Below are 57,671 nucleotides of genomic sequence, written 5' to 3' on the forward strand. Positions count from 1 at the left end.
TCACGAAGCGCGCCGAGTCGACGGCGGCCCGCGCGCAGTCCACCGAGGTGCCTAACGAGCAGTAGCCATGATTGTCCGGCGGCGACAGCTGCACGATGGCCACGTCGAGCGGCACGATGCCGTTGGTGAAGAGCGACGGGATATCGCTGAGGAAGACGGGGACGAAGTCGGCGCGCCCGTCGGCCACCGGTTCGCGGAGCGCGGGGCCGCAGAAGAGGGCCACCGACCGAATGCGCTCGGCGATCCCCGGCTTGGTCCAGGGGGCGTCGCCCTCGGTGTGCATGTGATAGAGGCGCACCTCCTCGAGATCGGCGCGCTGGGCGAGCGCGGCGAGCAGCGGGGTGGGGGTGGCGGCTGCGCCGTGGCAGAAGACGCGCATGCCGCTGGTGATGAGCGAAACGGCATCGGCCGCGGACACGCCGCGGGACTTCCAATCGACAGGAGGCATATGGATTGTCAGCAGGTGGCCGTAATGTAACATCCGAACGTTGCATTCCCGATCGGAGGGCGCATGGCGTCGAGTGCTTGGGGGCCGCTGGTGATCGCCACCGTCGTTGGGCTGGTGGTGGGAGGGATGATCGCCTGGTTGGCGGCGCGCGCGCGCGCGGTGGGCGAGCTGACCCGCCTCGCCGCGACGCTGGAGGCCGAGCGTGCGCGCCATGCAGCGGCGCTCGCCACAGAGCAGCGGCACGCGCAGGAGCGTGAGGCACTCGTGCGCCAGTCGGAGCTGCAACTCAAGGAGGCCTTCCGCGCGCTGTCGGCGGATGCGTTGCGCGAAAATGCGGAGTCTTTCCTGCAGGTCGCGCGCGGGACGCTCGACGAGGTGCGCACCGCCTCGTCGCTCGATCTCGAGGGGCGGCAGCGGGCCATCGGCGACATGCTCTCGCCGCTCCGCGAGGCGCTCGATCGTGTGGACGGCAACCTGCGACAGGTGGAGGTGGCGCGCGCCGGGGCGTACGAATCGCTGCTGACGCAGGTGGCCTCGCTGGCCGACGTGCATCGCGAGTTGAGCGGGCGGACGCGTACGCTCGTCGACGCCCTTAAGTCGCCGGTGGTCCGCGGGCGCTGGGGCGAGGTGCAACTGCGACGGGTGTGCGAGATGGCGCAGATGGTGGAGCACGTCGACTTCGTGGAGCAGGAGAGTGTGGGCGGGCCGGCGGGAGTGCTGCGCCCCGACGTGCAGGTGCGGCTGCCGGGCGCCAAGATCGTGATCGTCGATGCCAAGGCGCCGCTGCAGGCGTACCTGGACGCGCTCGAGGCGCCGGACGACGCGGCGCGCGAGGCACTCCTGCGGCAGCATGCCCGTCAGGTGCGCGACCACATCACGCGCCTCTCGGCCAAGGGGTACTGGGAGCAGTTTCCGCAGGCGCCCGAGTTCGTGGTGATGTTCCTGCCGGGCGAGACCTTCTTCAGCACGGCGCTGCAGTACGATCCCACACTCATCGAGTATGGCGTCGAGCGCCGCGTGATCCCGGCGAGTCCCACCACCCTCATCGCGCTGCTGCGCGCCGTGAGCTACGGCTGGCAGCAGGAGCAGGTCTCGCGGGGGGCGGAGACGGTGCGCGCGCTGGGGCGGGAGCTGTACGACCGGCTACGCAGCTTCTCCACGCATCTCGACGAGATGCGCCGTGGGCTGGAGAAGGCGGTGGATGCCTACAACCGGAGTGTCGGCTCGCTCGAGCAGAGCGTGCTGCCACAGGCGCGGCGCTTTCGCGAACTCGGTGTGGCGTCGGCGGTCGACCTTCCGACGCTCGAGGGGATCGATCGCGCCCTCGCGTCCCGCGCGACGGGGACGCGGGCCGGGAGCGGGATGGTGCGCGGGACCACGTGCCGGACATCGCGCGGGACCACGCGACGGTCGGGGAGCCGCGCGATGCGGCGGGCGACACGCCGGCGGCTCATCGCGAGCCCCCGGTATTCCCGTCGCCGCCCGGCGCCTAACGCACGCCGGCGCGTGGCGCCCGGCGGTGCCTAACGCCGAGTGGTGGCTGCGTCCTGCGTGGCGGCCGGGGGCGAGACCGCGGTCCCGGACCGCGAGAGGAGCGTGATTTCAGGGTACCGCGCCGTCAGCGCTGCCCGGTCGATCCCCGTGCCGCCGCGCAGCGCCGCGTCGAAATAGGGGACGATGACCGCGTTCATGAGGGCGTGCATGCGCGCCGGTGCGATCCCGCCGAGCATCCCGGTACGGGCGGCGAGCTTCGGGGCGATCCAGCTGAAGTCGGTGTAGTCCATGTGCTCGCTCCCCGTCACCGTCATGAGCGACACCGGGGCGGTGGCACGCTCATAGAAGAGGCGGTGCACGTTCGTGTTCTTCTGGCTCGAGGCGATGAAGAAGGGGCGGGGGAGAGGCTCACGCGCGGCGACTCCGTAGTGCAGGCCGTCGAGGTTCATCCCGGCCGCGCAGCGCGCGTCGATCGTGCAGAAGGCGGCCGCCGTCGCGCCGCCGAACGACATGCCGAGGAGCCCGACCTTGTCGGTGGCCAGGCGTCCCGCGAAGAGGGTATCGCCCCCCATGTGCGGGGCGCTCATCGCGGTGATCTGGTCGAGCACGAAGCGCGTGTCGTCGGTCCAGCGCACGATGGAGGTGTCGAGCGGGGCCGAGTTGGCGTACATCGTCCGCAGGGGACCGAGCATCGCCGAGGTGTCGGTCGCCTGTTGCAGCTGCGTGATCGCGGCCAGCGCCTGCGTGAGGGACGCTGAGTCGGCCGGATTGAACGGCGGGTTGGCGAGGGCGACCTTGCCGTCGGGCATGAGGATCGCCCCTGCCTCGTACGGATGGTCGATGCTGGCGACCACGAAGCCGTGCGACGCGAGTTCCTCCATCTGCACGGTGTTCTGCGACTCGGTCCCGACCCCGTAGCCGTGCGAGAAGAGGATCAGCGGGAAGCGTTGCGGCTGGCTGGGGAGCCAGGCGCGCCGGTACGAGTGCGTCGAGATGTTGGTGAGGTGGGAGAGGGCGAACGACGGGAGCTTAAGCCCGGTCGCGATCCCCTTGGCGACGTCGGACTCGATGTAGTCGTCGCTGGCGCCGGCGACCGAGTCGGCGGGGAACCAAACGCGTACGATGAGCTGGCGCTTGCCGCCTGGCGACGGGGCCAGCATCTCGAATCGCGAGCTGTCGGTCAGCACGATCCAGCGGGTCCCGACCTTGTGGGGGCCGGTCGGTTCGGGGAGCGAGAAGAGCGGGACGAACCAGGCGACGGCCGCGGAGGCTGCGGTGACCGCGAGGATGACGAGTGCCCCGAGCCAGCGGATCACCGGGCGGTCCTTCGCCGCCCCTTCGCCGTCACGCACCTCGAAGATGGCGGCGAGGGAAATGAGCCCGGCGAGCGCGTAGGCGGCGAACAGCTGCCAGCGTCCGTGGTCGATGAAGACGTGGACGAGCGCCAGGGTGACGGGGAGCGCGGGGCGGTATCGAAGGAAGGCGGGGCGCCGCGACGGAGCGACGAACAAGGCCGCGCCCGACACGACGAGCGAGGCGAGGAAGACGATCTCGAGAAAGCGCACGAGGGGCGAGGGGGCGTCGGGGACATCGCGCCGGCGACCAGGAAGGCGCGCCGAGCTGTGCCAAGGTGTCGTGCGCCAACGCCTGCTGGCAAGCGTGCGTTCTCCGGGACGAGTGGTGGGGGCCCCGCTTGCCCCCCGTTCCCCCTCGACGTCTCCCGCGCCGCGGGGCACTTTGGGGGCTGCTGCCCGGACCCTGTGCCTTCCTCGCCGCCGCTCCCGGCGGCGAGGAGCCGCGCCTAACGACGGAGATTCGATCGATGCTCTCGCGCCGCACCTTCCTCACCACTTCGTCGCTGGCGCTGGCCGGCACCGCGTGCGCGGCGGGCGGGCGTGACGCCGCCGCCGCCCAGGAAGACGACCATGCGGCGGGAGCGGGAGGCGATGCCGCGCTCCCGCCGGCGATCGCCGCCCTCACCTCGATGAAGGGGGAGGCCAAGCCGATCAGCGTGGAGGAGCGCCGCGCCCGGCTCGAAAAGGCGCGCCGCCTCATGACGGAGCAGAAGATCGACGCTCTCATGCTGACCGGCGGGACGTCGATGGTCTACTTCACCGGGATGAACTGGGGGAACAGCGAGCGCCTGACGGCGGTGATCATCCCCGTGAAGGGGACGCCGTTCGTGGTGACGCCCAAGTTCGAGGAGGAGCGCACGATCGAGCAGGTCAAGCTCGGCCCGTTAGGCAGCGGGACCAACGTCATGACCTGGGAAGAAGACGAGTCGCCGTCCGTGCTGGTGGCCGACGGGTTGCGCAGCCGCGGCATCGCCGCCGGGGCGCTGGGGGTCGAGGAGACGGTGAAGTTCGTCTTCAGCGACAACGTGGCGCAGGCCGCGCCGCAGCTGCGTGTGACGAGCGGGACGCCGATCTCGGCGGGCTGCCGCATGATCAAGGACGCGCACGAGCTCGACCTCATGAAGCTGGCGTCGCGCGTGACGCTCAAGGCGTACGAGGCGGCGTGGAAGTCGCTCAAGGAAGGGATGACGCAGGGCGACTTTGCCCGTCTCGTCTCGCAGGCGCACGAGAAGCTCGGCTTCTCCGGCGGCGCTGGCGTGCAGGTAGGCGAGTTCTCGGCGCTCCCGCACGGGTCCATCACGCCGCAGGTGGTGAAGGAGGGCTCGATCCTCCTCATCGACGGCGGCTGCAAGGTCGAGGGGTATTCGTCGGACATCTCGCGCACCTTTGTGCTGGGGAAGCCGACCGACAAGATGAAGAAGGTCTTCGAGATCGAGCACGCGGCGCAGACCGCGGCGCTCAAGGCGGCACGTCCCGGCGTCCCGTGCGGCGACATCGACGCGGCGGCGCGCAAGGTGATCGAGGACGGCGGCTATGGCCCGGGCTACAAGTACTTCACGCATCGCGTGGGGCACGGCCTGGGAATGGACGGGCACGAGTGGCCGTATCTCGTGAAGGGGAACACGCTCCCGCTCGCGCCGGGGATGACGTTTAGCGACGAGCCCGGGATCTACATCCCCGGCGAGTTCGGCGTGCGGCTCGAGGATGACTGGGTCGTGACCGAGACGGGGGGCGAGATGTTCACGCCGCAATCGCCGTCGCTCGAGGATCCGTTCGGGGGAGCGGCGAGCTGAGGATGAGGACGAAACGAAACGCGACCACGGGGAACGAAATGATGACAGACCGGTCGACCGGAACGGCGAACGTGTTGTTGGGGGGGGCCCCCCGCGTCTCCGACACGCGACGCCGCATCGCCACCACCACGCCGCGCCACCTCGCGGCGGCGGTCCTCACGCTCGCCGCGTTAGGCTGCGCCTCGGCGCAGACCCCGGCGCCGGCCACGGCAGATGACCTCGTGGCCAGGGCGCGCGGCATCCACGAGCGCGTCATCACCCTCGACACGCACGTCGACATCAACCCGGGCAACTTCCGGGTAGGGCAGCCGAACTACAAGGATCGCCTCAACACGCAGGTGAACGTCGCCAAGATGGAAGAGGGCGGGCTCGACGCCGCCTTCCTCATCGTCTATGTGGGACAAAATCCGTCGTTCACCTCGGAGGCGTACGCCCGCGCCTACAACCAGGCGATCGAGAAATTCGACGCCATCCACCGACTCGTCGACTCCATCGCGCCCGATCGCGTGGCGCTCGCCCGCACCGCCGACGACGTGCGGCGCATCTCGGCGCAGGGGAAGAAGGCGATCCTCATCGGGGTCGAGAACGGCTACCCCATCGGTGATGACATCACCCGCGTGAAGACGTTCTACGACCGGGGGGCGCGCTACCTGTCGATGGCGCACAACGGGCACTCGCAGCTCTCCGACTCCAACACGGGTGAGCGCGACGGCAAGTGGCAGTGGAACGGGGTCTCGCCGCTGGGCGAGCAGGTGATCGGCGAGCTGAACCGGTGGGGGATCATGGTCGACATCTCGCACCCGTCCAAGCAGTCGATGATGCGCACGTTGCAGCTGAGCAAGGCGCCGATCATCGCGTCGCACTCGGGCGTGCGGGCCATCTGCAACCACAGCCGCAACCTCGACGACGAGCAGCTCAAGGCGCTGGCGAAGAACGGCGGCGTCGCCCAGTTGGTGGCCTTCGACGCCTACGTGAAGGAGCGTGCCCCCGACTCCCCGGCGCGCACCCAGGCGATCGCGGCGCTGCGCGCCGAATTCGGCCTAACGGGGGGCGGCCTTGGCGCCGGCGCGATCCAGCAGCTGCCGGCCGACAAACGCAGCGATTTCCAGCGCCGACTGGCGGAGCTCAACCGGCAGTTCCCCCCGCCCCCGCGGGCCACCGTCGCCGACTTCGTGAACCACATCGACTACGCGGTGAAGCTCATCGGCATCGACCACGTCGGCATCAGCTCGGACTTTGACGGCGGCGGCGGCGTGGAGGGATGGAGCGACGCCACCGAGACCTTCAACGTCACGCTCGAACTCGTGCGGCGCGGTTACACCGAGGCGCAGATCGGGAAGCTCTGGAGCGGCAACCTGCTGCGCGTCCTGACCGACGTGCAGCGTGTTGCCCGGGAACTGCAGCAGACGAGTGCCGTCGGGGCGACGCGTTAGGCGGCGAAGTGGTGGCATGAGCCGTTGTGGCAGGCGGGCTGGGCGGACAGGATCTCCATAGCCTCAACGAACGAACCCCCGCGTCGTCACGACGCGGGGGTTTTCATTGGGAGACTCCAACCGGAAAAAGCCTGCAGAGGCTGGCGGCCGTCCTGGCTCGCCTGTCGCGCCAGGCGCGGTCGTCAGGGGAGCGGAGCGTCGTGCGGGGCCGCGGGGCGCGGCCGGGTCCCCGTGGCGGGATCGTCGTCGTGCAGCATGCGGAGCGCCGGTGTCTCCAGGTCGTCGAACTGCCCGCGCCGAGCGGCCCACGAGAAGGCCAGCACCGCCGCGAGGACGATGACGAGGGCGAGGGGGAGGACGAGATACAGGATGCTCACGCGGTCACGGTGCGGGGGGATGTGGGGCGGTTGGACGCCGTGCGCTCGAACGTGTGGCCGTACCACGATCCCAGGACGACGGTCAGGGAGCTGAGCGGCATCATGACCGCGGCAATCACCGGATTGATCAGGCCAACGATCGCCAGCGACGCCCCCACGACGTTGTACAGCAGCGAGAAGGTAATGTTGCGCCGGATGACACGCATCGTATTGCCGGCGCCCTGCATCAACTCGACCAGCGGGGCGAGCCCCGGCTTGGTGAGGAAGATGTCGGCGGTCGCCAGCGATGCCTCGGCCCCGCCGTGCACGCCGATCCCGACGGTGGCGGCCGCGATGGCCGCGGCATCGTTCACCCCGTCGCCCACCATCACCACGCGATGGTCGACCTTGAGCGACTCGACCACGCGCAGCTTCTCCTCCGGCGTCGCTTCGCCCTGGCACTCGTCAGGCGCGAGGCCGAGCGATCGGCCCACGGCGCGCACCACCGGTGTCGCGTCGCCCGAGAGGATGCGCACCGACCACCCCGCTTGGCGCAGCGCAGAGATACTCGCCTTGGCGTCGGGGCGGACGGGGTCGCCGAGGTAGGCGTGCGCGACCACCGCGCCATCGACGGCTATCCAGACGGGAGTGAGCGAGTCGTCGACGGTCGACCGGCCGGACGGCATCGGCGTGGCGTGTCGTGAGACGAAGGCGGGCGACCCGACGAAGACGTCGTGCCCGCTCACGCGCCCCGTGATGCCCCCCCCGGTCACGTGCGACGACGACTCCACGAGCGGAACCTCGGCCAGGTCGGAGAAGGCGCGGCGAAAGCCATCGGCGAGCGGATGTGTCGACTCCTGCTCGAGGGCGAGGACGAGCGGCTTGACCCACTCGGGCCCTTCCCAGTGCACGAGCGAGACGCGCGCCTCGGTGATCGTCCCGGTCTTGTCGAGCAGGATGATCCCTGGGCGGGAGAGCGCCTCGATTGCGTCGCCCCCCTTGATGAAGAGTCCGCGGCGCGCGGCGCGTCCCGTGGCGACCGTGACGGCCAGCGGCGTGGCCATCGCCAGCGCGCAGGGACAGGTCACGACGAGGAGGGCGATGGCGTTGTCGAGCGCGGCCGACGGATCGGTCGGGGCGCCGACGGCCCACGTCACGACGGCGAGGACGAGGACGATCGCGACAAACCAACCCGCCATGCGGTTGGCGAGCACGACGACCGGCGCGCGGCGCCGTGTGCTCTCCTCGACCTGGCGCAGCAGCTTGGCCACCCGGCTCTCCTCGCCTGCGCGCTCGATGCGCACGCGCAACGGTCCGGCGACGTTGAGCGTCCCGGCGTAGACCGTGCTCCCGGCCTCCACCGAGACCGGGCGCGACTCGCCGGTGAGGAGCGACAGGTTCACCGACGAGCGTCCCTCGGCGACGGTGCCGTCAGCCGCAATGGTGTCGCCGGCGCGCACGTCGAGCAGCATCCCGGGGAGGAGGGCGGCGGCGGGGAGTTCGCGCACCGCGCCGCCCTCGTCGACCACGCGAGCGCCTTGCGGGGTGAGGGAGTACAGCAACTCCGACGCATCGGTCGCGGCGCGCTGGCCGCGCTGCTGCAGGTACCGCCCGACGAGGAGGAGGAAGATGAGGACGGTGACGCCGTCGAAGTAGACGGGCCCCGTGTCGGTGACGGTGTTGATCGTCCCGCGAATCACGCCGGCGCCCAACGCGATGGCGATGGGCAGGTCCAGGTGCAACGCGCGCGTGCGCAGCGCGGCCCACGCCCCGGCAAAGAAGACGCGTCCGGGGAAGAGCACCGCCGGAATCGTCAACCCCAGCGAGATGTAGCGGAAGAAGCGCTCGTACTGCGACTCGATCCCGTTGGCCAGCCACCCCGAGTACATCGCCAGCGCGGCCAGCATCACGTTGATGGCGATGGCTCCGGCGACGCCGATGCGCATGATGGCCGAGCGGTCTTCCTTGCGCCGCACCTCGTCGCGTCGCACCCCGAGGTAGGGATGCGGCGCGTAGCCCAGCGACTCCAGCGAACGGGCGACCTGCGACAGGCGCACCGCGGCGGCGTCCCATTCGATCGCTGCCAGCGAGCGCCCGACGTTCAACTCGGCGCGCACCACGCCCGGCAGGAGCAACGGGACGCGTTCCACGAGCCAGACGCACGACGCGCAGTGCACTCCCTCGAGGAAGAGCTCGACGCGCGACAGCCCGTCCGGCGTCGTCGTGACATACAACGACTGGAACGCCTCGTGGTCGAACTCCTCGTACGTGCGCCCCGTTGCGCGCACCGGCGACGTGCGGCGCTCGGCGAAACCGTAGTACTGGTCGAGCCCGTGCTCGCTCAGGATCGAGAAGGCGGTACGGCACCCCGCACAGCAGAATTGCGCCGTCGCCCCATCCTCGAGGAAGCCGTCGGGGACGGGGAGGCCACAGTGCGTGCACGCGGTCTCGCGACGCGCCTCGCTGCGGCCGAGCGCGAAGCCGGCGGCGTTCGCGCCCGGGGTCGTGCTCGAGTTGCTGCTAGTGGCCATGCGCTGCGGACGGGGAGCCGCTGGTCACGTGCAGCTGGCGGGCGCGCGCCGACAGCGCCTCGGGATCGAGGCGCATGCGTCCGGTGATCGACAGCACCCCCATCACGACGACTGCGGCCGCGGTGACCATCGGGAGCCGGCTGCGGAAGGCGCCCGTGAGGCGCTGCGCGCCGTAACCCACGCTCAACATCATGGGGAGCGTCCCCACCCAGAAGATCGCCATCGTCCCGAGGGCGGTGTCGATGCGACCCGTCCCCGCGGCCGTGAAGACGAAGGCGTAGAGCCAGCCGCAGGGAAGGAGCGTGGTGAGCAGTCCCGTGGCCGCGGCGCGCACCTCGGGCCGCTGGCCGCGCACGCGCGCGAGCAGCCCGCCTAACGGGTTGCGTCCGACCGGGAGCCCCTCGAGTCGCGGAAGGCGGATCCCCCGCGACGCGAGGATCGTCGACAGCCCCCAACCGATCATCAGCGTCCCCGAGACCACGGCGGCGCCGCGCGACAGCCCGACCAACCCGCCGACCCGGTCGAGCCCTTGCCCGAGGACACCGGCCAGCAGCCCGAGCACCAGGTACGAGACGAGGCGCCCGACGTTGTACGCGACGTGCGATCCCGTCCCGCCCGCGCGCCCGTCGGCCCCCGTTGCATAGAAGCAGACGAAACCACCGCACATCCCCGCGCAGTGCATGCTCCCGAGCAGGGAGGCGGTGAGGACGCCGAGGGCGAGCACCGCAGACATCGGACTACTTCGCGGACGGGGGGGCCGCGTCGACTCGCGACCGGACGGCAAACCGATCGGTCCCGCGCGTGACCAGGAAGCGCAATTCCCACTCGCCTGGGCGCACGGCATCGAGCGACGTGCGATAGCGCCCGTCGCCTGCATCGGCGAGCGTGGCGGTGAGTTGGCGCGACGCGCGGGCGTTGTGCATCGCCAGCACCTGCACCGAGGCACCGCTGATCGTCGTGCCTGACGAGTCGGTGACGACGGCTTCCAGCGTCCCCACGCGCCCGGGTTCACCAAGCGCCAGCGCCGGGGTCACGTGCCACCCCAGTCGCGCGCTCTCGGCACGCAGCGCCATCTCGTCGTCGAAGTGCACGGCCTTCTGGTAGTAGTCGGGCTCCACGGCGAATGCCTCGTCGTGGCTCGCGACCAGCGCGACCCAGATGTTGCTCCCGGCAGAGAGAATCAGCACGAGCGCGATCCCGATCGGCCACTGCAGTCCGCGCTTCATCGCTTCTCCTTCGAGTCGAGGGAGGTGGAGTCCCCGTCCTTCCTGTCGTCCTTGTCGTCGTCCCTGGTGTCGGCGCTGCCTGACGAGTCGTGCGAGCCGCCGACCTTTTCACCCTCGCCACGCGGGCCGAGGAGTCGGTACTGGAATTCCCCCGTGTAGTCGGCGCCATCGGTGACCTTGATCGTCACCATCCGATCGCCCGTGGCGAAGACCGCACGCGGGAGGAGGACGAAGAGCGACAAGGTCTCGGTCTTCCCCTGCGCCACCGGGAACGGGTTGACCGGGATCACCACCTGGCCTTCCTCGGCGCCAACGATCGACAGCTGATACGAACGGTCGCTCTCGCTTCGGTTGGCGATGCGCAGGCGTACCTGGTTGGAGACGCGACCGTCGCTCTCCTCGGTGAACGGGACGCCGAGCGAGCGGAGCAGGGTGATGTCCGCCTTGGGCTTCGTGTCGATCTGGTAGACCAGCGTCCCCATCACGAGGGCGAGGGCCACCGGATAGATGATCGTGCGCGGACGCAGCAGGTGGCTCGTCCCGCCCGCGAGGATGTCGCGCGACGTGTAGCGAATGAGCCCCGTGGGCTTGCCGATCGACGTCATGATGGCGTCGCAGGCGTCGGAGCACTGCGTGCAGTGGATGCATTCCATCTGCAGCCCGTCGCGGATGTCGATCCCGGTGGGGCAGGTGACCACGCAGGCGCCGCAGTCGATGCAGTCGCCGAGATTGGCTGCGCGGTTCTTGGTCCCCTTCATGCGCGGTTCGCCGCGCCCATAGTCGTAGGCGACCACGAGCGACGACTTGTCGAGCAGGACCGACTGCCAGCGCCCGTACGGACAGGCGATGGTGCAGGTCTGCTCGCGGAAGTACGCGAAGTCGAGGAAGACGAGCACCGTCGTCACCGCCATGATGGCGAACGACGACGGGTGTTCGACGGGTGATCGGGTCACCCACACCTTGAGTTGATCCACGCCCACGAAGTAGGCGAGGAAGGTATGGGCGAGCACGAGGGCGATGACGAAGTAGACCGCGTACTTGAGGAGGCGGCGGGGGTTGAAGTGCGACCCGCTCCTGTCGATCGCCATCGAACCCGAGCGCCCGCCTTCGATCAGGCGCTCGAGCGGTCTGAAGACAAACTCCATCCACACGGTCTGCGGGCACCCCCAGCCGCACCACACCCGCCCGAACAGGGCGGTGAAGGTGAAGACCAGGAGCACGAGCGTGCCCAGCAGGAGCATGAACAACAGCGTGTCCGTCGCCAGGAACGTGTAGCCGAAAAAGGTGAATTCCCGGCGGACGGCGTTCAGCCAGATGCTCGGCTTGCCATTGATGTCGATGTGCGGAATGGCGAGGTACACCACCATCAGCACGTAGGCGACGATCCGGCGGCGCGACCACCAGGCGCCGTCGGAGGGTTTGGGACGGATCCAGCGACGCGATCCGTCCTCGTTCATCGTCGGGAGCACCCGACCTTGCGCTCGTGGGGCGATGGAGGAGCTCACTGCGATCCTGCTTCCTACTGGGCTTTAGGTGTGGCGGTGTCCGTGGCGGCGGAGTCTGCGGGCGCCGCCTGGACGGCCGGCGCCCCTTCGGGCGCCTTCGGGTTGGGCGGGTTGGTCCCCTTGAGCGAGGCGACGTACACGGTCACCGCGTTCACCTGGTCCGGCTTCAGGAGTTTGCCCCAGTTCGGCATCCCCTTGGCCAACACCCCTTCCACGATGGTCTTGTGGATCTCCGACAGCGTGCCGCCGTGGATCCAGGCGTCGTCGGTCAGGTTGGGGCCGATCATGCCGCCGCCGTCGGGGCGGTGGCACGACGCACAGTTGGTCGTGTAGACCGTCTTGCCCGTGGCAATCGTCGACGGGTCCGTCGCGAGCGCCGCCAGCTGCTGCGGCGTCGCGCCACCGTCGGGTTCCGGATGCGCCGCCTTCCACGCCGCCACGTCGGCCTCGTAGTTGGCGATGCGTCCCTTGCCGATCCCCACGCCGGGGACGTTGAAGTAGTACAGCACCGAGAACACGATCGTCGCGTAGAACAGGTATACCCACCAGCGCGGGAGCGGATTGTCGTACTCCTGGATCCCGTCGTAGTTGTGCTCGATCAGGTTCTTGTCGTTTTGTGGGGCGGCCATGGTCACTCTCCGCGCTTACGCGGCGTTTGGGGAGTCTCGTCGTCGAGCGGCATGCGGGCAGCCTTCTGGTAGGTCTCATTGAAGCGCGGCGAGAAGATCCGCCACAGCACGAGACCGAAGGCCACGAGGAAGAGGATGAGCGAGATCTGGGCGTAGCCGTCCAGGTTGGCCCCGCTCATCAATTCGGTGAGACTCATGGATGCCCTCCTGCGGGCGCGACCGCCGGTGCGGTTCCCGTGGCGGGGGCCGGAGCCGACGTCCGGTTGGCCGCCACTCCCGGCGCCGTCTGGATGTCACGCCCTAACCGCTGCATGTAGGCGATGAGCGCGGTGACTTCCTTCGTCTCGAAGCCGTTGCCACCACCGGTCACCGCGAGATCGGCCGCGATCGTCTTGGCCTGCGCGCGCGCCATGTCGGGCGCCGTGTTCACCGCGTCCCCGTACGGCACGCCCAGCATCGCCATCGCGTCGACGCGCTGCTGGATCCCGTCGAAGTCGAGGTCGTTGGTGATCATGTGGGTGTACGCCGGCATGATCGACTTGGCGTTCACTTCGCGCGGGTTCTGGAAGTGGCGTAGGTGCCAGAGGTTGCTCTTCATCCCGCCCTCCCGCGCCAGATCGGGCCCGATGCGGCGCGAGCCCCAGAGGAAGGGATGCTCGTACACCGACTCACCCGGCTTGGAGTACTCGCCGTAGCGCTCTGTCTCGAAGCGCAGCGGGCGAATCTGCTGCGAGTGACAGTTGAAGCACCCTTCGCGGATGTAGAGGTCGCGCCCCGCCAGTTCCAGCGGCGTGTACGGCTTGACGGACGCGATGGTCGGGACGTTCGACTTGATGAGGAACGTCGGGATGATCTCGAAGAGCGAGGCCACTGCCACCGCCACCGTGGTGAGCACGGTGAAGAGAATCGGGGCGCGCTCCCACGACCGGTGGAAGGTCAGGTTCATGAAGCGGCCGAACGCCGTGGCCGGCACGTCAACGCCGGGGCGTAACGGCTCCGGGACGTACTGCTTGGCCAGCGCCGGGGCCTGGACGACCGGAACGGTGTAGGCCGCCGGGCGCTTGCCCCACGTCTTCACGATGTTGTAGGCAAAGATGATCACGCCCACCAGGTACAACGTGCCGCCAACCACGCGCACCCAGTACATGGGGATCAGGCGGGCCACGGTCTCGACGAAATCGGGATACTGCAGGCGCCCCGTCTCGTCGAACGCGCGCCACATCAGTCCCTGCGTGACGCCGGCCGAGTAGATGGAGACGATGTACAGCACGATGCCGATCGTGGCGATCCAGAAGTGCGTGTTCATCAGCTTCTTGCTGTACAACTCCGTCTGGAAGAGCCGCGGCGCGAGCCAGTAGATCATGCCGAACGTGAAGAAGCCGTTCCAGGTGAGCGCCCCGGAGTGCACGTGGGCGATGGTCCAGTCGGTGTAGTGCGAGAGCGAGTTCACCGCCTTGATCGACAGCATCGGCCCTTCGAAGGTCGACATGCCGTAGCCGGTGAGGGCGATGACCATGAACTTGAGAATCGGGTCGTCGGCCACCTTGTGCCACCCGCCGCGCAGCGTCAGGAGGCCGTTGATCATGCCCCCCCAGCTCGGCGCCCACAGCATGACCGAGAAGATCATGCCTAACGTCGACGCCCACTCGGGGAGCGACGTGTAGTGCAGGTGGTGCGGCCCGGCCCAGATGTACATGAAGACCAGCGTCCAGAAGTGCAGGATCGACAGCTTGTAGCTGAAGACCGGCCCCTCCGCCGCCTTGGGCATGAAGTAGTACATCATCCCCAGGAACGGCGTCGTGAGGAAGAAGGCCACCGCGTTGTGGCCGTACCACCACTGCATGAAGGCGTCCTGCACCCCGGCGTAGATGCTGTAGCTCTTCAGAAACCCGGCCGGCACGGACAGGTTGTTGAAAATGTGCAGCACGGCCACCGTGATGATCGAGGCCAGATAGAACCAGAGCGCCACGTAGAGGTGGCGCTCACGGCGCTTGATCAGCGTCCCCACATAGTTGATCGCGAAGATGACCCACACCACCGCGATCATGAGGTCGATCGGCCACTCCAGCTCGGCGTACTCCTTGGCCTGCGTGAAGCCCAGCGGGAGGGTGAGGGCGGCGGCAACGATGATCAGCTGCCAACCCCAGAAATGCGCGTTGCTCAACGCGTCGGAAAACATGCGCGCCTTGGTCAGGCGCTGCGTCGAGTAATAGACCCCCGTGAAGATCGCATTGCCCGCGAAGGCGAAGATCACCGCGTTGGTGTGCAGCGGGCGCAGACGACCAAAGGTGAGAAACGGGGCGAGGTTCCACTCGGGGTACGCCATCTGGATGGCGATCAACACCCCAACCAGCATGCCGACGAATCCCCACAGGATCGTCACGAACAGGAACTTGCGTACGATGACGTCATCGTAGCTGAACGACTCGAGCCTTGCGGCGCCTGCCGCTCCGGCTGGGGCGCTCCGGGATTCGCTCATGCAAACCTCGACGAGGGCGATGGTACGGGGATTTGTATAACCAAATCCGCATATGGTAACGTTCTGCGGACTCGTTGATGTGCGCAGAATCTCGGCAGAGTCGGGTAGTCGTGTCGTCGGGGGGGGACCGTCGCAGGGTCAGGGATACCCTGACGATTCGCGCCCGTGACATAAATCCAGCATTTTGTGCACGCGTCGCGCGCATCCCACGCTGTGACTAGGACTTCGGGGTCCTAGCAGGTCCTTGGGACTCGCGGCCACCTCTCGGCTAATTCCAGTATCTCGTTGCCGCGCGTGAACATCACTTCGTCCGACAATGTCCCTACGCGCTCCCTCCCCGGATGGGAGGGAGCCAACGCCTTTGAACGGGGCACGCTGACGGCAGCGCGCGCCGCAGCACCACGCTCGTTAGGGTGTCACCGACACCGGGAGCAGGACAAATCGTGCATAACGCGACGCATCCAGGAACTGCCGCGCCGCCGCCTGCAACTGCGCGGCGCTCAACCCGCGGATGAGCTGCTCGTACGCCAGGAGTCCGCGCGGGTCCTCGCCGTTCTCCAACCGCGCCGACAGGTTCGACAGCCAGTAGGAGTTCTCCTGCCGGTTCACCTCCAGCGTGCGCAGTTGCTGCTCGCGAACCTTCTGCACGTCTCCCTCCGCAATCGCCCCCGCCTTCACCGAGTCGATCACCGCCACGATCGTGCGAAAGAGCGAGTCGGAGCGCGTGGGCGACGACCCAAACTGGATCGTGACGGAATACTCGGGGCGGGGGAGCTTTGACGCCTGCCCGCCCACACTCACCGAGTATGTCCCGCCAAGCGCCTCTCGCAGGTTCTCCAGCAGGCGCATCTCCAGGTACTCGCTCAGCGCGCGCAAGGCATAGCGCGCCTCGGGGGAGAAGGTCGTCTCGCCGTGGTACAGCACCAGCGTCGACGCCTTGGGCTCGACTCCCTTGCGAACGGTGCGCTCGACCACCCCGTCCGGGGGGCGGATCCCGACGTCGCGCCCCGCTTCGCGACGCCCCGTGGCCGGCAGCGTTGCCAGCCACTGCTCCACGAGGGGACGCATCCGATCGAGGGTGAAGCTGCCGACGAAGACGAAGGTGAAGTCGGAGGCATCGGCGAAGCGGTCGCGATAGATGTCGAACGCCTTGGCGAACGAGACACGATCGAAGAGCGCCTGGCTCACGGGCTGCGCGCGCGGGTGATGCTGCGCCAGGGTGAGCATGACCGTATCCGAGAAGACGGCGTCGGGTGAGTTGGCCCGATTGGCGAAGAAGGGCGCGACCTGCGCCTTGAAGGCGAGGAAGGCGCTGGAGTCGCGGCGCGGCGCGGTGAAGCGCAGGTGGGCAAGCTGGAAGATCGTCTCCAGGTCTTTTGTCGATCCACCGCCCGAGAGCCCTTCACTCATGCCATCGATGAAGACGTTCGCGCGTGCCTGCTTCCCCGTGAGCTTCTTCCCCAGGTCGATGGCCGAGACGTCGCCCAGTCCCCCGCGTTCGGCGATCGTCGTGGCCAGCATCGCCGACGGATAGTCGTCGTCGCTGACGAGACTCGAGCCGCCCGGACTATAGGCGCGCATCAGGACCTCGTCGGCCTTGAAGGTCGTGGGCTTGAGCACGACGCGCGCCCCGTTGGAGAGCGTCCAGATCGTGGCCCCGAGGTCGGTCACGGTGCTCTCCGCCACGATGCGCCCAGGGCGCGGGATGGTCCCGACGAGCGGGGCGTCCGAGACGGTCTCGGTGTACGCGCTGACGGTCGTCGCGTCGGCTTTGCGAAAGGCCGCGAGGATGGCGCCCTCGGTGGGAACGGTGGCGCTGTCCTTCGCGGGGGCGGCGACGGTCACGACACGATTGCGCTTGCCGATCCACGTGCGGGCGAGGGCGTTGACCTCGTCGAGCGTGACGGTGGGGAGGAGGCGCTGCACCTCGCGGTACTCCCACGCGATGCCCGGCGCCGGCGTTCCAGTGAGGAACTGCTCGACGTACTCCTCCACATAGTTGGCCGACTCGGACTTGTCGCGCTCGGCGTAGGCACTCTCGTAGGCGCGGAGGATCGCCGTGCGAGCGCGTTGCAGCTCGGAGGCGAGGAAGCCGTGCTGGTCGACGCGCCGCGCTTCGATGAGCACCGCTTCGAGCGCCGGGATGATCCCGCCGTCCTTGGCCGCGGCCGAGAGCTGGTAGACATCCGTCGAGCGCACGAAGCTCCCGTAGTCCGAGCCGGCAAACGAGAAGGGGGCGTCGGCGCGCCGAGAGATCTCGGTCAGGCGCTGGTTGAGCATGTCATTGTACAGCTGACCCACCAGGGCACGCCGATAGTCGGCGACGGTCCGTTGCCGCGCTGGCGGATGCTTGAACAGCACGGTGACACTGCTGAACTGCTGCTCGGGATCGGTGGCGATGCTCACCAGGGTGGAGTCGTTGTCGGGGACGCCGATCATCGCACGCGGGCGCGCGCGCGGGGGGCGCACCAAGGACGAGAAGCGCCGGCGCAGCAGCGATTCGAGGCGATTGGGGTCGACGTCACCCACCGCGACCACCGCCATGTTGTCCGGACGGTACCACTCGCGATAGAAGCGCTTGAGCGGCCCGGGGTTCGCGCCCTGAATGATCTCCGGCAGTCCGATCGGGAGTCGCTCGGCATAGCGGGAGCCGCGGAAGATCACCGGGAACTGCTTGTCGCGAATGCGCGTGTCGGCGCCGAGGCCGCCACGCCACTCCTCGAGCACGACGCCGCGCTCGTTGACGACGTCGGTGGAGTCGAAGAGGGCGCCGTGGGCCCAGTCCTCGAGGATGCCGAACGACTTCTCGAGCAGCCCCGGCTTGTCGGTGGGGACGGGAAGGATGTAGACGGTCTCGTCGAATCCGGTGTAGGCATTGAGGTCGGCGCCGAACTTGACGCCGATCGATTCGAGATACGAGACGATGTCGTTCTTCTTGAAGCGCCGCGTCCCGTTGAAGAGCATGTGCTCGGTGAAGTGCGCCAGCCCGCGTTGGTCGTCGTCCTCGAGCACCGAGCCGGCGTTGATGACGAGGCGCAGCTCGACCCGTTGCTCGGGCTTGGCGTTGCGTCGAATGAAGTACCGCAGCCCGTTCGGCAGCCGCCCCACGCGCACGGCGGGGTCGGTCGGGATGCGTTGGGCGTTCAGTGTGCCGGCGGTCGCGGGGCGCGTGCGCGTTGCGGCGGCTTCCTGCGCACCGAGCGGGGCCGCCAGGGACGCGGCGAGCGGGACGGCGGCGAGGAATCGGGCGAGGCGCGGGAACGATGCGGCGCGAACTCGAGGCTTCGATGACATGCTCACTCCACAGGGAAGGGCCGAGCGACGAGAGGCGACGTCTGCGTGTGGCGGCCGAAGACGGCACCGACCCGCCGGAACGACGCCGGTTCGTCTGCATTGCTCCCATAAACCTAGGGAGGGCGGGGCGCGCGGGCAGGGCGTGTGTGATGTGACGAACGGGGTGCGCGTGGGGGGGGGACGAGGGAGGGCGCGGCGTTCGGGGCGCGTCGTGGTGGTCCCAGCCCAACGTGCCGTCCGTCGGTCGCGCGCCCTGGCCGCGACGGCGTGCCGCCTTCGCACGCGTCCCCCACCGCTGGGCCCCCGTCATCGGCTGGGCGAGGCGTCGTGTTCGGCGGTCGCCCCGAGCGCGCGGACGGTGGGATGCAGCGCGCGGGCGATTGCAGCTGTCGACCCTGCGTTGGCGCATCCTAATCGGCGCGTCGCCTAAAGCTTTTGGTCGCCGGTCCGAAAATTATCTGTGGGACCCTTCGTGTTCTCCCTACCGGGTCCCGTCGACTCCCCTACGCCACGCGCCAATGGATGATCTGCTGCGCGATTTCCTCACCGAGAGCGCCGAGAACCTGCAGAAGCTCGATCAGGACCTGATCGAACTCGAGCAGCGCCCGCACGACCTCGCGTTGGTGCACAGCATCTTCCGCACGATCCACACGATCAAGGGGACGTGCGGCTTCATTGGACTGCCACGACTCGAGGTCCTCGCGCACGTCACCGAGAGCGTGCTCGGCGCGGTTCGGGAGGGGCGCCTGATGGTCGTGCCGTCGATGATCAGCGACATCCTGCAGTCGGTCGACACGATCAAGGCGATTCAGGGTGAGCTCGAACGCAGCGAGACCGAACCCGCCGGCGACGACACGGCGCTCCTCGGTTCGTTGCAGGCGTGGATGGACTGTGCCACGACGCCGGTCTCGAACCTGCCGATGGCGCCGACCCCGGACGCCGTTCGCGCGATCATGGCATCGAACACGCCGGGGGCGCCGGTCGCCTCGCCCCCCGCCACGGCCACGTCGCCGGCCGCGTTCACCCCCGATGACGACGAGGCCGAACTCGTCGGCGGTACGCGCGGTACGTTCGAGGACTTCGGAACCGGCGAGGTCCTGGCAATCCACGTGGACGCGACGAAGACCGTGCGTTCCACCGGCGGTGCGAGCGCTGTTCCCGGTACGTCGATCCCCGCCGCCGCGACGGTTGGCGCGCCGGACGTGACGCCCACCCCGCCCCCGGTGCAGGCGGCAACCGCCGGGTCGACCGCGGCCCCGCCGCCTAACGCCACGGAAGGTTCTCGCGCGGACGGCGCCTCGAGCGAGGCGCGCGGGTCGATCGCCGACAGCTCGCTGCGGGTCAACGTGACGCTGCTCGACAAGCTGATGAACCTCGTGGGCGAGCTGGTGCTCGCGCGCAACCAGCTCATCCAGCTCTCGGCGGCCGACGACGATTCCGTCTATGCCGCGCCGGTGCAGCACCTCAACCGCGTCACGACCGACCTGCAAGAGGCGGTGATGCGGACCCGCATGCAGGCGATCGGTGGGGCCTGGAGCAAGCTTCCGCGCCTCGTGCGCGACCTGGCCAAGGCCAGCGGCAAGCAGCTCGCCCTCGAGATGCACGGTGCCGAGACCGAACTCGATCGCCAGATCCTGCAGGCGATCCAGGATCCGCTCACCCACATGGTGCGCAACTCGGCCGACCATGGGGTCGAACTCCCCGACGTGCGCCGCAGCGCGGGCAAGCCGGAGCAGGGGACGATCCGCCTCAACGCGTACCATGAAGGGGGACACGTCATCCTCGAGATCGCCGACGACGGCGCCGGGATCAGCGTGGAGAAGGTGCGGCGCAAGGCGGTGGAGCGCGGGCTCGTCCCCGCCGATGTCGCCGCGACGCTGAGCGAGGCGCAGGTCTTCCGCTTCATCTTCGAGCCCGGCTTCTCGACCGCCGAGAAGATCACGAACGTGTCGGGGCGCGGCGTGGGCATGGACGTCGTGCGCAGCAACATCGAGAAGATCGGCGGCACGGTCGAACTGTCGTCGCGCGAAGGGCGCGGGACGACCGTGCGCGTGAAGATCCCGCTGACCTTGGCGATCATCTCCGCGCTCCTCGTCGGTTCCGCGTCCGAGGTCTTCGCGATCCCGCAGATCGGCGTGGTCGAGCTGGTGCGCGTCAACGACGAGGTGCGCCATCGCATCGAGGAGGTGCAGGGGGCGCGCTTCTTCCGCCTGCGCGACACGCTCCTCCCGCTCGTGTCGCTCGCCGAGCGCCTGGTCCTGTCGACCACGTTACTGCCTGACGAGTACAACATCATCGTCTGCCAGGTCGGGGAGCTGCGCGTCGGCTTGGTCGTCGACGAAGTCTTCGACACGCAGGAGATCGTGGTCAAGCCGGTCGGGCGACTCGTGAAGCACCTCCCGGTGTATGCGGGGTGCACGATCCTGGGCGATGGCCGGGTGATCATGATCCTCGACACCACCGGGATTGCCAACGAGGCGTTGGCGGTCACGCACGCGGAGCAGGCCGCCGGCGCGGCGACCGAGTTGGACGCCTCGGAGGACGGTGCAACGGAGAGCGTCCTGGTCTACGACGCGGGCAGTACGGCGTTGCAGGCGGTGCCGCTCTCCCTCGTCGCACGCCTGGAGGAGATCCCGGCCGACCAGATCGAGGAGGCCGACGGGCGGGCGCTGGTGCAGTATCGCGGGGCACTGCTGCCGCTGCTGCCGGCGAGCGCCGCGATGGACCTGCGCGCCCGCAACCCGCGTCCGGTGATCGTCTTCACCGACAACGGGCGGTCGATGGGTGTGGCCGTGGACGAGATTCGCGACATCGTGGATGCGCGCCTCACGCTCGACCAGGCGACGCATCGTCCCGGCGTCCTCGGCGTCTGCGTGATTGGCGGGCGGGCCACCGAGATCATCGACACCAACCACTTCCTGCGCCAGGCGTTCGGTGATTGGTTCGCGCCGGCGGCACAGCTGCAACGTGGCGACACGCACGTCCTGCTGGTGGACGACTCGCGCTTCTTCCTCAGCCTCATCGCCCCGGTGCTGCGAGGTGCCGGCTACAAGGTGAGCACCGCGTCCGACGGGCGGGATGCGCTCACGTACCTGGAGCGTGGCGACCGGTACGACATCATCATCAGTGACATCGACATGCCTGCCGTCGACGGCTTCGCCCTCGCGCGCGAGATTCGCGCGAATCCGGCCTGGAGCGACGTTCCGCTGCTCGCCCTCACGGGGCGCAGCACCCCCGCCGACCGTGAGCGCGCCCGCGCCTGCGGCTTCGACGAGTTCCTCGTGAAGTTCGACCGGGAGGCGGTGCTGTCGGCACTGCAGCGCCTCGCCGCCGCCGCGGGGGTCCCCGCATGAGCGCGGCCATCGGCGGAACGACGTCCGGGCACGGCTCGGTCGAGTACGTGACCTTTCGCCTGGCCGACCAGTGGTTAGGCATCCCGGTGCTGCTCGTGCAGGAGGTGCTGCTGGCCCAGCGCATTGCGCTGGTGCCGCGCACCCCCGCCGAAGTGGCCGGCTTCCTCAACTTGCGCGGCCAGATCGTCACGGCGGTCGAGCTGCGCACCCGTCTTGGCCTCCCCCGCGCGTGCTGCCGGGGAGGCGCCGATGAACGTCGTCGTGCGGCACGAGGGGGAGCTGTTCTCCCTGCTCGTGGACGAAGTCGGCGACGTGCTCTCCGTCGACGGTGCGGCCGTCGAACCGCCTCCTCCCACTCTCGATCCGACCTGGCGCCAGGCCTGCGCCGGCATCGTTCGCCGCGAGCGCGGCCTTCTCGTCGTCGTCCACGTCCACGCCTTGCTGCGACTCGACCTCGCGGCAGCCTAACGCCTCCTACAGGAACCCGATCATGCCGCGCGTCAAGTCCGCCCCGGCGTCCCCCAGCGTCAAGCTGCTCCGCGATTCCTTCGATGCGCTCAAGCCGCGCGCGGACCTGCTCGCCCGCACCTTCTACCGCATCCTCTTCGAGCGCCATCCGGATGTGAAGCCGCTGTTCGCGCACGTGAACATGACCGACCAGCGCAAGAAGCTGGTGCAGGCCATCGGCGTGGTGGTGGCCAACGCCGACAAGCCGGAGCGCCTGGAGGAGGTGGCGACGGCACTCGGCGCACGCCACGTGGCGTACGGCGCCAAGCCCGAACACTACGGGGCCGTCGGCGAGGCACTCATCGCGGCGCTCGCCACCGTGGCCGGTCCGCTCTGGAGCAAGTCGCTCGAGAAGGCGTGGACCGGTGCCTACAAGACCGTTGCCGCGTTTGCGATCGCCGGGGCAGAGGCCGCGAATGAGGACGCCGATACCGCCGAGGCGAGCGGGAAGGCGGGGCTCATGGGGAGCGCCTCGGCGCTCTTTGCCGCCCTCGACGGCGTGGGGACCAACATCTTCGTCGCCGACGCAGAGTTCAACCTGGTCTGGATGAACCGCAAGTCGCACGAGACGATGCAGGGGATGGAGGACGTGACGGTCGCGCTGTTCGGCGTGCGCGAACGCGAGATGGAGGGCGGGTCGATCGACCGCTTCCACGCCGGCGAGCTGCGTGGGCGCGTCCGCACGCTGTTGGCCAATCCGCACAACCTCCCCTACCGGCGCGTGATCCGCGTGGGCGAGCGCAAGCTCGACCTGTGCGTGAGCGCGATCGCCGAGGGGAACGAGGTGAAGGGCTTCGTCGTGAACTGGGAGGACGTCACGGACCGTGAGGCCGCGGTGCTGCAGGCCGCGCGCCTGCAGAACATGATGGACAACGTGAACATCAACGTGATGCTCACGGACCTCGACCTGAACCTGATCTACATGAACCCGGCGTCGATCAAGACGCTGAAGCCGCTGGAGCATCACCTCCCGATGCCGGTGGACCGCATCCTCGGGCAGAAGATCGACATCTTCCACAAGGATCCGTCGCACCAGCGCCGGATGCTGGCGTCGGACAAGAACCTCCCGCATCGCGCCAAGATCCGCCTCGGCCCCGAGACGCTCGACCTCAACCTGGTGGCCATTTACGACCACGACCGCAAGTACATCGGGGCGATGGTGACGTGGGCGGTCATTACGGATCGGGTGCGCATGGCCGACGACTTCGAGCGCGATGTGCAGGCCGTGGTCAACGTCGTGAGCTCCTCGTCGACGGAACTCGAGGCGAGCGCGCAGGGGATGGCCGCCTCGGCCGAGGAGACGACTCGTCAGGCGCAGGCCGTGGCAGCTGCCTCGGAAGAGGCGACGCGCAACGTGCAGACGGTGGCCGCGTCGGCCGAGGAGCTGACGTCGAGCATTCGCGAGATCGCCAGCCGCGTGCAGGAAGCGTCGCACATCACGCAGGTGGCGGTGCGGCAGGCGGCGTCGACCAGCGACACGATGTCCAAGCTCGGCCAGTCGAGCCAGGAGATCGGGCAGGTCGTGAAGGTGATCACGTCGATCGCGCAGCAGACCAACCTGCTTGCCCTCAACGCGACGATCGAAGCAGCGCGGGCCGGTGAGGCGGGGAAGGGGTTTGCCGTCGTCGCCAACGAGGTCAAGGAGCTGGCGCGCCAGACGGCCAGGGCCACCGAGGAGATCGGCAACAAGATCGCCGGCGTGCAGGCCGACACCGGGCTGGCCGTGACGGCGATTCGCGAAATCGCGTCCGTGATCGACAAGATCAACGAGATTTCGACGACGATTGCCGGCGCGGTGGAGGAGCAGAACGCCGCGACGAGCGAGATCTCGCGGAACGTCAGCGAGGCGGCACGTGGCACGGCCGACGTGAGCTACAACATCGCGAACGTGACGCAGGTCGCCCTGGAGGGGGGACGCACCGCCGAGAACATCCGGACCGCGTCCGGTCAGCTCTCCGCGGAGTCCGAGAAGCTCAACACCGCGGTTGCGGAGTTCCTGAGGAAGATGCGAGCTTTCTGATCTATGCGCTCTCGCGCGGCGATCGCTCTCGCAATGTTCTTCACGCTGGTCCCGGTGACGCTCCTGGTCCCCGGTCTCCACGAACTGGTCGTGACCGCCCATGGCGGCACGACCAGCGACGCGCATGCGTTCATGACGGTGAACATGATCGCCGGGATGCTCACCGTCCCGTTCGGGATGCGCCTGGCGCGGCGGCGGCAGGATATCGGGCGGTGGATCGCGCTCGCCCTCGCCGTCGATGCGCTGGCCTTCGTCGGCATGGGGATGGCACCGTCGCTCCCGGTGCTCTACGCGTTTCGGGTGCTCGACGGCGCGGTTCACCTGCCGGCGGTCACGCTGCTGATGTTGGCGAGCAACCGGACCTCCGGCGCCCAGCGGGGCGGATCGCTGGGCGCACTGGCGTCGGCCCTGATGATCGGGGTGGCGATCGGCTCGCCGCTCGGCGGGTGGCTGGTGGAGCGTCAGGCGACGATGGTCTACTGGAGTGGTGCTGCGCTCCTGCTGGTGGCCTCGGCGCTCGCGCTCGCGCTCCCCGACGTCCCCGTCCCGGCCGCCGCGGCGCGCACGCACCGGTATGCGTTCGATCGGGCGCGCGTGCAGGCGTGGATTCCGCTGGGCTACGCCTTCATGGATCGGTTCAGCATCGGCGTGTTTGTCTCCACCTTCACGCTCTTCCTGACGCAGGTGCACGGCTTGAGTGCGACGCAGCGCGGGGTGCTCATCGCGCTCTTCATGCTGCCGTTCGCGCTCCTGTGCTACCCGGCCGGCCGGCTGGCCGATCGCATCGGGTGGTTTGCCCCGATGATGGTGGGCAACGTGCTCTTCGGGGCGGTCTTTGCGTCGTACGGGCTGGTGCCTCGCGCGTTCCTCCCGCTGGCGATGCTTGCCTCCGGTGTGCTCTCGGCGCTGATGTTCACCCCGAATCTGCTGCTCATCTCCGACCTGGCGCGACGCGGGCACGGTGAAGGGCTCTTTGGCGCGTTCCAGGTGGCGGGGTCGCTCGGCTTCCTGGTGGGACCCATTGCCGGGGGACTCCTGCTCGCGCTGACCCGCGGCGACGACCCGGTGGCCGGGTATCGGACCATCTTCATGCTGGTGGGCGCGCTGGAGGGCGGACTTGCGCTGCTGGCGTGGGCCGCCCTGCGGGCGCTGGCGCGTGAGGTGCTCGCCGAGCGCGCGGCCGAGCCGGCGGCGATGCGAGGCGTGCGTCCCGCCTCGACCGTGCGCGCCAACACCTAACCCGGCGCAGCCACCGGCGCCCGATCGGGGCTCCGTGCGCCCGTCGCGGAAGGGGCGCCCGGATGGTGCCGCTCGGCGTCGCCCGGCATCCCGCGCGTGATCTCCGACAATAGTCCGCGCGAGAGCTGCCGATACTTGCCGATACGGGCCGCGTCGACTGCCGCGCCACCCGCGCTCCTCCTCCGACCTGTGAGCGACGCGGACATGAAAGAGATCCTCGTCATCGACGATTCCTCGGCCATTCGGAAGGCCATCCGTCGCATCCTCGAGCCGATGGGATACGCCGTTCGAGAGGCGGCCGACGGTGCCAAGGCGCTGGAGGCGTGCCACGGCGCGCGCCCGGATGCCATCCTGTGCGACATCGACATGCCCGTCATGGATGGGCTGACCTTCGTGCGCGTCATGCGCGCGGACCCTGCGTTGCGCGAACTGCCGGTCATCATGTGCACCACGCACAACACGTTCGCCAAGATCCAGGAAGCGATCGGGCTGGGAGCCAACGAGTACATCATGAAGCCCTTTGACGCCGAGATCATCGGCGGGAAGCTCGCGGCCTGCGGGCTCACCGGATGACGGCCCTCCCCCCGATCCGCGTCCTCCTCGTGGACGACAGTGCCGTGGTGCGCGGTGCCATCGGGAAGATCCTCGAGGCCGAACGCGACATCAAGGTCGTCACCACCGCGCCTAACGGGCAGATGGCGCTCGATGCCCTGCGACACACCGAGATCGACGTCGTGTTGCTCGACGTCGAGATGCCGGTGATGGACGGCATCACGGCGCTCCCACTGATTCTCTCGGCGCATCCGAAGACGCGCGTGATCATGACCAGCTCGCTCACGCAGCAGGGGGCGGCGATCACGATGCAGGCGCTGGCTCTCGGGGCGACCGACTACATCTCGAAGCCTTCGGCGCGGGCCGGTGGCACGGCGCTGGCGGCCGTGGCTGGCGAGATCGTCTCGAAGGTGCGTGCCATCGGGCGCGCCAAGAAGGTCAACATCGATCCCCCCGTGTTTCGCGGGTTGCACGCGGCCGCGCCGGCGCCGGCGTCGATCATCGTCGCTGCGACCGGGCACGGTGGGGACGTGGCGCCCAAGGCGCTGGCCATCGCCGCCAGCACGGGAGGGCCTAACGCGTTGGCCGACGTCCTCTCGCGCCTCCCGGCGGACTTCCCGCTGCCCGTCTTCATCACGCAGCACATGCCGCCGGTCTTCACCGCGCTGCTCGCGCAGCGCCTGCAGCGCGACTGCGGCCGCCCCTGCGTGGAAGCGACGCACGGGATGCCGGTGCGCCCTGGGTGTACGTACGTGGCCCCGGGCGACTGGCACCTCCTGGTGCACACCGTGGAAGGGCAACCGGTCATTCGGCTCGAGCAGTCGCCACCGGAGAATCACTGCCGCCCCGCGGCCGATCCGATGCTGCGTTCGATCGCGGCCGTGTACGGGGCGGCGACGCTCGCGGTCGTCTTGACCGGGATGGGCGAGGACGGGCGCCGTGGCTGCGCGACCGTGCGCGAGCGCGGCGGGCGCATTCTGGTGCAGGACGAAGCCTCATCGGTCGTCTGGGGAATGCCCGGGGCGGTGGCATCGGCAGGGCTCGCGAATTGGATCCTACCGCTCCCCGATATTGCGTCGAAGATCTCCTCGCTCTGCTTCGTGGGTGCCACATGATTGCGGTCGACGACTACAAGTTCCTGGCGGAGCTGCTCAAGCGCGGCTCGGGGCTCGCCCTCGGGGAAGGGAAGGAGTACCTCCTCGAGAGCCGGCTTCCGCCGGTGGCGTCACGGTTCAACTTCCCCGACCTGCCGGCGCTGTTCCAAGCGCTGCGCACGCGAGCGACCGCCGAGCTGACCAAGGCGGTCTGCGACGCGATGACGACCGGGGAGACGCTCTTCTTCCGAGACAACGCCCCGTTCCTGGCGCTCGAGAAGCAGCTCATTCCCGAACTGCTCCCGCGCGTGCGGGCGCAGGGGCGACCGATCCGCATCTGGTGTGCGGCCTGTTCCACGGGACAGGAGCCCTACTCCATCGCCATGATCGTCGACCAGATGCGCGCCTCGCTGGGCGGGACGAAGGTGGAGATCGTGGCGTCCGACTACGCGGCGCCGACGCTGGCGCGCGCAAAGGAGGGGATCTACAACCAGTTCGAGGTCCAGCGCGGCCTCCCCGTGCAGCAGCTGGTGAAGTACTTCGCGCAGGTGCCGAACGGCTTTCAGGTCGTGCCGGCGCTGCGCGATGCCATCGCCTTCCGCGAGCAGAACCTGCTGCAGTCGTTCACGGCGCTGGGGAACTTCGACGTGGTCTTCATCCGCAACGTGCTGATCTACTTCGATACCCCGACCAAGCGTGACGTGCTGGAGCGAATTGCCCGTCAGCTGCATCCCGGGGGGACGGTACTCCTGGGGGGGACGGAGAACACGCTGGGGATCACCGACAAGCTGGTGCGCCTGCCGGGGGCGACGACCTCGCTGTACCGGCGCGCCGGTGAGACCGGCGCGGTGCCCCAGACGACCGGCGGGAAGGCGGTCGCGTAGCGATCCGCGAGCGCCCGCGACCCACCGGGCGACGTCGCCCGATCGGGGAGATGCACGAAGCCCCCGGCGCCATCAGCGCCGGGGGCTTCGTCTTGTCCAGCAGGTGCAGCGCGCGGCTACTGGCGGCAGCTCGCCGACGTGCCGGCGTTCCCGACCGACCAGATCTCCACGCGGCGGTTCACGCCGTGGGCCTTCTTGGTCTTCATCGGCTTGGCATGATCGTCGTCGAGGACCAGACAGGCCTCGGCGAAGCCCTTCTGCGAGATACGCGAGCCGTCGATCCCGGCCTTCGTCAGGTAGCCGACGACGGTCGTGGCGCGCGAATCGGAGAGCTTCTGGTTGTACTCGTCGCTGCCGTACGGGTCGGTGTGACCCTCGACGGCGACCTTCCAGTCCGCCTTCTCCTTCAGCGTGCCGATCACACGGTCGAGCGTGTCGCGCCCGGCCTTGGTCAGCGTCGCCTTGTCGAAGTTGAAGTAGACCCAGTTGAGGCGAACGAGGAGCTCGTTGACCGTCAGCGTGATCTGCGAGGTCACCGTGTTGCCGTTCGAGTCGCTGCAGCTGGCGGTGATGGTGTGCGTCCCCGCCGACAGCGTCTTGGTGATGCTGGCGCCCGTGCCGAGATCCCCGTCACGGTTGCTGCGCCACGTCACCTTGTTCGAGATGGTGCCGTCTTCCTTGTCCGTGCAGGTCGCCGTGAGCGTCACCGGGCCCGTGAAGCTGGAGCCGTTGGCCGGCGCGGTGATCGTGATGACCGGCGGCTCATTGGCCGGCGGCGGCGGCGGCGGCGGCGGGGGCGGCGGCGGCGGCGGCGGGGGGCGGCGGCGGCGGAGCGGGCTTCTCGTAGCACTTCCCGTTCACGGAGTAGCCAAGCCCGACGCGCAGGCCGAAGTTGGTCGCCTTGCCGTCCAGCGTCCCGCTCGCGCTGTTCTGATTGGGCGACGGGTTGTAATCCCCGACGAGGTCACCGCGGAGGTTCCACTTCTCGTTCAGGCACTGCTTGAGCCCGAGCAGGCCGGTGAAGGCATCCTCGTACTCGTTGGGCGACTCGAACTGGCCGCTGACGTTGTTGGTGCGGCCGACGTAGACGTTGTTCTGGTAGCCGGCGCCGATGAGCAGGTTGGTCTTCTCGGCCAGCTTCGGGGCGTAGACCAGACGTGCCGCCCACGGACGCAGGGTGAGGGACTTGCTGCTCCCGCTGGCGAGCGCCCAATCGGACTTGCCGAACTGGATGTCGCCCTCAGCCCACAGGCGCTTGAAAAGGTGAACCCCGGCTCGTCCGCCGAGCGTGACGGTGTTGTCGATTTCCAGGTTCTTGTCGAACAGGTTGAACTGCCCGAAACCTCCCACCTCGACGGCGAGCGGTTTCTGGGCGTGGGCTGGCACGGCGGCCAAGGCCACCGCCAGCACCGCAACCCCTACGAGTCGTTTGCTCATGCAATCCTCTGGTGAATGGAGCGATACACTGCGTCGCACGACGGGGCGTCCCTTGCGGCAACATCCCGCCACGCCAGAAGTCCAGACAACATAGCGGAATCCGGCGCCTTACGACAACCTTTCTCGTCAGGCAATGCCTGTCAGTCCAGCATTACGGGGAAGCTTGTCAGGAAAGACCCCGCCAAAAGACGCCGAGTCAACAAATCGGCAACCGGCAGGAGGGGTGCCTGACGCGCCGAAGTCACCCAATCGTGACCTCGTCCGTCGGCTGCACGCTCACGTACCACGCAACACTCGCTCCACCGCCGCCACGTCGGCCTCGATCTCGATCGGCCGGTTGGCGCCGGGCCCCGGCGGGGACGCCTCCTGGTGGTACCACTGCAGGATCCCGGGATCCTTGAGGACGTGCCCCGTGAGGATCGCCACGACGCGCTCCTCCGGGCGAATCACCCCCTCGCGCACGAGCTGCCGCACTCCCGCGACGCTCGCCGCACTCGCCGGCTCGCAACCGGCCCCAGCCGCATCGATCGCCGCCTTGGCCTCGAGGATCTCGGCATCCGTGACCTGCGTCACAATCCCGTCGGCCTCCCGTACGGTCGTGACCGCTCGGTCGTACGACGCGGGATCGCCGATCTTGATCGCCGTCGCGACCGTGTCGGCCTTCATCCGGTGGCGAACCGCGAAGCCGTCACGAAAGCTGCGGTAGAAGGGCGACGCCCCCTCGGCCTGCACCGCCAGCAGGCGCGGGATGCGCGAGATCAACCCCCACGCCTTTGCCTCGCGCAGCGCCTTCCCGAACGCCGAGATGTTCCCCAGGTTGCCCGCCGGAAGCGCGATCCAGTCCGGCGACTCCCAACGCAGCTGCTGCAGCAGTTCGAGCACGATCGTCTTCTGCCCCTCGAGTCGCCACGGATTGATCGAGTTCAGCAGGTAGATCCCGAGTCTGGAACTCGAATCGCGCACGAGCGAGAGGCAGGCGTCGAAGTCGCCGCGCACGAGCAGTGTGCGCGCGCCGTAGGCGAGTGTCTGGGTGAGTTTGCCCAGTGCGATTTGGCCGGCGGGGACGAAGACGAGCGCTGGGATGCCCGCGAGCGCGGCGTAGGAGGCGAGCGAGGCCGAGGTGTTGCCGGTGGAGGCGCAGGCCACGGCGGTGGCCCCGAGGCGCTTGGCCTGCGTCACGCCGACCGTCATGCCGCGATCCTTGAACGAACCGGTTGGGTTCATCCCCTCATGTTTGAGCAGGAGCCCCTCGCAGCCCGCGAAGCGTCGTACCGCCTCACGCTCGAGCAGCGGCGTGTTCCCCTCGGGATAGCTGACGGGTGCATCGGCGGAGGGATGCACGATGTCGGCAAAGCGCCACACGCCGGAGCGCATGGCCCCGGGAGACGTCATGCAGCAGCGCGCGTCGAAGCGTGTGCGCAGCGACACTTCCGATTGATCGGGGGTCGGATGCTCGATGGCCAGGAGGCCCTGGCAGAGCGGACAGACCGGCGACGCATCGTCGTCGGGGAGTCGGTGGCCGCAGGCATCGCAGCGCTGCCAGACGCGAGGGGAGTCGGGCATCAACGGGGCTCGGAAGTGACGCGCTCGATGCGCGTGCCGGTGGTGTCGATGAGGGCCGTGCGGACCGTCGCGGTCACGCCAGCCCGGGCGTAGGCGGCAAGCATGGCGGCGGCGACGCGTTCGGCGACGAGATCGCCGTCGCAGAGTGCGAAGGCGGTGGGACCCGCCCCCGAGATGGACGCGCCGAGCGCCCCTGCTTCGAGGGCACTGTCCTTCGCCTCGCGAAAGCCGGGGAGCAGGGTGGCGCGCGCCGGCTCGGCGATGCGATCGTCGATGGCGCGGCCGAGCAGTGCGAGGTCGCCGGTGTACAGCGCCGCGACCATCGCCGCGACCTGGGCGATCTGGTGCACGGCGGTGGCGCGGGGAATCTCGCGCGGAAGGATGGCGCGCGCGTCGGCGGTGCGCAGTCGCTGGTTGGGGTGCGCGAGCACGACGCGCAGCGATGGTGGCACGGGGAGCGCGACGACATCGATGGGGTCGATCGAGCGGACGAGGACGATCCCGCCCAGCAGCGACGGCGCGATGTTGTCGAGGTGACGGCCGGCCACGGTTTCTTCGGCGGCGAGGCACGCCGAGAGGAGGGCCGGGATGCCGAGCGGAGAGCCCAGCAGGGCGTTGACGGCGGCCGCGCCGGCCACGGCGGAGGCGGCGCTTCCGCCCTGTCCAGCGGAGAGGGGGAGCCCCTTCGTCACCGTGAGGGCAATGCCGCCGGCCGGGGTGGTCGTGCCTAACGCCGTGGCGGCGCGAATGACCGCCATGGCGGCCAGCCCCGAGGCGTGGCGCGCGATCTCGAGCGGCAGTTCCGGGTCACCGGCGTCCCGGATGACGACGCCAGGGGCGTCGTTCCATTCGGCGGTCACCGAGTCGCCGGCACCGGTGACGGCGGCTCCCAGCACGTCGAGCCCGGGCCCCACGTTGCCGATGCTGCCGGGGGCGTAGGCGGTGGTCCGCGCGAGAAAGGTCATGTCGTCGCCAGCTTCAGAACGTCGTTGACCACGCCGGCGGCCGTGACTTGCGGACCGGCGCCAGGGCCGGTGATGACCAACGGGTTCTCGCGATAGCGCATCGTGGTGAAGACGACCTGGTTGTCCGTCCCCTTGAGCGCCGCGAACGGCGATGACAACGGGACGGCCTGCAGCGAGACGGTGACGCGCTGGCGCGAGATGCGCGCGACGTACCGCCACACCTGCCCCTTGTCGCGCGCCTGGCGGGCGCGCGTCTCCCACAGCGCGTCCATCTCGGGGATGCGGGCGACGAAGTCGTCCCTGCTGACGCTTCGCAGGGCGTCGGGTACCAACGACTCGACGGCAATGTCCTTCAACTCACCCTGGTAGCCGATGAGGCGCGCGAGGATCAGCGCCTTCCGGGCCACGTCCATGCCGGAGAGATCATCGCGGGCGTCGGGTTCGGTGAAGCCGAGTTGCATGGCGCGCTTGAGCGCCTCGGAGAACTTCTTCCCCTTCGACACTTCGTCGAGCAGGAAGCCGAGCGTTCCCGAGGTGCACCCTTCGATCTTGAGGACGCGGTCGCCGGACTCGACGAGCTTGTGGAAGGTGTCGATGATGGGGAGCCCAGCGCCGACCGTCGTCTCGTGCAGCATGCGCCGTCCCTGCGAGGCCGCGAGGTCGAGCAGCGACTTGGCGTCGGCCAGCGGCCCACCGAGCGGACGCTTGTTGGCCATCACCAGGTCCATGCCTGACGAGAGAGCGAGCTTGAGCGCGGGGAGCGTGTCGTCGGCCGTGACATCGACGAGGATCGGGTGCGAGAGGGCGTGGCGTGCGATCTCGCGTACCGCCTCGCTTGCCGACGAACTCCGGGCCCCGTCGGCGGTGGCCAGCCCCTGACCCGACGCCTTGTGGTTGACCAGCTGGGTGAGTCGGCGCGTGGAAAAGCCGGCGGCATCGAAGACGAACCCGCTGCGGTCGATCGCCCCAACGATGCGGAGCGTGACCCCGTCCTGCTTGGCGCGCGGCAGCATGCGGGCGAGCGCGCGCCCGATTTGCCCGAAGCCGAGCAGGACCACGTCGACCTGGTCGTGCCTGACGAGTCGCCCGCCGCCAATGCGGTTGAGCTGGAAGGCGCCGTGAATGCGCCGCACCGCGGCCGTGGTGTCGCGCGAGTCGACCACCACCGAGATGTTGAGCTCCGATGACCCCTGCGCGATGGCCACGACGTTGATGCCGCCCGTCGCGAGGGCGTCGAAGACGCGCGCGGCAATCCCCGGCGTCCCCGACATCCCCATCCCGACCACGGCGAGCGTCGACACCCCGGCATGCACCTCCACACCGTCGATGTCCCGATGGGCGATCTCCTCGGCGAAGGCGGCGAGCAGGGCGCGACGCGCCGCGTCGGCGCTCGACTCGGGGACCGAGAAGCAGATCGAGTGCTCCGACGACGCCTGCGAAATCAGGGAGACCGACACCCGCTCACGATGCAGCGCGGCGAAGGTGCGCGCCGCGATCCCCGGCACACCCAGCATCCCGTTCCCCGTCACCGTGAGCAAGGCCAGCCCCGACACGCTGGAGATGGCCTTGACCGGGTACTCCCGAAGCGTACGGCGCCGGGAGATTTCCGTCCCCGGGAAGTCGGGGTCGGCGAACGGGCGGATGCGAATGGGGATGTTGCGGTCGCCTAACGGGATGAGCGCGCGGGGGTGCAGCACCTTGGCGCCGTAGTACGCGAGCTCGGCCGCTTCCCGCGGGGTGAGTTGCGGGATGACCTGCGCGTCGGAGACGATGCGCGGATCGGCGGTCAGGAAGCCGGCCACATCCTTCCACAGGGTGATGCTGGTGGCCTTGAGGGCGCGCGCCAGCAGGGTGGCCGTGAGGTCCGAGCCGCCACGCCCGAGCGTGGCGACGTGACCGGAAGCCGAGCGCCCAATGAAGCCGGGGACGACGGGGACGATGCCGCGGTTGATGCGTGCGGCGAGTCGATCGCGCGCCGCCTGTTCGGTCCCGTCAAAGTCCGGGGCGGCGCCGCCATACGTGTCGTCGGTGCGCACGACCTCGGTCGCATCGACGTACTCGCTCTTGACGCCGAGCTCGGCGAGCGTCGAGGCGAGGAGTCGGGCGCTGAGCCGCTCGCCGCGCGCCACGATGTAGTCCGAGGTGCGTGGGGTGAGCTCGCGCAGCACGGCGAGGCCGCGGGCCAGGAGCTCCAGCTCGTCGGTGAGTTCGACGATGGCCGCCTCGAGCGCGCGGCGACGGACCTTGTCCTTGACCAGGACACGCGCCGCGTCGAGGTGCCGCGTGCGGAGCGCCGTGGCCGTGGCGCAGAGGGCATCGCCGTCGCCGAGCGCGGCGCGGGTGGCACCCTGCAGGAGCGCGTCCGTGACGCCGGCCATCGCGCTGGCGACGACGAGCCGCCCTCCCTTCTGGGCGGCGATCAGGGTCGCGGCATGGCGCACCGCGGCGGCGTCGAACAGCGACGCCCCGCCGAACTTGTGGATGCCGAGGACTGGGGTCTTTCGGGATGCGGGCACGTCGGGTTTGTCCGAATCGGGTCGAGAGGGCTGGCGTGCAATCTAGCGCGCGCCGTTCGATGATCACCGGCTGCAACCCGAAGGGTCGGCAGGGGAGGCCCGAGAAAGAGCGGGGGACCGCCGACGCGCGGGGCGGGGGAATCGCCGCGATGCAGCGGCGCGCCCGGGTGCCGCGTAAGGAGCGCAGCAGCCACTCGCCGGCAATGGACGCGTTCGGTGTCCGGCCGTAGAGTTCCGCGAGCCGGTCGTGATCCGGCCCCATTCCCCACCCGCACGAGACGTCCCCATGTTCGCGAAGGTCTCCCCCCGAGCGCTCCGCCTGCGCCGATCGGCCGCCGTCGTCGCGTTTGCCCTCAGCGCGGGCTCCGCGCTGGCGCTCCCCGCGCACGCCCAGGGGCGCGTCACGTCGCCGAAGGACTTCTTCGGCTTCAACATCGGCGACGACTACAAGCTCGCCACGTACACGCAGTTCATCGATTACTGGAAGAAGATCGACGGCGAGTCCGACCGGATGGTCGTGCAGGAGATCGGCAAGTCGGCCGAAGGGCGCCCGCAGCTCATGGCGATCATCACCTCGCCCGAGAACTTCAAGCTCCTCGACCGTTACAAGGAGATCTCGCGCAAGCTGGCGCAGGCCGAAGGGCTCACGGACGCCGAGGCGCGCGCCCTGGCCAAGGAAGGCAAGGCGGTCGTCTGGTTCGACGGCGGGTTGCACGCGACGGAAGTGCTCGGCGCGCACCAGCTCATCGAGACCACGTACCAGCTCGTCAGCCGCAATGACGAGGAGACGCAGCGCTTCCTCAAGGACCTGATCATCCTCGCCGTGCACGCCAACCCGGACGGGATGGAGCTCGTGTCGGGGTGGTACATGCAGGAGCCGGATGACAAGAAGAAGACCTTCGGGACGATCCCGCGGCTGTACCAGAAGTACGTCGGCCACGACAACAACCGCGACTTCTTCATCCTGAACCAGAACGAGTCGATCAACATCGCGCGGATCCAGTACCACGAGTGGTATCCGCAGATCGTCTACAACCACCACCAGACCGGGCCGGCGGGGACGATGATGTTCGCGCCGCCGTTCCGCGACCCGTTCAACTATGCGTTCGACCCGCTCATCCCGTTAGGCATCGACATGGTGGGTGCGTCGATGCACACGCGCTTCGCCGTCGAGGGGAAGCCCGGCGTCACGATGCGCACCGGGGCCAGCTACTCCACCTGGTGGAACGGCGGCCTGCGCACGGCCGTGTACTTCCACAACCAGATCGGCCTCCTCACCGAGACCATCGGGAGCCCGACGCCGATGGAGGTCCCGCTGGTCGTGAACAACCAGCTGCCGCGCGCCGACCTCCCGTATCCCATCGCGCCGCAGCAGTGGCACTTCCGCCAGTCGATCGACTACTCGATCACCGCCAATTGGGGGGTCTTCGACATCGCGTCGAAGCGGAAGGAGGACTTCCTGTTCAACATGTACAAGATGGGGAAGAACTCCATCGAGCGCGGCAGCCGTGACTCGTGGACCACGACGCCGCACAAGATTGCCGCCCTGCAGGCGGAGATCGCCAAGGACCGCTCGGCAGCGCAGGCCACCGGCAATGGGCGCGACCGCCTCTCCGCGGCGCTCAACCCGTTTGGCGGCGCGGTGCCGTCCAAGTACTTCGAGAACCTGCGACGCCCGGCCGATCGTGATCCGCGCGGCTACATCCTCCCGGCCAGCCAGGCCGACTTCGGGACGGCGACCAAGTTTGTCAACGCGCTGCGCAAGTCGAACATCACCGTGCATCGCGCCACCGCGGCGTTTTCGGTAGGCGGGACGCAGTACCCCGCCGGTTCGTACGTCGTGAAGACGGCCCAGGCCTTCCGTCCCTACGTGCTCGACATGTTCGAGCCGCAGGATCACCCGAACGATTTTGCCTTCCCCGGCGGGCCGCCCAAGCCACCGTACGACAACGCGGGGTGGACGCTGGCGTACCAGATGGGGATCAAGTTCGATCGCGTCCTCGACGCCTTCGACTGCCCGTGCGAAAAGATCGACGGCATGGCGTCGGCCCCGGCGCTCACGGTGGCCAGCGCCGGCGGGGCCAAGGGATACGTCATCGACCCGCGCGTGAACGACGGCTTCATCGTGGTCAACCGCGCGCTCAAGAGCGGGGCGGCGGTGTATCGTGTCAACGCGCCGCTCACGATGGGGAACGTCACGCACCCGGCCGGCGCCTTCTACATCAGCGCCAGCGGGGCGACCAAGGCCATCGTCGAGAAGGCGGCGAAGGAGATGGGGGTTCCGGTGCACGGCACCAGCGCCGGCCCGGGCAACGCCACGCGCCTCTCGGCCAAGCGCATCGCGCTGTGGGACACCTACGGCGGCTCGATGCCGTCGGGGCACACGCGGTGGCTGCTCGAACAGTTCGAGTTCCCCTTCGACGTGGTGTACGCGCCGACCATCGACGCGGGCAATCTCAAGGCCAAGTACGACGTGATCGTCTTCGTGACCGGCGCCATCCCGGCGGCCCGTCGCGAGGGGGGGAGCGAGCTCTCGGCCATGATGGAGCGCTTCAACCGCCAGCCCGCGCCTAACGAAGTCCCGGCGCAGTTCCGGCCGTGGCTCGGCCGCATGACCGCCGACAAGAGCGTGCCGCAGGTCAAGCAGTTCCTCGAGGCGGGTGGGACGGTGATCACGGTCGGGACGTCGACCAACCTGGCCTTCCACCTCGGGCTTCCGGTCTACGACTACCTCGTGGAGAAGACGCCGGCCGGTGAGGAGCGCGAGCTGCCGCGCGAGAAGTTCTACGTCCCCGGCTCGATCCTGCGGGCGAGCGTGGACAACAGCGTCCCGGTGGCGTACGGCCTCGACGCCGAGACCGACGTCTTCTTCGACGACTCGCCGACGTTCCGCCTTGGTCCCGACGCGGCGCTCAAGGGCGTGCGTCCGGTGGCCTGGTACGCCAGCGACAAGCCGCTGCGCTCGGGGTGGGCGTGGGGGCAGGGCTACCTCGAAGGCGGCGTTGCGGCTGCCGAGGCCAAGGTGGGGAAGGGGATGCTGTACCTGTTTGGCCCCGAGATCACCTTCCGCGCCACGCCGCACGGGACGTTCAAGTTCCTGTTCAACGGCATCTACGCCAGTGGGCAGTAGACGCGACGGAACGACCGGGCGTCGCGGTCACGCGGCGCCCGGTGCCTCACGCCTGACGAAAGCGGCGCCTCCCGATCCGGGGGGCGCCGCGCTCGTTATGCGGGTGCGCTGGGCGCGCGTCGCAGCCGTCAGCTGGCGGCGATCGCCGAGGCCAGGGCGTGCGCTACTTCGGGGCGACAGATGTCGCTGTGTCCGGTGATGATGGCGTTGGCGTCCAGGTTGTACACGCCGCCGGCGTTGAAGGCGTACTGCTGGCTCGTCGGGAGGAGTTCGTGCGGCGTCACTTCGGGCGTCTTTTGCGCGCCGTTGCGTCCGATCCCGCCGTACTTGTCGTTCTCGTCGCCCATCGCCGACGCCACTTGCCCACCGAGGCGTGAGGCGAGCGGGTAGGCCAGCCCCACCGCCTTGTCCTTCGCCGTGTAAGTGATGTAGATCGGCCCCGCGACCTTCTTGTCGGAGATCACCGACCGGAAAAGACCGTTGCTTGTGCCGTCGTACTTCTGCGCCATGCCGTAGTGCGAAAAGGCGGCCTGCATGAGGAAGAGCGACTGCACGCGATTGGCGGCCCCCTTGGGGAGGGCGTTGGCGCACGCGGTGACCACGCGCCCGCCGAACGAGTGCCCCGCCAGGTGCACCTTGAGCCCCGGGAACTCCCGCTGGATGCGCTGCACCACCGGGGCGAGCCCGTCGGCGCCCACCGTTCCGGCGCGCTCCTTCATGGTGTAGTAGGTCGTCATGTTGAGCGCGTTGCGCACGCCGCCCAGGATCGAGCCGAAGATGTTGGCCGCCTGGCCCGCGTTGGTTCCGGCGCCGCCACCGGCGCCGCCAATCGACGTCGCGCCCCCGCTCCCGCCCCCGATCTTCCCCTTGGGGAGGTCGAGGACCGGTGCCGCGAGGAGCTTGAGCACCTGGTCGCCCGGCTTCTTGGCGCCCGCGGCGGGGAGGGCATCGGCGCCGGACTTGCCGGTCGTCCAAAAGGTGCGCAGCAGGTCGACGAACTTGCGCTGCGCCGCCACGTCGGTCTCGATCTTGTCCAGCAGCTTCTCGGCGGCGGCGAACTTTGCCTTGGAGGCCTTGTCGGGGAACGCGCTGGCCAGGAGGGTGAGCTGCTTCTTCACACTCGCCTTGGTCACCGGGGCGCCGACGGAGCTGGCGTTGCCGGCGACCAGCTCCGAATCGGCGAAGCGCTTCGACGGCCAGAAGACGGCGATGACGCCGACCTTGTGCGTGTCGATGCCGGGGACGTGGCGAGCGTCGACCTCCTTGCGGAAGAAGTCGAGGTAGGCGCCATACCACTTGCGGGCATCTGCGATGTCGTTGTTCCAGCCGTGCGAGAGGACGAGGACGTCGGTGAGCCCTGGCGCGCGCAGCGTGTCGAGTGCGGCCTTGAGCTGCGCCGCCCCGAACTTCCCCTTGGCGTCGAACTCGAGCTCAGCGTACGGGAACCCGTTCTTGGTAGCCATCGTGATGCTCCGTTAGACCGATTGAATGGTTCGCATGAGGTCGACCAGTCCGCGTCCCTGGAAATAGCGATCGCGATTGAGGTCGGTGGCGTTGTCGAGGAAGAGCTTCTTCACGCGCTCGGGTTGCCCCTGGAACTCGCGTCGCACCGACAGGAAGGCGGCGATGGCGCCCGACACGTGCGGGGCGGCCATGCTCGTCCCGCTGTCCTCGATGTATTGCACCTGCTCGGCCTTGACCGCGGCGGGGGAGGACACGCTGCGGGGCTGGCCGAGCATCGCGTCCTTCTTCTGGCCGGCGGCGCAGGAGACGATCTTCTCGCCAGGCGCAAGCAGGTCCGGCTTGTTGCGCCCGTCGCCCGTGGGTCCCTTGGACGAGAAGAACGACGCGCCGTACAGGTGCGGCATTTCGCGGTGCGTGGAGCCCACCGTGATGGCGCCGTCGGCATTGCCGGGGTCGTTGATGGTGAGCGACAGCCCCGCCGCCTTCACGCCGGTGAACGACGTCTGCTGGAAGCCGTAGCCCGAGTTGCCCGCGGCGACCACGACGACGACTCCCGAGCGCACGAGCCGGTCGACTTCCACGCAGAGCGGGCTTTGTCCGCAGGCGAACCACTCGGGGTCGAAGTCGTAGCCGAGGGAGAGGTTGACCCCGTGGATCAGGAGGCGGCGCCCCTGCTGGTTGATCTCGTTGACCCGCTGCAGCGCCCGGATGATGGCCGTGGTGGTCCCGTTGCCTGACGAGTCGAGGACCTTCATGCTGACGATCTTGCACTCCGGGGCGACGCCGGCGATCTCGCGCACCTCCTTGATCTCGACCTTGCGCTCCTCGCTCTCCTCTTCGCGCACGCCGTGTGCGGAGTAGACCTTCAGCGGCCCGGCGTCCTTCGCCTTCTTGCGCGTGGTCGCCGGGGCAGGGGGCACGGGCGCGGTGGCCAGCATGCAGCCGGCGATGATCCCGGCCACGTGCGTGCCGTGGCCAAAGTCATCGACGAGTGGATCGCTGTCGTCCTCGTCGACGAAGGTGTCGTGCTTGATCGGCTCGCGAAGCTCCAGGTTCTTGTGCGTCTTGAAGTGCGGGTGCGCGCCGTCAACGCCCGAATCCATCACGGCCCACACGATGTCGCGACCGCGCGCGTTGAACGCGATGCGCGCGGCATCGGCCTTGACCGTCATCGTGCTCTTCGTCAGGCAAGCCGACACCTCGAAGTCGGGCCAGACGCGATAGATCCGACGCCGGCTCCACTCGTTGTCGGCCTGGTCGACGTCGCGGCGCACCACGCGAATGATCTCGTCTTCCGTGAGCTTCGCGGCGACGTACTGCAGCGGGGAGAGCCGGGTCAACCGCGCGCGATAGGCGTTCCGCTCGTCATCGGAGAAGTGCGGGCCGTCCTTCACGATGGCGACGATGTCGTCGATCACCTGTAGGCGCGCCTTCTCGCGCCCCTCGCGATAGTCCAGGTTGAGGTCGATCACCACGGCATGCCTGTGTGCCGCCGCCGTGGCGACGATCCCCTTGGTGCCGCCTCGCGGGGCGGCACCGGCCTGCTCCCGGAACTGCTCGACCAGCGGCAGCGCGATCACGGTGCGATCGAGCTTGGCGGGATCGAATGGCGACCGGCGCGCGGCACGCGTTGGCGCCGGCGGCGTTTCGGTCGACGCCACGGGCGGCGCTGCAGCTGGCGGCGCCGTCCGCCGCACCGTTCGCGTCACTGGGGACGCTTTCTGCTTTGCCACTGGCGGAGTGGTCACCCGCTTCTTCGCCCCCGCCTTCGCACTTGCCTTCGTCCCGGACTTCACGCCCGTCTTCGCGCGTGCGGTCGCGCTGGGCTTCGGGCGTGTGGACGCGCTCGCCTTCGCGCGTGTGGGGCGTGCGGTCGCGCGCTTCTTTCGTGCCGCCATGCTCGCATCTCCGGTTGCCGTCGCCCTGACTTACGATGACGCATCGGAGGGAGCAAGACTGTGGCGCGCGTGCAGCGATCTGCGTCGCCCATGCGTTGCTCAGGGCACCGACCACGACGCGCGGTGCGCGGCGCACTCGTCCGTGGCGGTGACGACTCGCGCAGCGTCCTCGACCATACGTCTCCCGCCCGAGCGATCGAACGCGCAGATTCGTGCGCAGCGGTCCCACCCTCCACTTCGGTTCTCCATGCGTCGCCTGTTCTCGCTCGTCGCGGCCACCGCGCTCGTCGCGCCGTGGGCCAATGCCCAGACCTATCCCACCAGCGATCCCGTCATCCGGAAGATCTGGGATGAGGGGACCAACCGATCGCAGGTCGCACGCCTCGCGCAGGTCTTGAGCGACTCGATCGGCCCGCGCCTCACCGGCTCCCCGGGGATGAAGAAGGGGAACGACTGGCTCGTCGCCACCTACGCCGGCTGGGGGATCGACGCGAAGAACGAGCAGTACGGCACGTGGAAGGGGTGGCGTCGCGGGACGACGCACATCGACCTCATCGAGCCTCGCGTGCGATCGCTGGAAGGGATGATGCTCGCCTGGAGCGCCGGCACGGCCAACAAGGATGTCACCGCCGACGTGGTCGTCCTTCCCGAGTTTGCCGATTCCACCGCCTTCGTGCAGTGGCTGCCGCAGGCCAAGGGGAAGTTCGTGCTCGTGTCGATGCTGCAGCCCACCTGTCGCCCCGATGACAACTGGGAGAAGTTCGCACTCCCCGAGACGTTCGATCGACTCAAGACGGCGCGCACCGCGGCGCAGACCGCGTGGCAGAAGCGCATCCAGGCCACCGGCTACGGCACCGGGCTCGGGACCGGGCTGCTCGGCGTGCGCCTCGAGCAGGCGGGCGTTGCCGGCGTCATCGCCAGCAACTGGTCGCGTGGCTGGGGGGTGCAGAAGGTCTTCGATTCCCGCACCGCCAAGGTCCCGTCGCTCGATCTCTCCTGCGAGGACTATGGCCTGCTCTATCGACTGGCCGACAACAAGCAGGGACCCAAGGTGCGCGTGCGCGCCGACGCCGAGTTTCTGGGCGAGGTTCCGGTCTTCAACACGATCGCCCGCATCCCCGGGACGCAGAAGCCTGACGAGTACGTGGTCCTGTCCGCGCACTTCGACTCGTGGGACGGCGGCTCGGGGACGACCGACAACGCCACCGGCACCGTGGTGATGGCCGAGGCGCTGCGCATCCTCAAGCAGGTGTATCCCAACCCCAAGCGGACGATCATCGTGGGGCACTGGGGCGGGGAGGAGCAGGGGCTCAACGGCTCGCGCGGCTACGCCAAGGATCACCCCGAGGTGGTGAAGGGGCTGCAGGCGCTCTTCAACCAGGACAACGGCACCGGGCGCATCGTCAACTTCTCGGCCTCGGGGTTCACCACCGCCAGCGGCAACCTGGCGCGCTGGATGACGAACGTCCCGGCCGAGATCGCGCGCAACATCACGTTGTCCTTCCCGGGGCACCGGCGGGGGGCGGCTCCGACAACGCGTCGTTTGTCTGCTACGGGGCGCCGGCCTTTGGCCTGGGGGCGCTCGACTGGTCGTACGGGCAGTACACCTGGCACACGCAGCGCGACACCTACGACAAGATGGTCGTGGAGGATGTGCGCTCGAACGCCACGCTGACGGCGATGCTCACGTACCTCGCCGCCGAGGACAACGAGACGCTGGCGCGTGACCGCCGTTCGTTCGATCGGGGGCCCGAGGCAACGGGCCGGGCGGGGGGCTTCCCCACGCCGAGCAACTGGCCGACGTGCACCGAGCCGCTGCGGTCGTCCACCGAATACCGGCGTTAGGCGACGCATGATCAACCTGTCCGAGATCGAGGCCGAGGCGTCCGCGTGCATGGAGCCGGCGGCGTGGGGCTACCTCACCGGCGGGGCCAACGACGAGGTCACGCTGCGCGAGAACCGCGCGGCGTGGGAGCGCCTGTCGATTCGCTACCGCACGATGGTCGACGTGTCCACGCGCGACCTGTCGACGACCGTGCTGGGCGATCGGATCGATTTTCCGGTGCTGGTGGCGCCGACGGCGATGCAGAAGCTCGCGCATCCCGAGGGCGAGGTGGCGATGGCGCGGGCCTGCGGGGCGTGCCAGACGGTGATGGTCGTGAGTACGACGGCGACCACGTCGCTCGAGGAGGTGCGTGCGGCGGCGAGCGCCGCATCCTGGTTCCAGCTCTACATCTATCAGGACCGTGGCGCCACGCGTGCGCTGCTCGAGCGCGCTCGCGATGCCGGCTATCGCGCCATCGTCATCACGGTCGATGCCCCGATGCTGGGGTGGCGCGAGCGCGACCTGCGCAATCGGTTCACGCTCCCCAAGCACCTGACCATCGCCAATGCGGTTGCGGCCGGGGCGGGGCACGATCGGCTCCCCGGCGCCGACGCCGAGGGGTCGGGACTCTCCAAGCACCTGCAGGCGCTGCACGACACGGCGCTCACTCCGCGCGATATCGAGTGGGCACACGAGATCACCGGGCTCCCCATCCTCGTGAAGGGAGTGGTGCGCGGGGACGACGCGGTGCGGGCCGTCAACCATGGGGCGGCTGGCGTGATCGTCTCCAATCACGGCGGGCGACAGCTCGACACGTCGATTTCGTCGGCGCGCGCCCTCCCCGAGGTGGTCGATGCCCTCGCCGGGCGAGGCGAGGTGTACGTTGACGGGGGGATCCGGCGCGGGACCGACGTGCTCAAGGCGCTGGCGTTAGGCGCCCGGGCCGTCCTGGTTGGGCGCCCGCCGCTCTGGGGGCTCGCGGCCGGGGGTGAGGCCGGGGTGGTGCGGGTCCTCCAGCACCTGCGGCACGAGTTCGACCTGGCCATGTCGCTCGCGGGATGCACCTCGGTGGCGGAACTCACCCGCGACCTGGTGGTAGACGACTAGCCGCGAGTCCGTTTCATTTCGGGGGGCATCCGTTCGGGGGTGCCCGTCGCCTTCCTCTCAGCACCTGCCGTCATGTCGCTCCGCCGTCGTACTCCGTTGCGTCACCTGCTGGCCGCCGCCGCGGCGGTTCTCGCCGTGACCGCCTGCAACAGCCTCGATTCCACCACCCCCGAGGTGATCCCGATCGAGCAACAGGTCTGGAACGCCTCGCTCCAAGTGACGGTCTCCCAGTTCACGCGCCTCACGTCGGGGGTCTACTTCCTCGACTCGCTAGCCGGGACGGGCGCGACGCTCAGCGGGACGCCGACGGTTGAGGTGCTGTATTCCGGCTACCTCCCCGACGGGACCAAGTTCGACGCGACGACGGGGACCGCCACCCGCTGCTTTTCCCTCAGCGGGTTGATCGGGGGGTGGCAGGTCGGGATGCAGGGGATGAAGGTCGGCGGGAAGCGTCGCCTTCTCATCCCGCCCGACTACGGCTACGGCGCCTCCGGCAACGGCGGCATCCCGGGGAACTCGAACCTCCTCTTCAACATCACCCTCGTCAGGACCGGCTGTACGGCGTGATGGCGGCGCCCGACGGCGAGACCCGCGAGCCCCAGCTCGATCACGCGCTCTGGCATCCGTCGCCGGAGCGCGTGTCGCGTACGGCCGTGCTGCGCTTCGCTCGCGAGGTGCAAGCGGCGGAGGGGATGGGGTTCGTCGTGGATGGCGCGCTGGACTATGACGCGCTGCACCGCTGGTCGGTCGAGCACCCCGAGCGATTCTGGCGCGCTGTCTGGCGGTTCGGTGGCGTGGTCGCCGACGACCGCCCGGAGGGCGAGGCGTGGGAAACGGTCCTGACGGGCGACAGTCGCATGGCGCCGCCCGATCCGGTGCTCGGTCCGCGCTGGTTCACGGGGGCGCGCCTCAACTTCGCCGAGCAGTTGCTGCGGCGCCGAGACGACGGCGAGGCGCTGGTGGCCTGGAACGAGGAGGGGCGGCAGGGGGCGATGACCTTCGCCGAGCTCGCTCGGCAGGTGCAACGTGCCGCCGGGGCGCTGCGGGCGCAGGGCGTCGGCCCGGGGGATCGCGTGGCCGCCTTTCTCCCCAACATCCCCGAGGCGGTCATCGCCATGCTCGCGGCGACCAGCCTTGGCGCCATCTGGTCGTCGTGCTCGCCCGACTTCGGGGTCAACGGGGTGCTCGACCGATTCGGGCAGATTGCGCCGCGGGTGCTGGTGGCCTGCGACGGCTACCGCTACGCCGGCAAGTCGATCGACACGCGGGCGCGCGTGGCCGATATCGCGGCGCAGATCCCGGCGATCGAGCGGGTGGTGGTCGTCCCCTACCTGCGCGAAGCCGAGCCGATGGAGGGTGTTCGCGACGCCTGCTCGTGGGAGGAGTGGCTTGCGGCTGGCGACGCGTGGCGCGCGAGTCCTGCGGCGGTCGGCGTGCCGGACTTCACGCGACTCCCGTTCGATCATCCGTTGTACATCATGTATTCGTCAGGCACCACCGGCCTCCCCAAGTGCATGGTGCACGGGGCTGGGGGGACGCTCCTGCAGCACCTCAAGGAGCACCTGCTGCACACCGACCTCGGGCCGCGCGACCGTGTCTTCTACTTCACCACCTGCGGGTGGATGATGTGGAACTGGCTGGTGAGCGTGCTGGCGGTGGGGGCGACGGTCGTGCTGTATGACGGCGCGCCGATGGCCACGGCTGCGCCGGAGACGGGAGACGGGAGACGGGAGACGCGAGTCGCGATGCGCGCTGGTGTCGACTCTCTCGTCTCATCTCGATCTCTCTTGTGGACCATGGCGGAGCGGGAGCGGCTGACCGTTTTCGGGACGTCGGCGAAGTTCCTCGCGCTCGCCGAGAAGGAGGGGCTGGCCCCCGGGCGCGATCACGACCTGTCGGCGCTGCGAACGATCCTCTCTACCGGGTCGCCGCTGGCGCCGCCGTCGTTCGACTATGTGTATCGCGACATCAAGGCGGACGTGCAGCTCAGCTCCATCTCGGGCGGGACCGACATCATCTCCTGCTTCGTGTTGGGCAACCCGGCGGGGCCGGTGTGGCGGGGCGAGTTGCAGGTGGCGGGGCTGGGGATGGCGGTCGAGATCTTTGGCGACGATGGTCGCCCCGTGACGTCGGGGCCCGGAGAGCTGGTCTGTACGCGCCCGTTCCCCAGCATGCCGGTCGCCTTCTGGAACGACCCCGACGGCGCCAAGTACCGCGCCGCCTACTTCGACACCTACCCCGGGATCTGGCGCCACGGCGACTGGATCGAGCGCACCGTGCACGGTGGCTACGTCATCACCGGGCGGAGCGACGCCACGCTCAACCCGGGCGGGGTGCGCATCGGGACGGCGGAGATCTATCGGCAGGTGGAGCAACTCCCCGAGATCGTGGAGAGCCTGGTGGTGGGGCAGGAGATCGGCTCGGCCAATGATCGTGACGTGCGCATCGTCCTGTTTGTCCGATTGCGCGAGGGCGTGGCCCTCGACGACGCATTGCGTCAGCGCATCGTGCGCCAGGTCCGCGCCAACACGTCGCCCCACCACGTGCCCAAGGTCATCGTCGCCGTCCCCGACATCCCGCGCACGATCAGCGGCAAGATCACCGAACTGGCGGTGCGCGACGTGATACACGGCCGCCCGGTGAAGAACACCGATGCGCTGGCCAACCCGGGCGCGCTCGAGCACTTTCGCGACCGGCCGGAGCTCGAGGTCTAGGACGGCGGGACGAACGGCGCGCGCGCTTCGTCGTTCGCGCGTCTGCGCGGCTCGAGGGGCGCGCGACCGCTATCGGCGCAGGAGGCGCGGATCGCTGCCGCGCGGGAGCTGGCGGTTGGCGATGCACTCGCGTACGCGCTGTGCCACGCGCTCGACCGCGGTGCGCAGCATCTTTTCGCGGTTGTGCGACACGCGCACGAAGATCACGCGCGCCAGCCCGTAGGCGCCGGCGACCACGGCGGCGAACGCCGGCCCGGCGATCAGGATCGCCCCCTTGGTCACCCCCATCGTGATCCCGAACGTCATCCCGCCGAGCCCGCCGCCCGCGCCACCGGTGATTCCGCCGAAGATCCCGCCCGACAACTGGCTCAGGTCCTCGAAGCCGCGAATGACCGTGCGCCCGCTCCGCGTCGACACCGACAGCTGCAATTTGCGCTGCGACGTCGGCGAGGCGTACGAGGTCCACGTGACGCTGCGCCCGATGTTGTTCACGTTGCCCACGTCGCCCACGCTCCGGCGGATCTCCTCGGCCACGTCCTCGAGGTCGAGGTCGTTCAGTTCACCATCGACGATGGCCTCGAACTCCAGCTTGGTGCGCGCGCCGGCCAGCGGGTTCACCTTCGTCTGCATCGACACCCCCTCGCGCACGATGTCCGGGGTGTCGGCGCTCCCCACGCCACGCTCCGCGAGGGCACGCTCCACGTACTTGTCGCCGATGCCGGCGTCGCGCGCCGCCATGCGCACCTCGTCCACCTTGTACCCGGACGTTTCGCTCACCGGTTCGCGATGCGACCCCCGCGACGCGAGCACCGGTGGCGGCGTGAGCTGGCCCGTCATCTCCTGCAGCAGCGCCGCGCGTTCCCAGATGGCGTGCGCCTCGGTGGGCGACACGACCACGTGCGACGCTGCCGGCGCGTCGAGCGGGATCTCGCGGGCCGCCGCCGCGAGCGCGGCGACGACCTCGCTGGCCTCGGCATAGCGCAACGCGCGGTCCTTGAGGAGCAGGCGATCGACGATCGCCGCGAGCGGCTCCGGGACGGTCGGTGCGATGCTGCGGATCGGTGGAGGCTGGCGCGTCACGTGCGCCACGAGCACCGCCGACGGCGTCTCACTCTCGAAGGGGAAGCGCCCCGTGAGCGCAAAGAAGGCCAGCACGCCGAGGGAGTACAGGTCGCTGCGGCCATCCACGTCGGCACCCGAAACCTGTTCGGGGCTCATGTAGAACACCGTGCCGAGCACGGTCCCCGTCTGCGTGAGCGACGCGGACTGCGCCAGGCGCGCGATCCCGAAGTCGGTGACCATCGCCCGCGACCCCGTGGCGTCGAGCAGGATGTTCTCGGCCTTCACGTCGCGATGCACGACGCCGCGCACATGCGCGTAGCCTAACGCCGAGGCGACCTCGATCAGCAGCGGGAGCAGTTCGGCCGGGGCGAAGGGACCCGCCCGGCGCACCCGCTGCGCGACCGATTCGCCGTCGACGTAGCCCATGACGAAGAAGACGAAGTCGCCCAGTTCGTCGGCGCGATGGATCGGGACGATGCTCGGGTGGGTGAGGGCGGCGGCCGTGCGCGCCTCACGCAGGAAACGCTCGCGGATGACCGGGTCGCTGGCCAGATGGTACGGGAGCGTCTTGATGGCCACCGGGCGGTCGAGCTTGAGGTCGCGCGCGAGATACACAATCCCCATCCCCCCGCGCCCGATCTCGCGCTCGAGGCGGTACTGCCCGTCGAGTGCGGTGGCAAAAGCGAGGGTGTCGGGGCGTGGAGCGGTCATGAGGTGGGGTGGCGGGTGGCGTGCCCCGGCATGCGAACGGGGCGGTCGCGACGACGACGATCGAGCGGTCGCGACGGCGACGATCGAAAGGTGACCGAGGGGTGCGTTGCATCGCGAGGGGCGCGACACGACTGGGCTCGGCGCGAACTGGCGCGCGGCACGACTGGCGCGCGGCACGGCGCGGTTCGATCATGGTCGTCATGGAAACGCCCACCGCCCCTCCGTCACCCCCGAACGATCAGCCGTCGGCGGCGATGGCGAACCCCGCCGCGCCCCTCTCCGTCTGGCACCGCCCCGTGAGATACCGGGCGCAATGCTGGGTGGCCTGGATTGGGCTCACGGCTTTCGGGGTACGCGGCGTGTTGGCGGTGCGCCATGGCGAGGCGCTCGACGTCGAGCGGGTGGTGGCGGTCGTGCTGAGCGTGGCGTGGGGGATCGACTTGCTTCGCGGGCGCAGCGCGGAGCGATAGTGCGAGCTCCGCTAAGTAGCCAATTGGCAAGGGGTTAGTCCGGTCTGACCACCGGGCGCTGTTGCGGTGCGTGCGTTAGCTTGGCGCCAGCGATTCGCGACATGTCCGCTCCGGGATTTCGCGCCCGGGGACATCCACACTCGTCCGGTACCGCGTCATGGCCACGATCAGCGCTCCGATCCCCGAGACCGCTCACGACACCTTTCCGATCAACGGCACCGACTACATCGAGTTCTATGTCGGGAACGCCAAGCAGGCCTCGCTCTACTACCGCGCCGCCTTCGGCTTCCAGATCGTGGCCTATCGCGGCCCCGAGACCGGCACGCGCGATCGCGCGAGCTACGTGCTGCAGCAGGGGAAGATCCGCTTCATCCTCACGACAGCGATCCGTCCCGACCTGAGTCCCGAAGCCGCGTTCATCGCCGAGCACGTGCACAAGCACGGGGACGGCGTGCGCGACCTGGCGATGTGGGTGGACGATGCGCGCGACGCCTTCACCAAGGCGGTGGAGCGTGGGGCGCAGGTGGTGCAGGAGCCGCGCGTCTTGCGCGACGACGACGGCGAGGTGGTGATCGCCGCCATCCGCACCTACGGCGAGACGATCCACTCGCTCGTGGAACGCCGCAACTATCGCGGGCTCTTCCTCCCCGGCTTTCGCCCGCTGCAGCCGCGCTACCAGGGCGAGCAGGTCGGGCTGCAATACGTGGATCACTGCGTCGGCAACGTCGAGTTGGGGAAGATGAACCACTGGGTCGGCTTCTACGCCGACGTGATGGGCTTCCGCAACCTCCTGACGTTCGACGACAAGGACATCTCGACCGAGTACTCGTCGCTGATGTCGAAGGTGATGGCCAACGGGAACGATCGCATCAAGTTCCCGATCAACGAGCCGGCGTCGGGGAAGAAGAAGTCGCAGATCGAGGAGTACCTCGAGTTCTATGTCGGCCCCGGCGTGCAGCACATGGCGCTGGCCACCGACGACATCGTGGCGACGGTGACGGCGCTCCGCGATCGCGGCGTCGAGTTCCTCTCCCTCCCCACGTCGTACTACGACGAACTGCAGGCCCGCGTGGGGAAGATCGACGAGCCGGTCGACGTGCTCGCGCAGCTGGGGATCCTCGTCGATCGCGACCCCGACGGCTATCTCCTGCAGATCTTCACCAAGCCCGTGCAGGACCGTCCGACGGTCTTCTACGAGATCATCCAGCGCAAGGGCGCGAAGAGCTTCGGCAAGGGGAACTTCAAGGCCCTCTTCGAATCGATCGAGCGGGAGCAGGCGCTGCGCGGGAACCTCTAGGGTGGGACGACGGAGAAGGGAGAGAGTGAAGCCGACCCCCCTGATTCCCCGGCTCACATCCATGCCGATCTACCACCAGTTAGGCAACATTCCTCGCAAGCGGCACATCGTCTTCCGGCGCCCCGACGGCGGGCTGTACGCCGAGGAACTGATGGGGCACGAGGGGTTCACGGGGACGTCGGCACTTCTGTATCACATCCATCCGCCGACGACGGTGAAGTCGGCGCGCAAGGTGGCGGACGTGCGCCTCGAGGCCGACGAGGAGACGTCGCTCCGGCACCGGCACTTCCTCACGGCGCGGGCCACGAAGGGAGGGAGCCCGACGCTCGACCGCATCCCGTTGCTGTTCAACAGCGACATCGCGATGTACTACGTCGAACCCGACGTCAACGACGCGCACTGCTATCGCAACTCGCAGGCGGACGAGGTGGTGTACGTCGTCGAAGGGACGGGGACGCTGGAGTCGGTGTTTGGCGACCTGCCGTACAAGGCGGGCGACTATGTCGTGCTGCATCGCAACATCACCTTCCGCTGGCGCCTCGACGCTGGCGTGCCGCAGAAGTTCCTGGTGATGGAAAGCCGAGGGCACGTGCGATTTCCGCGGCGCTACCTCAACGACGTCGGGCAGTTCATCGAGGGGGCCCCGTTCTGCGAGCGCGACATCCGCCGCCCGACGACGTTGCAGCCGCACGACGAGCGCGGCGACTTCCCGATCCTCGTGAAGCAGTACGACGCCCTCAACGAACTGGTCCTCGACCATCATCCGTTCGACGTCGTGGGGTGGGACGGCTACTTCTACCCGTGGGCCTTCAACATCCACGACTTCGAGCCGATCGTCGGGCGCATCCACCAGCCGCCCCCGGTGCACCAGACGTTCCAGGGCGATGGCTTCGTGATCTGCTCGTTCTGCCCCCGGCCGTACGACTTCGATCCCGAGGCGATCCCCGCCCCGTACAACCACTCGAACGTCGACTCCGACGAAGTGCTGTTCTATGCGTCGAGCGAGTTCATGAGCCGCAAGGGGATCGAGTACGGATCCATCACGCATCACCCGGATGGACTCCCGCACGGCCCGCACCCGGGACGGACCGAGGCGTCGATCGGCGCCAAGTACACCAATGAGCTGGCGGTGATGATGGACTCGTTCCGCCCGCTCAAGGTGGCCAAGGCGGCGATGGCCATCGAGGATCCGAAGTACCACCAGAGCTGGCTGGATCAGCAGCACTCGGCCTTCGCGCCGCCGACCTCGTAGCGACCAGGGGAGCCCCGAGAAGGGAAAGACGGGAAGACGAGAGGGGCCGCCCTCATGCGTCTTCCCGTCTTCGTTTGTCCCCACCGAGCGGGTGAGCGCCGACGCTGCGCGCCACCGGGGCGCGCTCGTGGTGCGCGCTACGGTGTCACGTGCGCGAGCGATGCCAAGGCGTGCTTTGCGGCGCGTGCGGCGTGCACGCGCAGTTCCGGGACAGCAGTGGCTTCCCAGTAGGCGCCCTTGAGGAGTGGACCGGCGAGCCAGAGATGCGGGTTCGGCGTGCCGTCGGCGCGCCGCAGTCGACCGTCCGGTGCAACGTCGAGGCCCAGGCCCGACGCGTCGGCCCGTACCGTTCCGCGCGCGAGCAGGGCGTCGAGCAGCGGCTCGCCCACGGCGCGCACGTCGCTCTCGGGCCCCGTGCAGTTGATGACCATCGCGACGCGCAGCGTCTCGGCCGAGTCGGTACCGCGGCGCCGGATCGCCACGTCGACGCCGTCGGCGTCCGGGGCGAAGTGGAGCACGCGCGCCGCCGACAGCCGCAATCCGCCGGACGCGCGCAACGCCTCGAACACCTGGTGCAGCTCCGGGGCGACACGGTGGCGATGGACGTCCCAGTACGGGCGCGCGTGGCGCAGGAAGCGACGGCGCTCCATGGTCGACAGCGTCTCCCAGAGACGCGGCGTCACGGGGCGCAGCGAAGCGACGACCTCGCGCCAATCGATGCCGTCCGTGGCAATCTGGCGCACGTGGCGGCGAATGGCGCGGAGGTAGGCGACCGCCGTCGGCTCGCAGGCGATCAACTCGGGTGGAAGGTGTCCGTACGACGGGGGGGCCCCGTGCGGGCGGTGCGACAGGGGGACGAGGCCGCGACGCGAGATGGCGTGCAGCGGAGCGGTGCGACCGCGCGCGGAGAGCTCGACGGCGACGTCCAGCATCGTGAGCCCCGTCCCGACGAGGGCGACCGGGGCATCGGAGGGGATCGTGTCGAGTGCCCCCTCGCGCCACGGGTCACGCACGTAGCGATCGCTCGCGTAGAACGCCTCGCTCCCGGGGACCGGGGGATTGGCGGGGGCGAAGTTCCCCAGCGCGACGATCACCCGGTCAGCGGCGAGCCGCGTGCCGTCCGTGAGGTGCAACTGCACGCCCCCCGCGTCGTCGTGCACCAGGTCGGCCACATCGCCGGTGCGACGCTCCAGCAGGCTGCCACGATGCGCGCCCTCGTTCGCCGCGAGACGCAGCGTCGCCTGGAGATAGTCGCCGTACAGGCGCCGCGGGACGAACGATCCTCCCACCACGCTCACGTCCTTGCCCTTGGCAAAGCGCAGGAAGTGGTCCTCGTCGCCCACGAAGGCGCTCATGCGCCCGGCCGGGACGTTGAGGACGTGTCGCGGCGACGACGTCCCGTACGCTACACCGCGCCCCTCACGCCCCGAGCGGTCGATGAGGATGACGCGAAGCGGCCTTCCGGCCGATCGCAGCAGGTGTGCGGCGACGACGGTACCACTGAAACCGGCGCCGATGACGGCGACGGTGGGGAGCGACGGGTTCATGGACGGCAAGCGAGAGGAGCGGCGCGAGTCGCGCGGAAGTTGCCCGAGCGCGGGCGTCTGCCCGCACGACGCACGCGACACGCCACCGTGACATTTGCGGGGAGGACGATGCGGCACGGGGCGCGCTGCCTCCCCCCGTCCGCGCGCTACCCCTTCGCCATTGCCGCCAGCGCGGCCCGCGCCGGCTCCGTCAGGATGAGGGAGCCGGAGGTGGCGGCCCGCTGGTAGAGCAGCGTGTCCCACTCCTCGGTGCCGCGCCAGAAGACGCGCTTCATCTCCTTCACCGCCCCCGGGTTGGCCGCGGCGAGCTTCTCGGCCAGCGCCGACACCAGCGCATCCAGTTCGGCCGGCGTCTCCGCCACGCGGGCATAGAGTCCGGTGCGCTCCGCCCACGCCGCGTCCCGCCAGTCGTAGTCCACTGACATCGCCATGTAGTGCCCATGCCCGATCTTGTGCTCGATCACCGGCCCGACGACAAACGGGCCGATGCCGACGGCCAGCTCGCTCAGGCGAACCGAGGCGCTGCGCACCGCAATGCTGTAGTCGGCGGCCGCCGCCAGCCCCACGCCGCCGCCGACGGCCTTGCCGTGGATGCGCGCGATCACGAACTGCGGGCAGCGACGCATCGCGAGGATCACGTGCGCGAAGCCGGAAAAGAAGGCCTCCCCCTGGCGCGCATCGGCGATGCTGCGCAGTCCGTCGAACGAGGCACCGGCGCAGAACGGTCCGTGCCCCTCGCTGCGCAGCACGATCACCCGCACGTCGGCGCGCGGGGCCAGGGCGTCGAACGTCGCGGCCAGCTCGCGCAGCGTGGCGCCGGGGAGCGAGTTCCCCTTGGGGTGGGCGAAGGTGACGGTCGCGATGCCGTGCGCCACGTTGTGGCTGACGGTGCCGGCTTCGAGCGGTGAGGGGGCGGTCATGGCACGAGGGCGGGGAAGGGGGCGAGCCGTGCGTTGGTCGCAGGCGCCACGGAATCGGCGCACACGGCCTGCCGGCGGGACGGCGATAAGCTAGTCGCCCTCGACTGGCGGCGACGGCGGTCGCGGGAAGGGATCTTGCCGATAGGACTTATCGGTCCTAATACGAACGTCGGGCCGGCGCAAGACTTTGCGCTGGTTGGAGATGCGGAGATACTTGTAGCGTATCGCGCCACGGCCGGGCCGACCGGGGACCGAGGCCGCGATCGTCCCGCACCATGCGACACGCCGGAGACTTCGCCCATGACGCAGACCGTGCCCACGCCGACCGACGACGCCGAGCGACTGGCCGCCTTCGAGGCGCGCATCGCCGAAGGGGGCGTGATCGAGCCTAAGGATTGGATGCCGCCGCGCTATCGGCAGCAACTCATCCGGATGATGTCGCAGCACGCGCACTCCGAGGTGGTCGGCATGCTCCCCGAGGGGAACTGGATCACGCGCGCGCCGACGCTGCGCCGGAAGATGACGCTCATCGCCAAGGTGCAGGACGAGGGGGGGCACGGGCTGTACATCTACTGCGGCACCGAGACGCTCGGCATCGACCGCCGCGAGTTGATCGAACAGCTGCACAACGGGACGGCGAAGTACTCGTCGATCTTCAACTATCCCACCCTGTCCTGGGCCGACATCGGGATCATCGGCTGGCTGGTGGACGGGGCGGCGATCGTGAACCAGACGATGCTCGCCAAGGCGTCGTACGGGCCGTATGCGCGGGCGATGATCCGCATCTGCAAGGAAGAGAATTTCCACAAGCGGCAGGGCTACGAGATCTGCGCCACGCTGGCGGCGGGGACGCCGGAGCAGAAGGCGATGGTGCAGGACGCGCTCAATCGCTGGTGGTGGCAGGCCCTGATGATGTTCGGGCCGAGCGACAAGGACTCGCCCAACTCGGCGGAGCTCATGAAGTGGGGGGTCAAGCGGAAGTCCAACGACGACCTGCGCCAACGCTTCGTGAACCTGACGGTCCCGCAGGCACAGGCGATCGGCCTGACCTTCCCCGACCCCGACATGCGCTATGACGAGGCGACGGGCGACTGGCAGTTCGGCGCGATCGACTGGAGCGAGTTCTGGGCGGTGGTGAAGGGAGACGGCCCCTGCAACCGCGAACGCCTCGAGGCGCGTCGTCAGGCGCACGACGAGGGCGCGTGGGTGCGGGAGGCGGCCGAGGCCTACGCCGCCAAGCAGCGCGACGCACGCCGCCCGGTGGCGGCCTAACGACCGGTTCACGACCAGGCACGAGGACAGGGACGATGACGAGCGCGACGATCGGGACGGCCCCCACGGGCCCCGACACGCAGTGGCCGCTGTGGGAAGTGTTCACGCAGGAGGAGGCGGGGGCGCCGCATCAGCACGCGGGGAGCGTGCATGCGACGGACGCCGAGCAGGCGCTGCAGAATGCCCGCGACGTGTACGCGCGCCGCAATGAGGCGATCTCCATCTGGGTCGTCCCGAGCGTCGTGATCACCGCGTCGACCCCCGAGGATGTGGGGGCATTCTTCGACCCGGCCAACGACAAGGCGTACCGGCACCCGCAGTTCTTCAAGACGCCGAGAGGCGTGCGCGTCTTCTGAACGGCAGAAGACGACCCGACGAGCAGACGAGACGACGAGGCACGGCACAATGGATCACCAGACGAAGCAGGACTTCTTCGAGTATCTCCTGCGCCTCGGGGACGATCGACTGGTCCTCGGGCATCGCGTCTCCGAATGGTGCGGGCACGGGCCGATCCTCGAGGAGGACATCGCGCTCTCCAACATCGCGCTCGACCTGATCGGGCAGGCGAACCTGCTCTTGCAGCTCGCGGGGCAGGTGGAGGGGAAGGGGCGCGACCAGGATGCGCTGGCCTACTTCCGCGAGGCGGTCGACTTCCGCAACGCGCTGCTGTGCGAGACGCCGAACGGTGACTTCGGCGACACGATCGTGCGCCAGTTCCTCTTCTCGACGCAGGCGCTCTTCGTGCTCGAGCAGCTCCAGCGCTGCCAGCACACGGAGCTGGCCGGGATCGCCGCCAAGGCGTTCAAGGAAACGCGCTACCACGTGCGCCACAGCGGCGAGTGGATCATCAAGCTGGGCGACGGCACCGAGGAGAGCCACCGCCGGGTGCAACGTGCGCTCGACCACGCCTGGCGCTACACCGCCGAGCTCTTCGTCGGCGACGAGGTGGAGCAGCGCCTCGCCGCGCAGGGACTCGCCGTCGACCCGGCGTCGGTGCGCGACGCGTGGAGTGCACAGGTCCGGGATGTGGCGAACACCGCCACGCTCACCGTCCCCGCCGACGGCTTCATGGCGCGCGGTGGGCGCGTCGGGAAGCACACCGAACACCTGGGGCACCTCCTCGCCGAGATGCAGATCGTGGCGCGCAGCCACCCGGGGGCCAAGTGGTAGCTCCCCTCGCCCCCTCGCGCGACGAGATCTGGGCGATGCTCGACGAGGTGAAGGATCCCGAAATCCCGGTCCTGAGCGTCGTCGAGTTGGGGATCGTGCGCGATGTGCGAGTGGACGGGAGCGCGGTGGTCGTCGACATCACGCCGACCTACTCCGGTTGTCCGGCGATGCACGAGATCGAGCGCTGCGTGACCGGCGCGCTGGCCGCGCGCGGACTCTCGGCGCGCGTACAGACCATCTTCTCGCCCGCCTGGACGACCGATTGGATGAGCGAGGAGGCGCGCGAGAAGCTGCGGCGCTACGGGATTGCCCCGCCCGGAAAGGCCGAGGAGTCGCCACTCGTCCCCCTGATGCGCCGCGCGGCGTCGCCGGCGTGTCCCTTCTGCGGCTCGCGCGACACCGTGACGCGCAGTGACTTCGGCTCGACGGCGTGCAAGTCGCTCCACAGCTGCAACGCCTGCCACCAGCCGTTCGAGCACTTCAAGGCGATCTGACCGCGGCGCCGCCGCCGTCGTCGGCGGCGCGAGCGATCCATGGCGGTGCAATCGAACGACACCTGACGCGTCGTTTCGGTACAGGCACCCGGTCGGTCACCGCACATCATGTTCGCGACTCCCACCGCGAGCCTTCCCGATGACCGTCCCCGTCCCCGTCCTCGCCCTCGACTCCGAACGTGCCATGCTCGTCGCCGACGAACGTCCGCAGGGGACGCGCCTGGTGCACGAGCACACCACCGGGCGCCTCCTGGCCGCCTTCTTTGCCGTGCATCGTGAGCTTGGCCACGGCTTTGCGGAGGCCGTCTACCTGCGGGCGCTCATCCTGGAGCTCGCGTCGCGCGGCGTGCAGGCCGAACAGGATGTGCCGTTAGGCGTCTTCTACAAGGGACGCAAGATCGGGACGTACGCGGCCGACCTGCTCGTGGACGGCAAGGTCGTCGTCGCGGTGCGTGCCGGCGGCGAGCTGCTCGATGCCGATCGCGCCCGCCTCCTCAACTGCATGCGCTGTTCGCAGGCGGAGGTCGGGATGCTGCTGCACTTCGGGACCAAGCCGGAGTTTCGGCGATACCTGGGGCGCGTGGTGGTGGAGCAGGGGAGCGACGACGCGCGCCCCCGCGCCACACGCGGTGCGATGACGACGTGAGGCGCGCGGTACGTTGCCT

At 69.0% G+C, this 57,671-nt stretch carries 42 protein-coding genes and 2 pseudogenes (1 of these 44 cut by a window edge); 23 read left to right on the forward strand and 21 right to left on the reverse strand.

Annotated elements, in window-relative coordinates; all coding sequences use genetic code 11:
- On the reverse strand, positions 1 to 448 hold the start of the coding sequence (locus IPN47_01005; GenBank protein ID MBK9406627.1) for an acetyl-CoA hydrolase/transferase family protein. Its footprint begins 839 nt before the window's first position; the window shows 448 of its 1,287 coding nt (coding positions 1-448); its start codon is at positions 446 to 448; its stop codon lies beyond the left edge, outside the window.
- Positions 449 to 511: 63 nt separating this feature from the next.
- Between IPN47_01005 and IPN47_01010 the strand changes: the two genes are divergently transcribed.
- On the forward strand, positions 512 to 1,975 hold the full coding sequence (locus tag IPN47_01010) for a DNA recombination protein RmuC (GenBank protein MBK9406628.1): 1,464 nt from the start codon (positions 512 to 514) through the stop codon (positions 1,973 to 1,975).
- Here the strand turns inward: IPN47_01010 and IPN47_01015 are convergent.
- Positions 1,972 to 3,507: a hypothetical protein gene (locus IPN47_01015; GenBank protein ID MBK9406629.1), complete on the reverse strand. Its 1,536-nt coding sequence runs from the start codon at positions 3,505 to 3,507 to the stop codon at positions 1,972 to 1,974. The two genes, IPN47_01010 and IPN47_01015, sit on opposite strands and share 4 nt — an antisense overlap.
- Positions 3,508 to 3,764: 257 nt before the next feature.
- Between IPN47_01015 and IPN47_01020 the strand changes: the two genes are divergently transcribed.
- Positions 3,765 to 5,090 carry an aminopeptidase P family protein gene (locus IPN47_01020; GenBank protein ID MBK9406630.1) on the forward strand — a complete coding sequence of 442 codons (1,326 nt, stop codon included), beginning with the start codon at positions 3,765 to 3,767 and terminating at the stop codon, positions 5,088 to 5,090.
- Positions 5,091 to 5,131: 41 nt separating this feature from the next.
- Complete coding sequence (locus IPN47_01025) at positions 5,132 to 6,523, forward strand: dipeptidase (GenBank protein MBK9406631.1); 1,392 nt, start codon at positions 5,132 to 5,134, stop codon at positions 6,521 to 6,523.
- Positions 6,524 to 6,705: 182 nt separating this feature from the next.
- Here IPN47_01025 and ccoS read toward each other — a convergent pair whose 3' ends face one another.
- The 9 genes from ccoS to IPN47_01070 all read right to left on the reverse strand — a co-directional run bounded on the left by ccoS (position 6,706) and on the right by IPN47_01070 (position 18,543).
- Positions 6,706 to 6,900, reverse strand: coding sequence for a cbb3-type cytochrome oxidase assembly protein CcoS (gene ccoS / locus IPN47_01030; protein MBK9406632.1), 195 nt, complete (start codon positions 6,898 to 6,900; stop codon positions 6,706 to 6,708).
- Positions 6,897 to 9,410 (reverse strand): cadmium-translocating P-type ATPase, encoded by a 2,514-nt coding sequence (gene cadA, locus IPN47_01035; protein MBK9406633.1) that lies wholly within the window; start codon positions 9,408 to 9,410, stop codon positions 6,897 to 6,899. The genes ccoS and cadA overlap by 4 nt, the downstream gene beginning before the upstream one ends.
- Positions 9,400 to 10,143 (reverse strand): sulfite exporter TauE/SafE family protein, encoded by a 744-nt coding sequence (locus tag IPN47_01040; protein ID MBK9406634.1) that lies wholly within the window; start codon positions 10,141 to 10,143, stop codon positions 9,400 to 9,402. Before IPN47_01040 ends, cadA begins: the two co-directional genes overlap by 11 nt.
- 4 nt (positions 10,144 to 10,147) lie before the next feature.
- The gene (locus IPN47_01045) at positions 10,148 to 10,636 is read right to left on the reverse strand and encodes a FixH family protein (GenBank protein ID MBK9406635.1); all 489 of its coding nucleotides are present in this window, start codon (positions 10,634 to 10,636) and stop codon (positions 10,148 to 10,150) included.
- The gene (gene ccoG, locus IPN47_01050) at positions 10,633 to 12,141 is read right to left on the reverse strand and encodes a cytochrome c oxidase accessory protein CcoG (protein ID MBK9406636.1); all 1,509 of its coding nucleotides are present in this window, start codon (positions 12,139 to 12,141) and stop codon (positions 10,633 to 10,635) included. The genes IPN47_01045 and ccoG overlap by 4 nt, the downstream gene beginning before the upstream one ends.
- A gap of 14 nt (positions 12,142 to 12,155) precedes the next feature.
- The gene (locus IPN47_01055; GenBank protein MBK9406637.1) at positions 12,156 to 12,770 is read right to left on the reverse strand and encodes a c-type cytochrome; all 615 of its coding nucleotides are present in this window, start codon (positions 12,768 to 12,770) and stop codon (positions 12,156 to 12,158) included.
- Between the two features lie 2 nt (positions 12,771 to 12,772).
- On the reverse strand, positions 12,773 to 12,967 hold the full coding sequence (locus tag IPN47_01060) for a cbb3-type cytochrome c oxidase subunit 3 (protein MBK9406638.1): 195 nt from the start codon (positions 12,965 to 12,967) through the stop codon (positions 12,773 to 12,775).
- Positions 12,964 to 15,249 carry a cytochrome-c oxidase, cbb3-type subunit I gene (gene ccoN, locus IPN47_01065; protein ID MBK9406639.1) on the reverse strand — a complete coding sequence of 762 codons (2,286 nt, stop codon included), beginning with the start codon at positions 15,247 to 15,249 and terminating at the stop codon, positions 12,964 to 12,966. The genes IPN47_01060 and ccoN overlap by 4 nt, the downstream gene beginning before the upstream one ends.
- Positions 15,250 to 15,657: 408 nt before the next feature.
- Positions 15,658 to 18,543, reverse strand: a complete 2,886-nt coding sequence (locus IPN47_01070) for an insulinase family protein (GenBank protein MBK9406640.1) — start codon at positions 18,541 to 18,543, stop codon at positions 15,658 to 15,660.
- A gap of 518 nt (positions 18,544 to 19,061) precedes the next feature.
- Here IPN47_01070 and IPN47_01075 point away from each other — a divergent pair.
- The 7 genes and pseudogenes from IPN47_01075 to IPN47_01105 all read left to right on the forward strand — a co-directional run bounded on the left by IPN47_01075 (position 19,062) and on the right by IPN47_01105 (position 28,192).
- Positions 19,062 to 21,896, forward strand: a complete 2,835-nt coding sequence (locus IPN47_01075; protein MBK9406641.1) for a chemotaxis protein CheW — start codon at positions 19,062 to 19,064, stop codon at positions 21,894 to 21,896.
- A pseudogene (locus IPN47_01080) lies at positions 21,893 to 22,364 on the forward strand (chemotaxis protein CheW). Before IPN47_01075 ends, IPN47_01080 begins: the two are co-directional and overlap by 4 nt.
- Before the next feature lie 22 nt (positions 22,365 to 22,386).
- Positions 22,387 to 24,423, forward strand: a complete 2,037-nt coding sequence (locus tag IPN47_01085) for a hypothetical protein (protein ID MBK9406642.1) — start codon at positions 22,387 to 22,389, stop codon at positions 24,421 to 24,423.
- Positions 24,424 to 24,456: 33 nt separating this feature from the next.
- Positions 24,457 to 25,662 (forward strand): MFS transporter, encoded by a 1,206-nt coding sequence (locus IPN47_01090; GenBank protein ID MBK9406643.1) that lies wholly within the window; start codon positions 24,457 to 24,459, stop codon positions 25,660 to 25,662.
- Positions 25,663 to 25,866: 204 nt separating this feature from the next.
- A complete protein-coding gene (locus IPN47_01095; protein MBK9406644.1) occupies positions 25,867 to 26,235 on the forward strand; it encodes a response regulator in 369 nt (122 codons plus the stop codon).
- On the forward strand, positions 26,232 to 27,329 hold the full coding sequence (locus IPN47_01100) for a chemotaxis response regulator protein-glutamate methylesterase (GenBank protein ID MBK9406645.1): 1,098 nt from the start codon (positions 26,232 to 26,234) through the stop codon (positions 27,327 to 27,329). The genes IPN47_01095 and IPN47_01100 overlap by 4 nt, the downstream gene beginning before the upstream one ends.
- On the forward strand, positions 27,326 to 28,192 hold the full coding sequence (locus IPN47_01105; GenBank protein ID MBK9406646.1) for a protein-glutamate O-methyltransferase CheR: 867 nt from the start codon (positions 27,326 to 27,328) through the stop codon (positions 28,190 to 28,192). The genes IPN47_01100 and IPN47_01105 overlap by 4 nt, the downstream gene beginning before the upstream one ends.
- Before the next feature lie 116 nt (positions 28,193 to 28,308).
- On the opposite strand, the gene IPN47_01110 is transcribed toward IPN47_01105, so the two are convergent.
- The 5 genes from IPN47_01110 to thrA all read right to left on the reverse strand — a co-directional run bounded on the left by IPN47_01110 (position 28,309) and on the right by thrA (position 34,673).
- Positions 28,309 to 28,899 carry an OmpA family protein gene (locus tag IPN47_01110; GenBank protein ID MBK9406647.1) on the reverse strand — a complete coding sequence of 197 codons (591 nt, stop codon included), beginning with the start codon at positions 28,897 to 28,899 and terminating at the stop codon, positions 28,309 to 28,311.
- A gap of 55 nt (positions 28,900 to 28,954) precedes the next feature.
- Positions 28,955 to 29,629, reverse strand: coding sequence for an outer membrane beta-barrel protein (locus tag IPN47_01115; protein ID MBK9406648.1), 675 nt, complete (start codon positions 29,627 to 29,629; stop codon positions 28,955 to 28,957).
- 276 nt (positions 29,630 to 29,905) lie between these two features.
- Positions 29,906 to 31,192 carry a threonine synthase gene (gene thrC / locus IPN47_01120; GenBank protein MBK9406649.1) on the reverse strand — a complete coding sequence of 429 codons (1,287 nt, stop codon included), beginning with the start codon at positions 31,190 to 31,192 and terminating at the stop codon, positions 29,906 to 29,908.
- Entirely contained in the window at positions 31,192 to 32,157 is a 966-nt protein-coding gene (locus IPN47_01125) for a homoserine kinase (GenBank protein ID MBK9406650.1), read from the reverse strand. Before IPN47_01125 ends, thrC begins: the two co-directional genes overlap by 1 nt.
- Complete coding sequence (gene thrA, locus IPN47_01130) at positions 32,154 to 34,673, reverse strand: bifunctional aspartate kinase/homoserine dehydrogenase I (GenBank protein ID MBK9406651.1); 2,520 nt, start codon at positions 34,671 to 34,673, stop codon at positions 32,154 to 32,156. Before thrA ends, IPN47_01125 begins: the two co-directional genes overlap by 4 nt.
- Positions 34,674 to 34,959: 286 nt before the next feature.
- Here thrA and IPN47_01135 point away from each other — a divergent pair, with 286 nt between their 5' ends.
- Positions 34,960 to 37,803 (forward strand): peptidase, encoded by a 2,844-nt coding sequence (locus IPN47_01135; GenBank protein MBK9406652.1) that lies wholly within the window; start codon positions 34,960 to 34,962, stop codon positions 37,801 to 37,803.
- Between the two features lie 128 nt (positions 37,804 to 37,931).
- Here the strand turns inward: IPN47_01135 and IPN47_01140 are convergent, their stop codons facing one another.
- Positions 37,932 to 39,266, reverse strand: coding sequence for a hypothetical protein (locus IPN47_01140; GenBank protein ID MBK9406653.1), 1,335 nt, complete (start codon positions 39,264 to 39,266; stop codon positions 37,932 to 37,934).
- Positions 39,267 to 39,278: 12 nt separating this feature from the next.
- On the reverse strand, positions 39,279 to 41,165 hold the full coding sequence (locus tag IPN47_01145) for a S8 family peptidase (GenBank protein MBK9406654.1): 1,887 nt from the start codon (positions 41,163 to 41,165) through the stop codon (positions 39,279 to 39,281).
- Between the two features lie 247 nt (positions 41,166 to 41,412).
- Between IPN47_01145 and IPN47_01150 the strand changes: the two are divergent.
- From IPN47_01150 to IPN47_01165, 4 genes and pseudogenes are all read left to right on the forward strand, one after another.
- Positions 41,413 to 43,010: pseudogene (locus IPN47_01150) on the forward strand (M20/M25/M40 family metallo-hydrolase).
- Positions 43,011 to 43,017: 7 nt separating this feature from the next.
- Complete coding sequence (locus tag IPN47_01155; protein MBK9406655.1) at positions 43,018 to 44,097, forward strand: alpha-hydroxy-acid oxidizing protein; 1,080 nt, start codon at positions 43,018 to 43,020, stop codon at positions 44,095 to 44,097.
- Positions 44,098 to 44,169: 72 nt separating this feature from the next.
- A complete protein-coding gene (locus tag IPN47_01160; GenBank protein MBK9406656.1) occupies positions 44,170 to 44,664 on the forward strand; it encodes an FKBP-type peptidyl-prolyl cis-trans isomerase in 495 nt (164 codons plus the stop codon).
- Positions 44,664 to 46,811 carry an acetoacetate--CoA ligase gene (locus IPN47_01165; protein MBK9406657.1) on the forward strand — a complete coding sequence of 716 codons (2,148 nt, stop codon included), beginning with the start codon at positions 44,664 to 44,666 and terminating at the stop codon, positions 46,809 to 46,811. Before IPN47_01160 ends, IPN47_01165 begins: the two co-directional genes overlap by 1 nt.
- A 69-nt stretch (positions 46,812 to 46,880) precedes the next feature.
- Here IPN47_01165 and IPN47_01170 read toward each other — a convergent pair whose 3' ends face one another.
- A complete protein-coding gene (locus IPN47_01170) occupies positions 46,881 to 48,584 on the reverse strand; it encodes a serine/threonine protein kinase (GenBank protein MBK9406658.1) in 1,704 nt (567 codons plus the stop codon).
- A gap of 320 nt (positions 48,585 to 48,904) precedes the next feature.
- Here IPN47_01170 and IPN47_01175 point away from each other — a divergent pair, with 320 nt between their 5' ends.
- The 3 genes from IPN47_01175 to IPN47_01185 all read left to right on the forward strand — a co-directional run bounded on the left by IPN47_01175 (position 48,905) and on the right by IPN47_01185 (position 51,603).
- The gene (locus tag IPN47_01175) at positions 48,905 to 49,054 is read left to right on the forward strand and encodes a hypothetical protein (protein ID MBK9406659.1); all 150 of its coding nucleotides are present in this window, start codon (positions 48,905 to 48,907) and stop codon (positions 49,052 to 49,054) included.
- Between the two features lie 157 nt (positions 49,055 to 49,211).
- Entirely contained in the window at positions 49,212 to 50,351 is a 1,140-nt protein-coding gene (gene hppD / locus IPN47_01180; GenBank protein MBK9406660.1) for a 4-hydroxyphenylpyruvate dioxygenase, read from the forward strand.
- A gap of 61 nt (positions 50,352 to 50,412) precedes the next feature.
- Positions 50,413 to 51,603 (forward strand): homogentisate 1,2-dioxygenase, encoded by a 1,191-nt coding sequence (locus IPN47_01185; protein ID MBK9406661.1) that lies wholly within the window; start codon positions 50,413 to 50,415, stop codon positions 51,601 to 51,603.
- Positions 51,604 to 51,740: 137 nt separating this feature from the next.
- Here IPN47_01185 and IPN47_01190 read toward each other — a convergent pair whose 3' ends face one another.
- Together IPN47_01190 and IPN47_01195 are read right to left on the reverse strand one after the other, a co-directional pair.
- Complete coding sequence (locus IPN47_01190; GenBank protein MBK9406662.1) at positions 51,741 to 53,150, reverse strand: FAD/NAD(P)-binding protein; 1,410 nt, start codon at positions 53,148 to 53,150, stop codon at positions 51,741 to 51,743.
- Between the two features lie 146 nt (positions 53,151 to 53,296).
- Positions 53,297 to 54,070, reverse strand: coding sequence for an enoyl-CoA hydratase/isomerase family protein (locus tag IPN47_01195; GenBank protein ID MBK9406663.1), 774 nt, complete (start codon positions 54,068 to 54,070; stop codon positions 53,297 to 53,299).
- 300 nt (positions 54,071 to 54,370) lie between these two features.
- Between IPN47_01195 and paaA the strand changes: the two genes are divergently transcribed.
- The 5 genes from paaA (at position 54,371) to IPN47_01220 (ending at position 57,652) form a co-directional block, all read left to right on the forward strand.
- Positions 54,371 to 55,342: a 1,2-phenylacetyl-CoA epoxidase subunit A gene (paaA, locus tag IPN47_01200; GenBank protein MBK9406664.1), complete on the forward strand. Its 972-nt coding sequence runs from the start codon at positions 54,371 to 54,373 to the stop codon at positions 55,340 to 55,342.
- A gap of 35 nt (positions 55,343 to 55,377) precedes the next feature.
- Positions 55,378 to 55,698: a 1,2-phenylacetyl-CoA epoxidase subunit B gene (paaB, locus tag IPN47_01205; protein MBK9406665.1), complete on the forward strand. Its 321-nt coding sequence runs from the start codon at positions 55,378 to 55,380 to the stop codon at positions 55,696 to 55,698.
- 49 nt (positions 55,699 to 55,747) lie between these two features.
- Positions 55,748 to 56,512, forward strand: coding sequence for a phenylacetate-CoA oxygenase subunit PaaC (gene paaC / locus IPN47_01210; protein ID MBK9406666.1), 765 nt, complete (start codon positions 55,748 to 55,750; stop codon positions 56,510 to 56,512).
- The gene (gene paaJ / locus IPN47_01215) at positions 56,506 to 57,006 is read left to right on the forward strand and encodes a phenylacetate-CoA oxygenase subunit PaaJ (protein MBK9406667.1); all 501 of its coding nucleotides are present in this window, start codon (positions 56,506 to 56,508) and stop codon (positions 57,004 to 57,006) included. The genes paaC and paaJ overlap by 7 nt, the downstream gene beginning before the upstream one ends.
- Positions 57,007 to 57,145: 139 nt before the next feature.
- Positions 57,146 to 57,652 (forward strand): GxxExxY protein, encoded by a 507-nt coding sequence (locus tag IPN47_01220; GenBank protein MBK9406668.1) that lies wholly within the window; start codon positions 57,146 to 57,148, stop codon positions 57,650 to 57,652.
- Positions 57,653 to 57,671 lie beyond the last annotated feature (19 nt).

The organism is Gemmatimonadota bacterium, assembly GCA_016719105.1.
Classification (GTDB): Bacteria; Gemmatimonadota; Gemmatimonadetes; order Gemmatimonadales; family Gemmatimonadaceae; genus SCN-70-22.

Coding starts and splice junctions, on each gene's coding strand:
- IPN47_01135 (MBK9406652.1), top strand. CDS start 34,960: ATGTTCGCGAAGGTCTCCCCCCGAGCGCTCCGCCTGCGCCGATCGGCC.
- IPN47_01095 (MBK9406644.1), top strand. CDS start 25,867: ATGAAAGAGATCCTCGTCATCGACGATTCCTCGGCCATTCGGAAGGCC.
- IPN47_01125 (MBK9406650.1), bottom strand. CDS start 32,157: ATGACCTTTCTCGCGCGGACCACCGCCTACGCCCCCGGCAGCATCGGC.
- IPN47_01185 (MBK9406661.1), top strand. CDS start 50,413: ATGCCGATCTACCACCAGTTAGGCAACATTCCTCGCAAGCGGCACATC.
- IPN47_01040 (MBK9406634.1), bottom strand. CDS start 10,143: ATGTCTGCGGTGCTCGCCCTCGGCGTCCTCACCGCCTCCCTGCTCGGG.
- hppD (MBK9406660.1), top strand. CDS start 49,212: ATGGCCACGATCAGCGCTCCGATCCCCGAGACCGCTCACGACACCTTT.
- cadA (MBK9406633.1), bottom strand. CDS start 9,410: ATGGCCACTAGCAGCAACTCGAGCACGACCCCGGGCGCGAACGCCGCC.
- IPN47_01060 (MBK9406638.1), bottom strand. CDS start 12,967: ATGAGTCTCACCGAATTGATGAGCGGGGCCAACCTGGACGGCTACGCC.
- IPN47_01025 (MBK9406631.1), top strand. CDS start 5,132: ATGACAGACCGGTCGACCGGAACGGCGAACGTGTTGTTGGGGGGGGCC.
- IPN47_01090 (MBK9406643.1), top strand. CDS start 24,457: ATGTTCTTCACGCTGGTCCCGGTGACGCTCCTGGTCCCCGGTCTCCAC.
- IPN47_01115 (MBK9406648.1), bottom strand. CDS start 29,629: ATGAGCAAACGACTCGTAGGGGTTGCGGTGCTGGCGGTGGCCTTGGCC.
- IPN47_01010 (MBK9406628.1), top strand. CDS start 512: ATGGCGTCGAGTGCTTGGGGGCCGCTGGTGATCGCCACCGTCGTTGGG.
- IPN47_01145 (MBK9406654.1), bottom strand. CDS start 41,165: ATGGCGGCACGAAAGAAGCGCGCGACCGCACGCCCCACACGCGCGAAG.
- IPN47_01070 (MBK9406640.1), bottom strand. CDS start 18,543: ATGTCATCGAAGCCTCGAGTTCGCGCCGCATCGTTCCCGCGCCTCGCC.
- IPN47_01020 (MBK9406630.1), top strand. CDS start 3,765: ATGCTCTCGCGCCGCACCTTCCTCACCACTTCGTCGCTGGCGCTGGCC.
- IPN47_01045 (MBK9406635.1), bottom strand. CDS start 10,636: ATGAAGCGCGGACTGCAGTGGCCGATCGGGATCGCGCTCGTGCTGATT.
- IPN47_01155 (MBK9406655.1), top strand. CDS start 43,018: ATGATCAACCTGTCCGAGATCGAGGCCGAGGCGTCCGCGTGCATGGAG.
- IPN47_01170 (MBK9406658.1), bottom strand. CDS start 48,584: ATGACCGCTCCACGCCCCGACACCCTCGCTTTTGCCACCGCACTCGAC.
- paaC (MBK9406666.1), top strand. CDS start 55,748: ATGGATCACCAGACGAAGCAGGACTTCTTCGAGTATCTCCTGCGCCTC.
- IPN47_01085 (MBK9406642.1), top strand. CDS start 22,387: ATGCCGCGCGTCAAGTCCGCCCCGGCGTCCCCCAGCGTCAAGCTGCTC.
- IPN47_01165 (MBK9406657.1), top strand. CDS start 44,664: ATGGCGGCGCCCGACGGCGAGACCCGCGAGCCCCAGCTCGATCACGCG.
- IPN47_01055 (MBK9406637.1), bottom strand. CDS start 12,770: ATGGCCGCCCCACAAAACGACAAGAACCTGATCGAGCACAACTACGAC.
- IPN47_01075 (MBK9406641.1), top strand. CDS start 19,062: ATGGATGATCTGCTGCGCGATTTCCTCACCGAGAGCGCCGAGAACCTG.
- IPN47_01190 (MBK9406662.1), bottom strand. CDS start 53,150: ATGAACCCGTCGCTCCCCACCGTCGCCGTCATCGGCGCCGGTTTCAGT.
- IPN47_01140 (MBK9406653.1), bottom strand. CDS start 39,266: ATGGCTACCAAGAACGGGTTCCCGTACGCTGAGCTCGAGTTCGACGCC.
- thrC (MBK9406649.1), bottom strand. CDS start 31,192: ATGCCCGACTCCCCTCGCGTCTGGCAGCGCTGCGATGCCTGCGGCCAC.
- IPN47_01195 (MBK9406663.1), bottom strand. CDS start 54,070: ATGACCGCCCCCTCACCGCTCGAAGCCGGCACCGTCAGCCACAACGTG.
- paaB (MBK9406665.1), top strand. CDS start 55,378: ATGACGAGCGCGACGATCGGGACGGCCCCCACGGGCCCCGACACGCAG.
- IPN47_01105 (MBK9406646.1), top strand. CDS start 27,326: ATGATTGCGGTCGACGACTACAAGTTCCTGGCGGAGCTGCTCAAGCGC.
- IPN47_01220 (MBK9406668.1), top strand. CDS start 57,146: ATGACCGTCCCCGTCCCCGTCCTCGCCCTCGACTCCGAACGTGCCATG.
- ccoN (MBK9406639.1), bottom strand. CDS start 15,249: ATGAGCGAATCCCGGAGCGCCCCAGCCGGAGCGGCAGGCGCCGCAAGG.
- IPN47_01100 (MBK9406645.1), top strand. CDS start 26,232: ATGACGGCCCTCCCCCCGATCCGCGTCCTCCTCGTGGACGACAGTGCC.
- IPN47_01160 (MBK9406656.1), top strand. CDS start 44,170: ATGTCGCTCCGCCGTCGTACTCCGTTGCGTCACCTGCTGGCCGCCGCC.
- paaA (MBK9406664.1), top strand. CDS start 54,371: ATGACGCAGACCGTGCCCACGCCGACCGACGACGCCGAGCGACTGGCC.